General features: G+C 67.7%; 55 protein-coding genes (2 of these 55 running past the window's edge). 38 read left to right on the top strand and 17 right to left on the bottom strand.

Features of this window, described 5'->3' with window-relative positions; genetic code table 11:
• Both sucD and sucC read right to left on the bottom strand, forming a co-directional pair.
• On the bottom strand, positions 1–34 hold the 5' end (the start) of the coding sequence (gene sucD / locus SB751_RS12945; protein WP_144197078.1) for a succinate--CoA ligase subunit alpha. It extends 890 nt beyond the left edge of the window; the window shows 34 of its 924 coding nt (coding positions 1–34); the start codon lies at positions 32–34; its stop codon lies beyond the left edge, outside the window.
• Position 35: 1 nt separating this feature from the next.
• Positions 36–1250: an ADP-forming succinate--CoA ligase subunit beta gene (sucC, locus tag SB751_RS12950; protein ID WP_144197079.1), complete on the bottom strand. Its 1215-nt coding sequence runs from the start codon at positions 1248–1250 to the stop codon at positions 36–38.
• A gap of 349 nt (positions 1251–1599) precedes the next feature.
• On the opposite strand from sucC, the gene frc reads away from it, so the two are divergent.
• Together frc and SB751_RS12960 are read left to right on the top strand one after the other, a co-directional pair.
• The gene (gene frc, locus SB751_RS12955) at positions 1600–2832 is read left to right on the top strand and encodes a formyl-CoA transferase (protein ID WP_144197080.1); all 1233 of its coding nucleotides are present in this window, start codon (positions 1600–1602) and stop codon (positions 2830–2832) included.
• A 55-nt stretch (positions 2833–2887) separates the two neighbouring features.
• On the top strand, positions 2888–5017 hold the full coding sequence (locus SB751_RS12960; protein ID WP_144197081.1) for an acetate--CoA ligase family protein: 2130 nt from the start codon (positions 2888–2890) through the stop codon (positions 5015–5017).
• 202 nt (positions 5018–5219) lie between these two features.
• On the opposite strand, the gene SB751_RS12965 is transcribed toward SB751_RS12960, so the two are convergent.
• Both SB751_RS12965 and SB751_RS12970 read right to left on the bottom strand, forming a co-directional pair.
• Complete coding sequence (locus tag SB751_RS12965; RefSeq protein WP_144197082.1) at positions 5220–5534, bottom strand: LysR family transcriptional regulator; 315 nt, start codon at positions 5532–5534, stop codon at positions 5220–5222.
• A 123-nt stretch (positions 5535–5657) separates the two neighbouring features.
• Positions 5658–6611 carry a LysR family transcriptional regulator gene (locus SB751_RS12970; protein ID WP_144197083.1) on the bottom strand — a complete coding sequence of 318 codons (954 nt, stop codon included), beginning with the start codon at positions 6609–6611 and terminating at the stop codon, positions 5658–5660.
• 215 nt (positions 6612–6826) lie between these two features.
• On the opposite strand from SB751_RS12970, the gene oxlT (SB751_RS12975) reads away from it, so the two are divergent.
• The 7 genes from oxlT (SB751_RS12975) to SB751_RS13005 all read left to right on the top strand — a co-directional run bounded on the left by oxlT (SB751_RS12975) (position 6827) and on the right by SB751_RS13005 (position 17260).
• Positions 6827–8158, top strand: a complete 1332-nt coding sequence (oxlT, locus tag SB751_RS12975) for an oxalate/formate MFS antiporter (RefSeq protein WP_144197084.1) — start codon at positions 6827–6829, stop codon at positions 8156–8158.
• Positions 8155–9066, top strand: a complete 912-nt coding sequence (locus SB751_RS12980; RefSeq protein WP_144197085.1) for a LysR family transcriptional regulator — start codon at positions 8155–8157, stop codon at positions 9064–9066. The genes oxlT (SB751_RS12975) and SB751_RS12980 overlap by 4 nt, the downstream gene beginning before the upstream one ends.
• A gap of 237 nt (positions 9067–9303) precedes the next feature.
• Entirely contained in the window at positions 9304–9516 is a 213-nt protein-coding gene (locus SB751_RS12985; protein WP_144197086.1) for a hypothetical protein, read from the top strand.
• Positions 9517–10029: 513 nt separating this feature from the next.
• Positions 10030–11349, top strand: coding sequence for an oxalate/formate MFS antiporter (oxlT, locus tag SB751_RS12990; protein ID WP_144197087.1), 1320 nt, complete (start codon positions 10030–10032; stop codon positions 11347–11349).
• 167 nt (positions 11350–11516) lie between these two features.
• Positions 11517–13274: an NADH-ubiquinone oxidoreductase-F iron-sulfur binding region domain-containing protein gene (locus tag SB751_RS12995; RefSeq protein ID WP_144197088.1), complete on the top strand. Its 1758-nt coding sequence runs from the start codon at positions 11517–11519 to the stop codon at positions 13272–13274.
• Positions 13271–16135, top strand: coding sequence for a formate dehydrogenase subunit alpha (gene fdhF / locus SB751_RS13000; protein WP_144197089.1), 2865 nt, complete (start codon positions 13271–13273; stop codon positions 16133–16135). Before SB751_RS12995 ends, fdhF begins: the two co-directional genes overlap by 4 nt.
• 108 nt (positions 16136–16243) lie before the next feature.
• On the top strand, positions 16244–17260 hold the full coding sequence (locus SB751_RS13005) for a zinc-binding alcohol dehydrogenase family protein (RefSeq protein ID WP_144197090.1): 1017 nt from the start codon (positions 16244–16246) through the stop codon (positions 17258–17260).
• A gap of 95 nt (positions 17261–17355) precedes the next feature.
• Here the strand turns inward: SB751_RS13005 and SB751_RS13010 are convergent, their stop codons facing one another.
• Together SB751_RS13010 and SB751_RS13015 are read right to left on the bottom strand one after the other, a co-directional pair.
• Positions 17356–18258, bottom strand: coding sequence for an alpha/beta fold hydrolase (locus SB751_RS13010; RefSeq protein WP_244844531.1), 903 nt, complete (start codon positions 18256–18258; stop codon positions 17356–17358).
• Positions 18259–18546: 288 nt separating this feature from the next.
• A complete protein-coding gene (locus SB751_RS13015; RefSeq protein WP_144197092.1) occupies positions 18547–19164 on the bottom strand; it encodes a TetR/AcrR family transcriptional regulator in 618 nt (205 codons plus the stop codon).
• 283 nt (positions 19165–19447) lie between these two features.
• Here SB751_RS13015 and SB751_RS13020 point away from each other — a divergent pair, with 283 nt between their 5' ends.
• The 22 genes from SB751_RS13020 (at position 19448) to SB751_RS13125 (ending at position 39660) form a co-directional block, all read left to right on the top strand.
• Positions 19448–19831 carry a helix-turn-helix domain-containing protein gene (locus SB751_RS13020; protein WP_144197093.1) on the top strand — a complete coding sequence of 128 codons (384 nt, stop codon included), beginning with the start codon at positions 19448–19450 and terminating at the stop codon, positions 19829–19831.
• 383 nt (positions 19832–20214) lie between these two features.
• Entirely contained in the window at positions 20215–21549 is a 1335-nt protein-coding gene (gene hmgA, locus SB751_RS13025; RefSeq protein ID WP_211942830.1) for a homogentisate 1,2-dioxygenase, read from the top strand.
• A 19-nt stretch (positions 21550–21568) separates the two neighbouring features.
• Complete coding sequence (gene fahA / locus SB751_RS13030; RefSeq protein ID WP_144197095.1) at positions 21569–22849, top strand: fumarylacetoacetase; 1281 nt, start codon at positions 21569–21571, stop codon at positions 22847–22849.
• 459 nt (positions 22850–23308) lie between these two features.
• Positions 23309–24076: a beta-ketoacyl synthase chain length factor gene (locus SB751_RS13035; RefSeq protein WP_144197096.1), complete on the top strand. Its 768-nt coding sequence runs from the start codon at positions 23309–23311 to the stop codon at positions 24074–24076.
• Positions 24069–24845: a lysophospholipid acyltransferase family protein gene (locus tag SB751_RS13040; RefSeq protein ID WP_144197097.1), complete on the top strand. Its 777-nt coding sequence runs from the start codon at positions 24069–24071 to the stop codon at positions 24843–24845. Before SB751_RS13035 ends, SB751_RS13040 begins: the two co-directional genes overlap by 8 nt.
• Positions 24832–25101, top strand: a complete 270-nt coding sequence (locus tag SB751_RS13045) for a phosphopantetheine-binding protein (protein ID WP_144197098.1) — start codon at positions 24832–24834, stop codon at positions 25099–25101. The genes SB751_RS13040 and SB751_RS13045 overlap by 14 nt, the downstream gene beginning before the upstream one ends.
• Before the next feature lie 41 nt (positions 25102–25142).
• Positions 25143–25400, top strand: coding sequence for an acyl carrier protein (locus SB751_RS13050; RefSeq protein WP_092299795.1), 258 nt, complete (start codon positions 25143–25145; stop codon positions 25398–25400).
• A 6-nt stretch (positions 25401–25406) separates the two neighbouring features.
• Positions 25407–25964, top strand: coding sequence for a hypothetical protein (locus SB751_RS13055; protein WP_144197099.1), 558 nt, complete (start codon positions 25407–25409; stop codon positions 25962–25964).
• A complete protein-coding gene (locus SB751_RS13060) occupies positions 25957–27723 on the top strand; it encodes an AMP-binding protein (RefSeq protein WP_246118930.1) in 1767 nt (588 codons plus the stop codon). Before SB751_RS13055 ends, SB751_RS13060 begins: the two co-directional genes overlap by 8 nt.
• The gene (locus tag SB751_RS13065; RefSeq protein ID WP_144197100.1) at positions 27720–28469 is read left to right on the top strand and encodes a glycosyltransferase family 2 protein; all 750 of its coding nucleotides are present in this window, start codon (positions 27720–27722) and stop codon (positions 28467–28469) included. The genes SB751_RS13060 and SB751_RS13065 overlap by 4 nt, the downstream gene beginning before the upstream one ends.
• On the top strand, positions 28466–29482 hold the full coding sequence (locus SB751_RS13070) for an acyltransferase (RefSeq protein ID WP_250025912.1): 1017 nt from the start codon (positions 28466–28468) through the stop codon (positions 29480–29482). Before SB751_RS13065 ends, SB751_RS13070 begins: the two co-directional genes overlap by 4 nt.
• Positions 29483–29505: 23 nt before the next feature.
• Positions 29506–29922, top strand: coding sequence for an acyl-CoA thioesterase (locus tag SB751_RS13075; protein ID WP_144197102.1), 417 nt, complete (start codon positions 29506–29508; stop codon positions 29920–29922).
• A gap of 11 nt (positions 29923–29933) precedes the next feature.
• Entirely contained in the window at positions 29934–30539 is a 606-nt protein-coding gene (locus SB751_RS13080; protein WP_410748109.1) for an outer membrane lipoprotein carrier protein LolA, read from the top strand.
• A gap of 1 nt (position 30540) precedes the next feature.
• On the top strand, positions 30541–32907 hold the full coding sequence (locus SB751_RS13085; RefSeq protein ID WP_246118936.1) for an MMPL family transporter: 2367 nt from the start codon (positions 30541–30543) through the stop codon (positions 32905–32907).
• Between the two features lie 5 nt (positions 32908–32912).
• Entirely contained in the window at positions 32913–34142 is a 1230-nt protein-coding gene (locus SB751_RS13090; RefSeq protein WP_144197104.1) for an NAD(P)/FAD-dependent oxidoreductase, read from the top strand.
• The gene (locus SB751_RS13095; protein ID WP_244844913.1) at positions 34130–34741 is read left to right on the top strand and encodes a DUF3261 domain-containing protein; all 612 of its coding nucleotides are present in this window, start codon (positions 34130–34132) and stop codon (positions 34739–34741) included. Before SB751_RS13090 ends, SB751_RS13095 begins: the two co-directional genes overlap by 13 nt.
• A complete protein-coding gene (locus SB751_RS13100) occupies positions 34738–35928 on the top strand; it encodes a beta-ketoacyl-ACP synthase (protein WP_144197105.1) in 1191 nt (396 codons plus the stop codon). Before SB751_RS13095 ends, SB751_RS13100 begins: the two co-directional genes overlap by 4 nt.
• 1 nt (position 35929) lies before the next feature.
• A complete protein-coding gene (locus SB751_RS13105; protein WP_262389797.1) occupies positions 35930–36427 on the top strand; it encodes a hotdog family protein in 498 nt (165 codons plus the stop codon).
• Complete coding sequence (gene fabG, locus SB751_RS13110; RefSeq protein ID WP_144197106.1) at positions 36424–37155, top strand: 3-oxoacyl-ACP reductase FabG; 732 nt, start codon at positions 36424–36426, stop codon at positions 37153–37155. The genes SB751_RS13105 and fabG overlap by 4 nt, the downstream gene beginning before the upstream one ends.
• Positions 37152–38381 (top strand): beta-ketoacyl-ACP synthase, encoded by a 1230-nt coding sequence (locus SB751_RS13115; protein ID WP_144197107.1) that lies wholly within the window; start codon positions 37152–37154, stop codon positions 38379–38381. Before fabG ends, SB751_RS13115 begins: the two co-directional genes overlap by 4 nt.
• Before the next feature lie 82 nt (positions 38382–38463).
• Positions 38464–38919 carry an excinuclease ATPase subunit gene (locus SB751_RS13120; protein WP_144197108.1) on the top strand — a complete coding sequence of 152 codons (456 nt, stop codon included), beginning with the start codon at positions 38464–38466 and terminating at the stop codon, positions 38917–38919.
• A gap of 78 nt (positions 38920–38997) precedes the next feature.
• Positions 38998–39660, top strand: coding sequence for a 4'-phosphopantetheinyl transferase family protein (locus tag SB751_RS13125; RefSeq protein WP_244844912.1), 663 nt, complete (start codon positions 38998–39000; stop codon positions 39658–39660).
• Between the two features lie 23 nt (positions 39661–39683).
• On the opposite strand, the gene SB751_RS13130 is transcribed toward SB751_RS13125, so the two are convergent.
• Positions 39684–40418, bottom strand: a complete 735-nt coding sequence (locus SB751_RS13130) for an IclR family transcriptional regulator (RefSeq protein WP_144197110.1) — start codon at positions 40416–40418, stop codon at positions 39684–39686.
• Positions 40419–40644: 226 nt separating this feature from the next.
• On the opposite strand from SB751_RS13130, the gene SB751_RS13135 reads away from it, so the two are divergent.
• The 5 genes from SB751_RS13135 to SB751_RS13155 all read left to right on the top strand — a co-directional run bounded on the left by SB751_RS13135 (position 40645) and on the right by SB751_RS13155 (position 43388).
• Positions 40645–40920 carry a helix-turn-helix domain-containing protein gene (locus SB751_RS13135; protein ID WP_144197111.1) on the top strand — a complete coding sequence of 92 codons (276 nt, stop codon included), beginning with the start codon at positions 40645–40647 and terminating at the stop codon, positions 40918–40920.
• Complete coding sequence (locus SB751_RS13140; protein WP_186296808.1) at positions 40920–42245, top strand: type II toxin-antitoxin system HipA family toxin; 1326 nt, start codon at positions 40920–40922, stop codon at positions 42243–42245. Before SB751_RS13135 ends, SB751_RS13140 begins: the two co-directional genes overlap by 1 nt.
• Before the next feature lie 345 nt (positions 42246–42590).
• Positions 42591–42872, top strand: a complete 282-nt coding sequence (locus SB751_RS13145; RefSeq protein ID WP_377731516.1) for an isochorismatase — start codon at positions 42591–42593, stop codon at positions 42870–42872.
• Positions 42865–43086, top strand: coding sequence for a translation initiation factor IF-1 (infA, locus tag SB751_RS13150; protein WP_092299836.1), 222 nt, complete (start codon positions 42865–42867; stop codon positions 43084–43086). Before SB751_RS13145 ends, infA begins: the two co-directional genes overlap by 8 nt.
• An 8-nt stretch (positions 43087–43094) precedes the next feature.
• The gene (locus SB751_RS13155) at positions 43095–43388 is read left to right on the top strand and encodes a translation initiation factor 1 (protein ID WP_246118931.1); all 294 of its coding nucleotides are present in this window, start codon (positions 43095–43097) and stop codon (positions 43386–43388) included.
• A gap of 12 nt (positions 43389–43400) precedes the next feature.
• Here the strand turns inward: SB751_RS13155 and panE are convergent, their stop codons facing one another.
• The 6 genes from panE to atzF form a co-directional block, all read right to left on the bottom strand.
• Positions 43401–44321 (bottom strand): 2-dehydropantoate 2-reductase, encoded by a 921-nt coding sequence (panE, locus tag SB751_RS13160; protein ID WP_211943706.1) that lies wholly within the window; start codon positions 44319–44321, stop codon positions 43401–43403.
• A 90-nt stretch (positions 44322–44411) separates the two neighbouring features.
• The gene (locus SB751_RS13165; RefSeq protein WP_244844910.1) at positions 44412–45116 is read right to left on the bottom strand and encodes a GntR family transcriptional regulator; all 705 of its coding nucleotides are present in this window, start codon (positions 45114–45116) and stop codon (positions 44412–44414) included.
• Positions 45117–45227: 111 nt separating this feature from the next.
• Complete coding sequence (locus SB751_RS13170; protein ID WP_144197115.1) at positions 45228–46049, bottom strand: ABC transporter ATP-binding protein; 822 nt, start codon at positions 46047–46049, stop codon at positions 45228–45230.
• Positions 46050–46051: 2 nt separating this feature from the next.
• Positions 46052–46903 carry an ABC transporter permease gene (locus SB751_RS13175; protein ID WP_144197116.1) on the bottom strand — a complete coding sequence of 284 codons (852 nt, stop codon included), beginning with the start codon at positions 46901–46903 and terminating at the stop codon, positions 46052–46054.
• 5 nt (positions 46904–46908) lie between these two features.
• A complete protein-coding gene (locus SB751_RS13180) occupies positions 46909–47931 on the bottom strand; it encodes an ABC transporter substrate-binding protein (protein ID WP_144197117.1) in 1023 nt (340 codons plus the stop codon).
• Positions 47932–47972: 41 nt separating this feature from the next.
• Entirely contained in the window at positions 47973–49703 is a 1731-nt protein-coding gene (gene atzF / locus SB751_RS13185) for an allophanate hydrolase (protein ID WP_144197118.1), read from the bottom strand.
• 337 nt (positions 49704–50040) lie between these two features.
• Between atzF and SB751_RS13190 the strand changes: the two genes are divergently transcribed.
• Complete coding sequence (locus SB751_RS13190) at positions 50041–51342, top strand: cation:proton antiporter (protein ID WP_244844909.1); 1302 nt, start codon at positions 50041–50043, stop codon at positions 51340–51342.
• Between the two features lie 28 nt (positions 51343–51370).
• Here the strand turns inward: SB751_RS13190 and SB751_RS13195 are convergent, their stop codons facing one another.
• The 4 genes from SB751_RS13195 to SB751_RS13210 all read right to left on the bottom strand — a co-directional run bounded on the left by SB751_RS13195 (position 51371) and on the right by SB751_RS13210 (position 56200).
• Entirely contained in the window at positions 51371–52273 is a 903-nt protein-coding gene (locus tag SB751_RS13195; RefSeq protein ID WP_211943704.1) for a DMT family transporter, read from the bottom strand.
• Positions 52274–52340: 67 nt separating this feature from the next.
• Positions 52341–53084: a restriction endonuclease gene (locus SB751_RS13200; protein WP_211943703.1), complete on the bottom strand. Its 744-nt coding sequence runs from the start codon at positions 53082–53084 to the stop codon at positions 52341–52343.
• A 142-nt stretch (positions 53085–53226) separates the two neighbouring features.
• Entirely contained in the window at positions 53227–54651 is a 1425-nt protein-coding gene (locus SB751_RS13205; protein ID WP_410748110.1) for a PQQ-dependent sugar dehydrogenase, read from the bottom strand.
• Positions 54652–54712: 61 nt separating this feature from the next.
• Positions 54713–56200: a PLP-dependent aminotransferase family protein gene (locus SB751_RS13210; protein WP_250025915.1), complete on the bottom strand. Its 1488-nt coding sequence runs from the start codon at positions 56198–56200 to the stop codon at positions 54713–54715.
• 102 nt (positions 56201–56302) lie between these two features.
• Here SB751_RS13210 and SB751_RS13215 point away from each other — a divergent pair, with 102 nt between their 5' ends.
• Positions 56303–56739 carry the 5' portion of a 4-aminobutyrate--2-oxoglutarate transaminase gene (locus SB751_RS13215; RefSeq protein WP_144197123.1) on the top strand. 829 nt of this gene lie beyond the right edge of the window, so 437 of the gene's 1266 nt are visible here — the first part of the coding sequence; the start codon lies at positions 56303–56305; its stop codon lies beyond the right edge, outside the window.

Consider the following 56739-nt stretch of genomic DNA (forward strand, 5'->3'; position numbering starts at 1 on the left):
TCACGCGGGTGTCTTTGTCGATCAGCACGGCCATTTCACTTTCCTCCCTTCTTCGATTGGTGCGTGCGCACGGCGGCCACGACTTTCTCGGCCGCATCGGCAAGATCCTTGGCGGAGACGACCGGCAGGCCCGAATCTCGCAGGATCTTCTTGCCGAGGTCGACGTTGGTGCCTTCCAGCCGCACCACCAGCGGCACGGTCAGGTCCACTTCGCGCGCGGCGGCCACCACGCCTTCGGCAATCACGTCGCAGCGCATGATGCCGCCGAAGATATTGACGAGAATCCCTTCGACCTCGGGATCGGCCAGGATCAGCCGGAACGCCGCGGTGACGCGCTCCGTCGTGGCACCGCCGCCTACATCGAGGAAGTTGGCCGGCTCGCCGCCATGGAGCTTGATGATGTCCATCGTGGCCATCGCCAGGCCTGCGCCATTCACCATGCAGCCGATGTTGCCGTCCAGCCGCACGTAGTTCAGGGCGTGCCGGGCGGCTTCGGTCTCGGCCGGGTCTTCCTCGCTCTCGTCGCGCATGGCATCGATGTCGGGATGGCGGAAGAGGGCGTTATCGTCGAAACTGAACTTGGCGTCGAGCGCCATCACGTCGCCGCTGCCGGTGACCACAAGCGGATTGATCTCGACGATCGACGCGTCGAGTTCGGTGAACGCGCGGTAGGTCGAGAGGATAAAACGGGTAGCCGCGCCCACCTGCTTGCCCGACAGCCCCAGGCCGAATGCCAGCCGGCGTGCATGAAACGGCTGGATGCCGCTGGCCGGATCGATTGCCACCTTCAGGATTTTCTCGGGCGTGCGTGCGGCAACCTCCTCGATCTCCATGCCGCCTTCGGTGGACGCCATGATCGTGATGCGCGACGTGGCGCGGTCGATCAGGATGCCCAGGTAGAGCTCGCGCGCGATGTCGCAGCCTTCCTCGACGTAGAGGCGCCGCACTACCCGGCCGGCCGGGCCGGTCTGCCTGGTGACCAGGGTCTTGCCCAGCATCTGCGCGGCGCTCGAGCGGACGTCATCGATCGACTTCACCACGCGCACGCCGCCCTTGCCCGAGCTGTCATCCGCGAAGCGGCCGGCACCGCGGCCGCCAGCGTGGATCTGCGACTTCACCACCCAGACCGGGCCGCCCAGCTTGCGGGCGGCATGGGCGGCCTCGTCTGGCGTAAAGGCCACGCGGCCATGCGGTACAAGCACGTCATAGCGCCTGAGCAACTCCTTGGCCTGATATTCGTGAATGTTCACGTGTCTCCTCGGTTGAAAAGCGCCGCGGGCCGCAGGTCGGGACCCGCCTGTTCAGTTTTTCGCAGCGTAAAATATGATATGTAATATATCAGTAATAAAATCAAGCCGAAACGGGTGCGAGCTGAATTGCGCAAAAGGGATGTCCGCGCTGACAAGGCCATCGCATCAATAGAGCAAGATTGATCGCAAAGCCTTCTATGTTGCGGGTTAACGCTGGTGTATGCCGCAGGATCTATTGCGATGCGGAATGAAAAGTCTGAACCGCGCTGCATTTTCTTCTTGTTGTGGTGTGATATATCACATACGTTATCCAGCAAGCGCGCAAGAGAATCTTCAAGGAGACAACGCCATGAATAACAAAGCACTGGATGGTGTCCGCATCCTGGACATGACGCACGTGCAGGCCGGCCCCTCGGCCACCCAGCTGATGGCCTGGCTGGGCGCCGACGTGATCAAGGTGGAACTGCCCGGCCGGGGCGACATCACGCGCAGCCAGCTGCGCGACGTGCCGAACGCCGACAGCCTCTACTTCACGATGCTGAACTCCAACAAGCGCAGCCTGACGCTGAACATGAAGACGCCCGAGGGCAAGGCGCTGCTGGAAGACCTGGTGCAGCGCTGCGACGTGCTGGTGGAGAACTTCGGCCCCGGCGTGCTCGATCGCGCTGGTTTCGACTGGGACCGCCTGCAGGAGTTGAACCCGCGCCTGATCTACGCGTCGATCAAGGGCTTCGGCCCGGGGCCGTACGCGGACTGCAAGGCGTACGAAAACGTGGCCCAGTGCATGGGCGGCTCGGCCAGCACGACGGGTACCGAGGACGGTGCGCCCACGGTGACCGGCGCCCAGATCGGCGACTCGGGTACCGGCGTGCACTGCGTGGTCGGCATCCTGGCCGCACTGCTGCACCGCGAGCATTCGGGCCGTGGCCAGCGCGTGGAAGTGGCGATGCAGGACTCGGTGCTGAACCTCTGCCGCGTGAAACTGCGCGACCAGCAGCGCCTCGCGGCCGGTCCGCTTAAGGAATTTCCGAACGAAACCTTCGGCGACTACGTGCCGCGTGCCGGCAATGCGTCGGGCGGCGGCCAGCCGGGCGCCGCGCTGCGCTGCTCGCCGGGCGGGGCCAACGACTACGTCTACGTGATCATCCAGCCGCAAGGCTGGGAGCCGCTGATGCGCCTGTGCGGCCGGGAGGACCTGATCACCCATCCGCAATTCGCCACGCCGGAGGCGCGCCTGAAATGCCTGGGCGAGTGCTTCTCCATCATCGAGAAGTGGACCAAGACCAAGACGAAATTCGAGGTCATGGACGCCCTGAACGAGGTCGACGTGCCGTGCGGCCCGATTCTCTCGATGAAGGACCTGATCGAGGACAAGTCGATGTTCGACCGCGGCTATCTGGTCGAGCTGGACCACCCGGAGCGCGGCAAGTACGTGCAGCTGGGCTGCCCGATCACGCTCTCGGCCTCGCCGGTGGAAGTGGAGCGTTCGCCGCTGCTGGGCGAGCACACCGAGGAAATCCTCGACTGGCTCGGCCGCTCGCCGGCCCAGATCGCGGCGTTGAAGGCGGCCGGCGCGGTCTGAGCCGCGCCACCTCTCGAATGCATGTCTGCAATGCCTGAACAGATGGAGACCTGACATGGCACATGACAAGGATGCGGTACGCAAGATTCTGGCGACCGTGAAGCAAGAGGGGCGCGCTGCGCTGACGGCGCCCGAGGGCAAGCTGGTCTGCGACGCCTATGGCATCTCGGTGCCGGGCGAGGGCGTGGCCAAGTCGCCGTCGAACGCGGTGGAACTGGCGACGAAGATGGGCTTCCCGGTGGTGATGAAGATCGTCTCGCCGGACATCCTGCACAAGACGGAGGCTGGCGGCGTGCTGGTGGGCCTGAAGTCGGCGGCGGATGTGGAGCAGGGCTACCGCACCATCGTCGAGAACGCCAGGAAGTACAACGCCAATGCCGAAATCATCGGCGTGCAAGTGCAACAAATGATCACGGGCGGCCAGGAAGTCATCATCGGCGCCGTGACCGACCCGTCGTTCGGCAAGCTGGTGGCCTTCGGCCTGGGCGGCGTGCTGGTGGAAGTGCTCAAGGACATCACCTTCCGCATGGCGCCGGCCACCAATGAGGATGCGCTGTCGATGCTGGACGGCATTGCCGCCGCCGAGGTGCTCAAGGGCGTGCGCGGCGCCGACCCGGCCAACCGCGAGGCGCTGGCCGGCATGATCGAGCGCGTGTCGCAGCTGGTCACCGATTTTCCGGAGATTTCCGAGCTGGACCTGAACCCGGTGTTCGCCAGCAAGGACGGCGCCATCGCCGCCGACGTGCGGATTGTGGTGGACTTCTCGCCGCAGCCGGAGAAGTACCGTCCCACGCAGGAACAGATCGTCAAGCAGATGAACCGCATCATGCGCCCGGACACGGTGGCGGTGATCGGCGCATCGGCCGAGGACGGCAAGATCGGCAATTCGGTGATGAAGAACCTGATCAACGGCGGCTACCAGGGCAAGATCTACCCGATCCACCCGAAGGCCGAAGAGATCATGGGCATGACGGCCTACAAGAGCGTGCTCGATGTGCCGGGCAACATCGATGTGGCCGTGTTTGCCATCCCGGCCAAGTTCGTGGCCCAGGCGCTTGAAGAAGTCGGCAAGAAGGGCATTCCCGGCGCCGTGCTGATTCCGTCCGGGTTTGCCGAAACCGGCAACGTGGAAGGGCAGGACGAGATCGTCGCGATTGCCCGCAAGCACGACATCCGCCTGATGGGACCGAATATCTACGGTTTCTACTACACGCCGAAGAACCTGTGCGCCACGTTCTGCACGCCGTATGACGTGAAGGGCAAGGCGGCGCTGTCGTCGCAGTCGGGCGGCATCGGCATGGCCATCATTGGCTTCTCGCGCTCGGCCAAGATGGGCGTGTCGGCGATTGTCGGCCTGGGCAACAAGTCGGATATCGACGAAGACGATCTGCTCACCTTCTTCGAGCAGGACGACAACACCGAGATCATCGCCCAGCACTGCGAGGACCTGAAGGATGGCCGCGCCTTTGCCGAGGCGGCGCGCCGGGTGTCCAAGAAGAAGCCGGTGGTGGTGCTCAAGGCGGGCCGTACCAGCATGGGCGCGCGGGCAGCCAGCTCGCACACCGGGGCGCTGGCCGGCAACGACCGCATCTACGAGGACGTGTTCAAGCAGTCCGGCGTGATCCGGGCGCGCTCGCTGCGCGACCTGCTCGAGTTCGCGCGGGGCATTCCCAAGCTGCCGACGCCGAAGGGCGAGAACGTGGTCATCATCACGGGCGCGGGTGGCTCGGGCGTGCTGTTGTCCGATGCGTGCGTGGACAACAACCTGTCCCTGATGACCATGCCGGACGACCTCGACGCGGCGTTCCGCAAGTTCATCCCGCCGTTCGGCGCGGCCGGCAACCCGGTGGATATCACCGGCGGCGAGCCGCCCACGACGTACAAGAACACGCTGCGCCTTGGCATGGAAGACCCGCGCATCCACGCGATCATCCTTGGCTACTGGCACACGATCATCACCCCGCCGATGGTGTTCGCCAAGCTGGTCATCGAGGTGAAGGAAGAGATGGCGGCGAAGGGCATCGAAAAGCCGATCGTGGCATCGCTGGCCGGCGACGTGCAGGTAGAGGAAGCCGCTGAATACCTCTACGAGCACGGTGTGCCGTCCTATGCGTACTCCACCGAAATCCCGGTGGCAGTGCTCGGCGCGAAGTACAAGTGGGCGAGGGGAGCGGGCAAGATCTGATGCGGTCCGCCCCGCCGGCATAGCCAGATTTGCCGGCATCTCCAGCACAACCAGCCCCCAACGAGACAGCAACCGTTAGGGGCATTTTTTTAGAACCTGAGGAGAGCCCGATGTCGCAAACGCAAGATAGCGGGGCAGCCGCATCTCGCAGGACGTGACGCTGATATTGCGCGACGAATCGTCAAAGAAGGTCGTAAATCGCCTAGTTCATGCCCGTGCCGGACATCGCACGCAGGTATTCGTTCTTCTTGTTGAAGATCAGCTGGCTCAGGAACGGCGCGTCATAGGCGTTGAGCAGGTGCGCGTGGTGTTCCTCGATATAGCGGGTCACGCGGGTCTTCTCGCATTCGATGCCGCAGAGCCACTCGAACATCGGCATGTCCCAGCGGAAGCGCAGGCCCAGTTCGGCGAAGGCGGCGTTGAAGGCGGCGAGTTGCACCGCACGATCAGGGCCCGTGTCGCCGGCGGCGGGCGACGTAACGGACGCGGAAGACGCGGCGGGATACAGTGGGTTCATGATCGTCTCCTGTGTTTGCACGTACACGAGCTTGGTACAAGTGCAGAGTAGGCGTGACGAACGATTTACGATAATTAAAGTTTCATCGAGAAATCATAAGGCATCGTTTATATATTGGGGTGACTACACCTGACGGGCGATGCGCGGCCGGATCAGCCCCTCCACGCCGGTGATCTGCTGGATCAGCGTGGCACCTTCCTCCATCAGGAAATGCTTGAATGCCAGCGCCACCGGCGGCAGCCGCTTGTTCTTGCGGTGCACCACATACCAGTTCAGCATAACTGGGAAGCCTTCGATATCGAGCACGGCCAGCTTGCCCGCCTGTAGCTCCAGTCCCACCGTGTGCGCGGACAGGAAGGCGATGCCCATATTGGCGATGACCGCCTGCTTGATCGTCTCGGTGCTCTTGATCTCCATGGCGATACGCAGGTTCGAGAGCCGCCCGGCAAAGCCTTCCTGCATCGAATTCCAGGTATCGGAGCCTTTCTCGCGTGAAACGAACGCCTCTTCGGCCAGCCCGGCCAGGGGGATGTCGCGGCGCCCGACCAGCGGATGGTTCGGCGCGGCCACGATGACGTAGGGGTGGGGTGCGAACGACTCGGCGATGGTGTCCATGCCCTCGGGCGGGCGCACCATGACGGCGAGGTCGGTGAGGTTGCCGGCCAGCTGGTGCAACAGTTCCTCACGATTGTGCACCGCGAGATTCAGCGTCACCCCATCATGCCGATTCATGAATTCGGCCAGCAGGCGGGGAAAGAAATAATCGCCGGCGCTGATTACCGCCACGTTGAGACGGCCTCCGGAAATACCCTTGAGTTGCGCCATCGCGTCCCCGGCCTCGCGGAATTGCTGGATGATGCTGCGGCTGTAATGCAGCATCTCCGTGCCGGCCGGCGTGAGGTAGATCCGCTTGCCCAACTGCTCGAACAGCGGCAGGCCCACGTGATGCTCGAGCTGCCGAACCTGTGTGGAAACAGCGGGTTGCGTGAGATGCAGTTCCTCCGCCGCGCGCGAAAAGCTCAGATGGCGGGCCACCGTTTCGAACACTTTCAGCTGGCGCAGCGTGGCGTTCTTCATTGGTCGATATCCTGCAATATATAAAGGATCGTCAATGATCATAATAAAAAACTTTATGCTGTGCGTATCTAAGTTTGAAGTAGCATCAATCAGCGATGCAACGTGCCGCAATGTCAGGCGCGCTCATTCAGTAGTGAAGTAGGGCGTCCCCACGCAGGTCTGCCCACCAGTCGCGCCGCCAGAGCGCGAGACACACTAATGCAAGGAGACACGACATGGCGCACCCGCACGCGGCAGGCCCCGCCTTTGGCAATGGCAATCTGGACGGGCAGGGCGGCCTGCTCCGCAATCGCTGGTTCCAGCTCTTCATCGGCGTCCTTTGCATGGGGCTCGTGGCGAACCTCCAGTACGGCTGGACGCTGTTCGTGACGCCCATGAATGCGCGTCATCACTGGGGCGAGTCCCCCATCCAGGTCGCCTTCTCCATTTTCATCGTCACCGAAACCTGGCTCGTCCCGGTCGAGGGCTGGCTCGTGGACAAGTTCGGCCCGCGCCCCGTGGTGGCCGTGGGCGCGCTGTGCGCCGGGGCGGCCTGGGTCATGAACTCGTTCGCCACCTCGCTGCCGATGCTCTACGCGGCCGCCGTCGTGGCCGGCATTGGCGCGGGCGGCGTCTATGGCACGTGCGTGGGCAATGCGCTGAAGTGGTTCCCGGACAAGCGCGGCCTGGCCGCCGGGCTCACGGCCGCCGGCTTCGGTGCGGGCTCGGCGCTGACCGTGATCCCCATCGCCAACATGATCCAGAAATCGGGCTACGAGCACGCGTTCTTCACGTTCGGCATCCTGCAGGGCGTGCTGATCTTCATCCTGGCGATGTTGCTGGTCAAGCCGAAGCCGCCCAGGGGGCTCGTCGCCGGCAAGGCCAACCTGACCAACCCCGTGGCGCTGACGCCGGGCCAGATGGTGCGCACGCCGGTGTTCTGGGTGATCTACGCATCCTTCGTGGCGGTGGCGGCGGGCGGCATCATGGCCACCGCGCAGCTCGGCCCCATCGCCAAGGACTTTGGCTTCGCGGCAATGCCGATCACGCTGCTGGGCATGACGCTGCCGCTGCTGACCATGACGCTGTCCATCGACAACCTCTGCAACGGGCTGACGCGCCCGCTGTGCGGCCTGATCTCCGACCGCATCGGCCGCGAGAACACCATGTTCTTCATCTTCATCGGCGAGGGGCTGTCGCTGATCGGGCTGATGGAGTTCGGGCACAACCCGTACTGGTTCATGTTCTTCGCCGCGCTCACCTTCCTGTTCTGGGGCGAGATCTTCTCGATTTTTCCGGCGCTCTGTGCCGATACGTTCGGCAGCGAGTACGCCGCAGCCAATGCGGGCACGCTCTATACGGCCAAGGGCACGGCAGCGATGCTGGTGCCGCTGGCCTCGGTGTTGTCGCATCAAGGTGGCTGGAGCCTGGTCTTCACGGTGGCGGCCGTGCTGACCGTGGCAGCGGGGCTGTCCGCCAAGTTCCTGTTGCAGCCGATGCGCCGGCGCTTCATCACCGGCCACGCGGCGGCCCATCCCACCATGCAAGGACAAGGAGCGGCACCATGAATGTTTCGCTTCCCCAATTGAAGGCCTTTGCTGCGGTTGCGCGCCAGAAGAGCTTTACGCGCGCGGCGGCGGAACTTGGCCTGACCCAGTCGGCCATCAGTCGTAGCGTGCGTGAGCTGGAGGAGGAGATCGACCAGCGGCTGTTCGACCGCACCACGCGCCAGGTGGAGCTGACCGACGCCGGCGAGCATCTCTCGCAACGGATCTGCCATCTGATCGAGGAAGTCGAGCAGACGCTGCGCGAGAGCCATGGCACCGGCAAGCCCAGCCAGGGCACCGTGCATATCGCCACCGATCCGGTGTTGTCGTCGATGTCCGTGCCGATGTGGGTGGCCGGCTGCCGCACCGCGTGGCCCGGCATCGGCATCACGCTGCGCGACCGCTCGCACGAATGCGTGCTGCAAAGCGTGCGCAGCGGCGAGGTTGACTTCGGCATCGCCAGCAACCCGGTGGCCTGCGACGACCTCTATTGCGAACCGCTCTATATGGACCCGCTGCACGCGGTGCTGCCCGCCGGGCATCCGCTGGCCGCGCGCGAGTCCCTTGGCTGGGGCGAACTGGCCGATGCCTCGGTGCTCGTGCTCGACCACAACTCGGGCGTGCAGCCCGCCGTGGAGCGCGCGCTGGCCACCTATCACGTACGCCCCGGCGCCCTGCAGCTGCTCGGCCATTTCTCGGCGATCTTCGGCATGGTGGCGATGGGGCTCGGCATTGGCGTGGTGCCGTCGCGCACGCAGGCCGCCGGCCTGGCGCCCGCGGCCGTGCTGCGGCCCTTGCGGCCACAGGTCAACAACAACGTGATGCTGGTCCGAAGGAAGGCCCGCTCGCTCAAGCCCAATGCGGCGGCGGTGTGGGACAACCTGCGTGGCCAGGAGTACGAACAGGGCCAGATGAAGAAAGCGGGGTAGGGCCGTGAATCGGATTCATCTGATGCAGCGCCGCAACGGCTTTTGCGCAGAATAAGGCGCTATTTGACGGCGTTTCGGCAGCAATCTTCGGCAGAAGCGACCCACAACGCACCCCCAGGGGTGCGTTGTTGTTTTTAGTGCCAATCTTCCATTGATATATCACATACAGGATATTTACAGACCTCGCGGTGCAGCATATACTGAAGACTCATTGACCTACCTCATTCAGGAGTTTTCATGAACGCCGCACAGCTTTCCGTCATCGCCCTCGGTCTGATTGCCTCGGGTGTTTCCGTAACCTGGCTGATTGCCACGCGCCTGCCGATGGGTCTGCTGACCACCGCCGGCGACCATGGCCGCTTTGCTGGCCTCGGTTCGGATCAGGCCGTGGACGGGATTGGCCGTGCGACGCCTGACGCCGGCACGCGTCCCCAGTTCGCCCACGCGTAAGTCAGTTGGTATCGAAGGCAGGGAGCTTGTAGCGGCCGGCAACTCCCTCCCAGCAGTCGTCGTACTCATCGGCCGTATCTTTCGTTTTCCCCTCGCTCCATCCCCGCGTTTCCTGCGTTTCCTTGCGTTTTCCGGCTTTTTCCTCGCCTAGGACTTTCCCTAGGACATCTCTTTTCCCTTCGCATTGCAGCATCCCGGGCGTTTGCCGCCAGCCTCTGCCATTGATCTGGCACCACCCGCTAAGTCATTGATCGGCAACGAATCGTAAGCCGTTTTGCGGCATGGTTTGATGCGCCCGGCGCACCACTGCCGCTCTCTCTCCGGGCGTCGGTGGCCAGGTTGTATCCGGGCAGCAAAACCGCTCACCGAAAACGGCTTGACTTGGGTGATATACCACATACTGTATAGCACTAGAGCGGCGAGCCACTCTACGAAAAAGACCAGGCGGTACACAGAGGCATCGAATCAGATGCCCACCCACAACGGCGGCGATGACCGCCAGAAGGAGACACCATGGAACTACAGCAAGGCGCGTCCACGTCACGATTTGCGTCCCCATGGACGCAGCTCGTATTCGGCGTCATCTGCATGGCGATGATTGCCAACATGCAATACGGCTGGACCCTGTTCGTCAATCCGATCGATGACAAATACCACTGGGGCCGCACGGCCATCCAGGTGGCGTTCACCATTTTCGTGGTCACCGAGACCTGGCTGGTGCCGATCGAGGGCTATCTGGTCGACAAGTACGGCCCGCGCCCGGTGGTGGTGGGCGGCGGCCTGCTCTGCGCGATTGCGTGGGCGCTGAACTCGGTGGCGTCGTCGCTGCCGATGCTGTACTTCGCTGCGGCCATCGGCGGCGTAGGGGCTGGCGCGGTATATGGCACCTGCGTGGGCAATGCGCTCAAGTGGTTTCCCAACCGGCGCGGGCTGGCGGCGGGGATTACGGCGGCCGGCTTCGGCGCGGGCTCCGCGCTGACCGTGGTGCCCATCGCCAACATGATCAAGACCAGCGGCTACGAGAGCACCTTCCTCACCTTCGGGCTGGGGCAGGGCATCGTGGTGGTGATCCTGGGCCTGGCGCTCTATCCGCCGTCGGCCAAGATCCTCTCCGACGTGAAGAGCACCCTGAAGGCGGCTGCTACTTATAATGCGTCGCCGCGCCAGGTGCTGTCCTCGCCGATCTTCTGGGTGATGTACGCGATGTTCGTGATGATGGCCGCCGGCGGGCTGATGGCCACGGCGCAGCTGGGCCCCATCGCCAAGGATTTCGGGCTCCATGACTCGCCGGTGTCCATCCTCGGGCTGACGCTGCCGGCGCTGACCTTCGCGCTGACCATCGACCGCGTGCTGAACGGGCTGACCCGGCCGTTCTTCGGCTGGATCTCGGACAACATCGGCCGTGAGAACACCATGTTCCTGGCCTTCGCGGTGGAGGCAGTCGGCATCCTGCTGCTGTCCAAGTACGGGCACAACCCGGTGGCGTTCGTGATCCTGACCGGTGTGGTGTTCTTCGCCTGGGGCGAGATCTACAGCCTGTTCCCGGCCACCTGCGGCGATACCTTCGGCCCCAAGTTCGCGGCGACCAACGCCGGCCTGCTGTACACGGCCAAGGGCACGGCCGCGCTGCTGGTGCCGTTCTCGAGCGTGATTACCGCCGCCACCGGCGACTGGCACGCGGTGTTCATGCTGGCCTCGGGCATGGCCGCGCTCTCGGCGGTGCTGGCGATCTTCGTGCTCAAGCCGATGCGCGAGGCCCATGCCCGGAAGTACGTCAACGACAATGCGGCGCCGTCGATGGGCTACCGGCCCGTCCCGGACGACCTGACCTGACCCGGGCACGCCAGGACACACGGGAAGGGCCCGCCGGCGCGCGGGCCCTTGTGCGTGCGCCGTCCGCCGTCCGGCGACACCTGGCGCCGCCAGGCGACGCCGGGCGTATGATCAAGATCAGCCGGCAGCATAGCCGACGAGCAAGACAACAACCCACAGGATTCCCCATGAACCAGGTTGTGATTCCGATTGTGGTGGAGGGCGGAGGCCGCGAGCGCAAACGCCGCCAGCCCAAGGGCCGGCAGGTGGACCCGGCGGCACTGTCCGAGGTGCGCCAGCTGCTGGGCGATGCCCCGCGCCGCCGAGACCTGCTGATCGAGCATCTGCACGCCATCCAGGACCACTTCGGCCAGCTGGCCACGCCCCATCTGGCCGCACTGGCGCAGGAAATGCGCATGGCCCAGACCGAGGTCTTCGAGGTGGCCAGTTTCTATCACCATTTCGATATTGTCCGAGAGGACGCCGATGGCCACATCGCCGCCCCGCAGGCGCTGACCGTGCGCGTCTGCGAGGGCATTGCCTGCGAGATGGCGGGGGCGACCTCGCTGCTGGAGCGACTACCGGCGCTGCTTGGCACCGATGTCCGCGTGCTCGCCGCACCCTGCATCGGCCGTTGCGAGCGGGCGCCGGCCGTGCTGGTGGGCCAGCATCCGGTGGACGCCGCCACCCCCGCCGCCGTGCAGGCCTGCGTGGAGGCCGGCACCGTCCGGCATGACCCCGAGCCCTATCTCAGCTATGACGACTATCGCGCCCAGGGCGGCTATCGCCTGTTGCAGGCGCTGGAGCAGGGCGAGACCGACGCGGACGCGCTGATCGCCGTGATGGAGAACTCCGGCCTGCGCGGGCTCGGCGGGGCGGGCTTTCCCACTGGCCGCAAATGGCGCATCGTCCGGGCCGAGCCGGCGCCACGCCTGATGGCCGTCAATATCGACGAAGGCGAGCCGGGCACGTTCAAGGACCGCGTCTACCTGGAGCGCGATCCGCATCGCTTCCTGGAGGGCATGCTGGTGGCTGCGCGCGTGACCGGCGTGGCCGCCATCTATATCTACCTGCGCGATGAGTACGCGGGCTGCCGCGCCGTGCTGACCGAGGCGCTGGCGCAACTGCGCGCCGCGCCGCCGGTGCCCGGCCTGCCCGAGATCCATCTGCGCCGGGGTGCCGGCGCGTATATCTGCGGTGAAGAGTCGGCCATGATCGAATCGATCGAGGGCAAGCGTGGCATGCCCCGGCTGCGCCCGCCCTATGTAGCGCAGGTCGGGCTGTTTGGCCGGCCAACGCTCGAGCACAACTTCGAGACGCTGTATTGGGTGCGCGAGATCGTGGAGCGCGGCCCCGAATGGTTCGCAGGGCAGGGCCGGCATGGCCGCAAGGGCCTGCGCTCGTTTTCGGTGTCTGGCCGGGTGCGCCGCCCCGGCGTGCATCTGGCGCCGGCCGGTATCACCGTGCGTGAATTGATCGACGAATACTGCGGCGGCATGCTGGACGGCCACGCCTTCTACGGCTACCTGCCGGGTGGGGCCTCGGGCGGCATCCTGCCGGCGGCGATGGGCGATGTTCCGCTCGATTTCGACACGTTGCAGCCACATGGCTGCTTTATTGGCTCGGCGGCCATCGTGGTGCTGTCCGACCACGACCGGGCCGTCGATGCCGCGCGCAATTTGATGCATTTCTTCCGCGACGAGTCCTGCGGCCAATGCACGCCGTGCCGCGTGGGCACGGCCAAGGCGCTCGACCTGATCCGCCAGCCGGCAGCGGCCTGGGACCTGGCCGCGCTGGCTGACCTGTCCGCGGTGATGCGCGATGCGTCGATCTGCGGGCTGGGGCAGGCCGCGCCGAATCCCGTGGATTGCGTGATCCGCTACTTCCCGCATGAACTCGCGCCGGTGACTGCCGTCGCACCCGTCGCTCAGGAGGGCCAGCCATGAATGCACTGACCCGCGCTGAAGTCGCGCTCGTCCAGGCGTCGTCCGACACCGAGGTCACCTTCCGGCTCGATGGCCGGGAGGTGACCGCCCGCCCCGGGGAGTCGCTGCTGCAGGTGGCGCGCCGGGAAGGCATCGAGATTCCGCATCTTTGCTACAAGGATGGGCTGGATACCGCCGGCAACTGCCGCGCCTGCATGGTCGAGATCGACGGGGAACGCGTGCTGGCGCCGTCCTGCTGCCGCGCGCCGGCCAATGGCATGACGGTGCACACGGACTCCGAGCGCGCCCGGCGCGCGCAGCGCATGGTGCTGGAACTGCTGCAGTCCGACATGCCGGAGACCGCGTACACGCGCCATAGTGAACTTGATCAGTGGTCGGCCCGGCTCGAAGTCGGCAAGCCACGCTTTGCCCCGCGCGAGGCGGTGCCGGCCGATCTGTCGCACCCCGCCATCGCGGTCAACCTCGATGCCTGCATCCAGTGCACGCGCTGCGTGCGCGCCTGCCGCGACGAACAGGCCAATGACGTGATCGGGCTGGCATTTCGCGGCGATCATGCCCGCATCGTCTTCGATATGGCCGACCCGATGGGCGCCAGCACCTGCGTGGCCTGCGGCGAGTGCGTGCAGGCCTGCCCGACCGGCGCGCTGATGCCGGCGCGCAATGTGGCGCTGGCCGTGCCCGACCGCGAGGTGGATTCGGTCTGCCCGTATTGCGGCGTGGGCTGCCAGCTGACGTACCACGTCAAGGACAACCGCATCCTGTTCGTGGAAGGGCGCGACGGCCCGGCCAATCACAACCGGCTCTGCGTGAAGGGGCGTTACGGTTTCGACTACGCCCAGCATCCACACCGGCTGACAGTGCCGCTGGTGCGGCGCGAAGGGGTGGCCAAGTCCGGCGACATGGTGCTGGACCCCGATCGCGTGATGGAGGTGTTCCGGGAAGCAACCTGGGAAGAGGCCCTGGCCCTGGCCGCCGGCGGCCTTGCGCGCATCCGGGACACGCTGGGTGGCCGTGCGCTGGCCGGGTTTGGTTCGGCCAAGGGTAGCAACGAGGAAGCCTATCTGTTCCAGAAGCTCGTGCGGACCGGGTTTGGCAGCAACAACGTCGATCACTGCACGCGGCTGTGTCATGCGTCATCGGTGGCGGCGCTGCTCGAAGGAATCGGCTCGGGGGCGGTGTCCAATCCGGTGATGGACGTGGGCAAGGCCGAGGTGGTGCTGCTGATCGGCGCCAATCCCACGGTCAACCATCCGGTGGCAGCCACCTGGATCAAGAACGCGGTGCGCAACGGTACCAAGCTCATCGTCGCCGATCCGCGTCGATCTGACCTGTCGCGCTTTGCGCACCGGTTCCTGCAGTTCCAGGCCGATACCGACGTGGCACTGCTGAACGCGATGATGCATGTGATTGTGGAGGAAGGGCTTGTCGATCCCGAATTCATTGCCGCGCGCACGTCCGGCTACGAGGCGCTGGCGGCCAATGTGGCCCCGTACAGCCCTGAGCTCATGGCCCCGGTCTGCGGCATCGACGCGGAAACCATCCGCGAGGTGGCCCGGCTCTACGCCACCTCGAAGGGATCGATGATCCTGTGGGGCATGGGCGTGTCCCAGCACGTGCATGGCACGGACAACGCGCGCTGCCTGATCGCGCTGGCGCTGATGACGGGCCAGATCGGCCGGCCGGGCACGGGTTTGCATCCGCTGCGCGGCCAGAACAACGTGCAGGGCGCGTCCGACGCGGGGCTGATCCCGATGATGTATCCGGACTACCGGCGCGTGGATGACCCGGCCGCCAACGCCGCCTTCGAGGCGCTGTGGGGCATGCCGCTGGACAAGCAGCCGGGCCTGACCGTGGTGGAGGTCATGCAGGCCATCGAGGCAGGCACCGTGCGCGGCATGTACATCATGGGCGAGAACCCGGCGATGTCGGACCCGGATGCGCAGCACGCGCGCGAGGCGCTGGCCGCGCTCGACCATCTGGTGGTGCAGGACATTTTCCTGACCGAGACCGCCTGCCTGGCCGATGTGGTGCTGCCCGCCTCGGCCTTCCCCGAGAAGACTGGCACCTTCACCAATACGGACCGCACGGTGCAACTGGGCCGGCAGGCGATCGACCCGCCCGGGCAGGCACGCCAGGACCTGTGGATCCTGTGCGAGCTGGCCGCGCGGCTCGGGCTGCCCTGGGACTATGGGCATGCCACCCGCGATGCGGCGCCCGTGGCCTTGGTTTTCGACGAAATGCGACATGCGATGCCGAGCATCGCCGGCATGACGTGGGCGCGGCTCCAGCGCGAGCATGCAGTGACCTATCCCTGCGAGACGGAGGGAGATCCCGGCGAGCCGGTGATTTTTACGGAGACGTTCCCGACCGTTGGCGGACGCGGGCGCTTCGTGCCGGCGGACATCATCCCGGCGGCAGAGCGTCCGGATCAGGAATATCCGACGGTCCTGATCACGGGCCGACAGCTCGAGCACTGGCATACGGGCAGCATGACGCGCCGCGCCGGCGTGCTCGACGCCATCGAGCCGGATCCGGTGGCACTGGTCCATCCGCTCGATCTGGCGGCGCTCGGCGGCAAGCCCGGCGACGTGGTCACGCTGACGTCCCGGCGCGGGCAGGTGATGCTCTACGCGCGCGCCGACGATGGCACCCCGCGCGGCGCCGTGTTCGTGCCGTTCTGCTACTACGAGGCGGCCATCAACAAGCTGACCAACCCGGCGCTCGACCCGTTCGGCAAGATTCCGGAGTTCAAGTACTGCGCGATCCGGATGACGCTGGGCGGCGCGGTGCCCGAGCAGCTGAGCTTCGGCGGCGGGCAGATTCTGGATTCGCTGACCGGCGCCCTGGCCTTGCCCGGATGATTTTCCGAAAATTCGTGAAAGTGATTGCGGATTCATTCGGCTAATCAGGGCAATCCGAAACGGTTAGGATGCAGGCATCCCCTCGAACTGTTGGAAAGGATGCCTGCAATGAAAGCCATTGGACTGACCCGTTACCTGCCGATCAGCGACCCCCAGGCGCTGGTGGACGTGGAGATCGACAAGCCGGCCGCCTCGGGCCACGACCTGCTGGTCAAGGTGGAGGCGATTGCCGTGAACCCGGTGGACACCAAGGTCCGCGCGCCCAAGGACAAGGTGGAAGATGCGCCGCGCGTGCTGGGCTGGGATGCCGCTGGCACCGTGGCCGCCGTGGGCCCGGACGTGACGCTGTTCAAGGTCGGCGACCCGGTGTTCTACGCAGGCAGCATCACGCGGCCCGGCGCCAACAGCGAATTCCACCTCGTGGATGAACGCATCGTCGGCCATAAGCCGGCATCGCTGGACTTTCCCAATGCCGCCGCGTTGCCGCTGACGGCCATCACGGCCTGGGAAGCGCTGTTCGATCGCCTGGGCGTCTCGCCGAAGGGCGACGATGCCGGCCGTTCGGTGCTGATTATCGGCGGGGCAGGGGGCGTGGGCTCCATCGGCATCCAGCTGGCCAAGGTGCTGGCGGGGCTGACGGTCATCGCCACGGCCTCGCGGCCGGAGTCGGAAGCCTGGTGCCGCCGCCTGGGTGCCGATCATATCATCGACCATCGTGCCGACATCCCCGCGCAACTGCGCAAACTCGGGTTTGACGCGGTGGATTTCATCCTCTGCTTCAACGACACGGACCGCCACTTCAACGCGATGGCCGAAGCCATCGCGCCGCAGGGCAAGATCTGCTCGATCGTCGAGAACGCGGGCGAGCTGCCGGTGGGCGCGCTGAAGAGCAAGAGTGCGACGTTCGTCTGGGAATTCATGTTTACGCGCGCGATGTTCGGCACGCCGGACATGATCGCGCAGCATCGCCTGCTCAACGAGGTGGCGCGGCTGATCGATGCCGGACGCCTGCAAACCACGGTGGGCGAGAACCTCGGCACGATCAACGCAGCGAACCTGCGCCGCGCCCACGCGCAGCTGGAAGGTGGCCAGACCATCGGCAAGCTGGTGCTGTCCGGGTTCTAATCTGCAATTAACCGCCAAGTTGCGGGCGCACCATAAACGAGGGCCGGGGCTGCTGACGCAGCGCGCGGCCCTTAGTTTGTCTATATGGAAGGGGGTTAGCTGAGAGGGCGCGCAGCCACCGCGCGTGCCAGGCTCCGCACGGCATTCTCGCCAGCCAGCCCCGCCACGAAGCTGATGACTTCGCCCGCCACGGCCTTGTCCTGGAGGATGCGCCGATGGCCGAGGCCGGTGGTGGTCACCAGCCGCGCCGCCGGCCACGCCCCGGCGATGGCGGCGCCGTCTTCCCAGCGCACTTCCTTGTCGTCGCGGTCATGGATCACCAGCGCGGGCGGCACCGGCCGCGTGCGGCCCACATCGGGCACGTTGAACGTCGCCCAGGACGTGCCGAGCCACTGTTCGCTCTGTTGCCGCATGCGTGCGAGGATGCCCGGCGCGATGCCGAGCTGCCAGGCAAGGGCGGCGCAGGATTCGCCCATATCGGCCGGCGAGCCGATCATCACCGCGCCGCGCACCGGCAAGCCTTCGCGTATCGCCTGCGCGGCGGCGGCTCCCCCGAGGGAATGACCGACCACCGCGTGGACTGGTCCCACCTGCCACGCTACAGCCAGCAGCGAGCGTGCCATCTCCAGCAAGGAAGTCTGGTTTGGCCCGCGTGCGCCGGCATCGGAGGCGCCATGAGACAGCGCATCGAAGGCCACCACGCGCATCCCGGCGCCCAGCAGCGCATGGACCAGCGCATGCCATTGGCCGGCATGACCGCCCCAGCCATGGGCAAGCAGGACCACCGGCCCTTCGGTGCCCCAGCGATAGACGCGCACGCGCCGGCTGGCACCCTGGCCAGTGACGAGCGCCCATTCGCTGCGCGCCGCGTCGAGCAGGCGCAGCGCATCGGGGCTGGACCTGGCCCGGGGCGGCGTGAACCATAGGCGCTCCAGGGCGCGGGCGGTGCCCGCCGGATGGAGGAGGCTCGCGGCTTGCCACCGCAGCCTGAGCCACACGGGCGGCCCCGCGCGGACGATGGAAACGGGTTCCGCTTGCGTCACATGATGTGACCCGGCGGCGCGTGGTGTGGATGAGGAAAACAGCACTTGCGGCACGGCGAACACCTCCAACCGATGGCTTGCCGGCGAAATCGGCCAGGTTCACTGGCTTCCCGCCTGTTTTTTTATGATTCACGACCGACCAGTCGTGCTATTTTTTGGGCAATAAATGACGACGAAAATGCCGTCTGACACACTGCGTCCGTGCCCGGGAACGCAGGGGTGTGAAGCCGTTGGCGAGCCGTTTCAGGCGTCTGCCGGGGCGGTTTCCCGCGTGATCCGGGCGTCGTCGAGCAGCCGGGCGAACGCGCGCCGGGCCATCGCCTCGGCATCGCTGCGCGCCATCAACTTGAACGATGTCTGGAAGGACATGCCAATGCCGGCCATCTCGAACGCGAACTGGCGCGGGTCCACATCGGCGCGGAGATCGCCTTCCTCCACGGCGTCGGTGATCACGCGGCAGATGGTGCTGTGCCAGTCCTTGAAGGCCTGCACAACCCTGTCACGAATGACGCCGGGCTTGTCACGGTACTCCTGGGAGAGCGCCATGAAGAGGCAGCGCCCCTCGGTCACCGTGGCGCCGAGCCAGTCCATATAGCCATCGAACAGCCCCTGCAGGCGGCGCGCGCCGCGCGGCTGGCGCATCGCCGGACGTACGACAACATCGTTGAAGCGCTCCGCCGCGCGCTCGAGCACGGCCTCCTGCAGCGCTTCCTTCGAACGGAAGTGCGCGTAGAGCCCGCTCTTCGACATATGGGTGTCCGCCGCCAGCGTGGCAAGCGAAAGCTGCTCGAAGCCCACGCGCGCGGCGGAGGCGAGTGCCTGTTCGATGATGGCGGTACGGGTGAGCTGGCCTTTTTGCATGAGGTGGAGAATAGCACGACCGGTCGGTTTGTCAACTTGCCTTATTCCACACATCGTTGATACTGAAGTGACGTCAACGCAAAGCGTGCGTTGTCGTTATGAGGAGGCGGGAAGAGGAAGTTGTGCTGTATCCGCCTTTTGGAGGAGGTTCCGGCAGGCGAGATCAGGCCATCATAAGAAATCTGTAAAAGTGTTCCAAACATGACCTTACGGAACCCTTTACGTGCTCTATACTCGAATGCACGTCCGCGCACTTTTTTTTCACTGGTGACTGGAGACCGACATGAACAGTACAGCCGTGCCAAGAGGCGCTAGCGAACCGTTCCGGCAACTGCGGGCGTTGCGTCGAGCGCGCAAGCTCAAGCAGGAGGACGTCGCCCGTAAGGCGGGAATTTCCCGGGAAGCCTATCTTCGGGCGGAATCGGGACAAGCCGATCCACGCATGTCCACGTTCCTGGCGGCCTGTGAGGCGCTGGGGCTGGAAGTGGTATTGGCCCCGCAGCATCTGGCAGCCGACGTCAACGCATTCATCGCCAGCCGCAATGGCGGCGTTACAGCAGCCTCGATGGCCGGCCAGCCGGCCGGCTCGGCTCCCGCGGCTACGCCGCAGGGGCAGGGCGGGTTCGGTTCCGGACCCAGCACCGGGGAGGGCCACAAGCCCATGTAACACCGCCAGTCCGTAGACCTGGGGGCACCCGCCCGCATGGTCCTCGGATAGCAAGTCCACCGGGCATTTCTGGCGCGGCCGATCGGCCGCGCTGGCAATGCCCGGTCCTTCATGCCGATCGCGCCCGCGATCTCCCGCCGCAGCCTTCGTGCCGCGTGCGTTTCCGTGCACATCTTCGTGCACGGTCTTCTGATTTCCGCTTCTCGTTTCCATCGTCCGCGCTGCCACACGCCGCCGGGTCACCTATTGTCATCCTAGGAACGACCTAGGGTCGCCCCCGGTTTGACACGTCCGTCCACCATCATTACGATATGGGAAACTGATTTCACAATTCGTAATTCGTCGCTGCGGCGAATGCAATCCGGGGCCCGAGAGGAGACTTCATGACCCAGACTCAACTGAACGAAGCGATGGCGGACGCCTCGGCGGCGGGCTATCTGTCCGGCTTCGCCAACGAATTCGCCACGGAGGCACTGCCCGGCGCGTTGCCCGTGGGCCAGAACTCACCCCAGCGCGCGCCCTATGGCCTGTATGCCGAGCAGATCTCGGGCACCGCCTTCACGGCGCCGCGCCCCCACAACCGCCGCGCGTGGCTGTACCGCATCCGCCCGGCCGCCATGCACCAGCCGTTCAGCCGTCTGGAGCCGGGCCGCTGGCTGAGCCGATTTGACGAAGTGCCGCCGTCGCCGAACCAGATGCGCTGGAGCCCGCCGGCCATGCCGACCGTGCCGACCGACTTTATCGACGGCATCGTGACGATGGCCGGTAATGGCAGCCCGGAAGCGATGACCGGTTGCGGCATCCACCTGTACCTGGCCAACCAGTCGATGCAGGACCGCTACTTCTACAACGCCGATGGCGAGATGCTGATCGTGCCGCAGCAGGGCCGCCTGCTGTTGTCGACGGAAATGGGCCGGCTGGCGGTGGAACCGCAGGAGATCGTTGTGATTCCGCGTGGCGTGCGCTTCCGCGTCGACCTGCCGGACGGCACCGCGCGCGGCTATATCTGCGAGAACTACGGCGCGCTGTTCAAGCTGCCGGACCTCGGCGTAATCGGCTCGAACGGGCTGGCCAATCCGCGTGATTTCCTGACGCCGGTGGCGAGCTACGAGGATCGCGAGGGAAAGTTCGAGCTCGTCGCCAAGTTCCAGGGCAATCTCTGGCAGGCCGAGATCGACCATTCGCCGCTCGATGTGGTGGCGTGGCACGGCAATTACGCGCCGTACAAGTACGATCTGCGCCGTTTCAACACGATCGGATCGATCAGCTACGACCATCCGGACCCGTCGATCTTCCTCGTGCTGCAGTCCCCGTCGGATACGCCGGGCGTGGACACCATCGACTTCGTGATCTTCGGCCCCCGCTGGCTGCCCGCGCAGAACACGTTCCGCCCGCCCTGGTTCCACCGCAACGTGGCGAGCGAGTTCATGGGCCTGATTTCAGGCGTGTACGATGCCAAGGCCGATGGTTTCGCGCCGGGTGGCGCCAGCCTGCACAACTGCATGAGCGGCCATGGCCCCGATGCGGAGACCTTCGAGCGGGCCTCCAGGGCCGACACGAGCCAGCCGCACCACATCACCGACACCATGGCCTTCATGTTCGAGACGCCGGGCGTGATCCGCCCGACGCCGTACGCGGCCCAGTCGGCGCTGCTCCAGCATGACTACTACACCTGCTGGCAAGGCCTGAAGAAGCATTTCAACCCGAACGTGCGCTGATTTACGGAAGATTCCCAAGATGACTGCCCCCAATACCGGCGTGCAAACGCGTGCCACCAGCTGGGTCGAATCGGCCAACGACGGCCAGACCCATTTCCCGATCCAGAACCTGCCGTACGGCCTGTTCTCGGCAAACGGCCAGACCCCGCGTGTGGGCGTGGCGATTGGCGACCAGGTTCTGGACCTTGCCGCGCTCGACGATGCCGGCCTGCTGCCGGCGGCGGCCAAGGGCGCGTTTGCGTCGGCCAGCCTCAATCGCTTTATCGCGCTGGGCCAGCCCGTGTGGCAGGCCACCCGCGCCCGGCTGACGGCGCTGCTCTCCGGCGAAGATGCCGCGCTGCGCGATAACGCGGCGCTGCGCGCCCAGGCCCTGGTGCCGATGGCGGGGGTGACGCTGCACCTGCCGGTCGAGATTCCGGGCTACACCGATTTCTATTCGTCGCGCGAGCACGCGACCAACGTCGGCCGCATGTTCCGTGACCCGGAAAACGCGCTGCTGCCGAACTGGCTCGAGATCCCTATCGGCTACAACGGTCGCGCCAGCTCGGTGGTGGTCAGCGGTACGGCGCTGCGCCGCCCCAACGGCCAGACCAAGCTGCCGAACGAGCCGCGCCCGACCTTCGGCCCGTGCCGCAAGCTCGACTACGAGCTTGAGCTGGGGTTCATCGTCGGTAAGGCGTCGGCGCTGGGCGAGCCGGTCAGTACGGCGGACGCCCCCGCGCACATGTTCGGCATGGTCATCCTCAACGACTGGAGCGCGCGCGACATCCAGCAGTGGGAATACGTGCCGCTCGGGCCGTTCAACAGCAAGTCGTTCGGGACGTCGATCTCGCCATGGGTGGTGACGATGGAGGCGCTCGAGCCGTTTCGCCGTGACAATCCGGCGCAGTCTCCGGAACCGCTGCCGTATCTGCGGCAGCAGGGCCGCAACGCCTACGACATCGCGCTCGAAGTGGCGCTGCAACCGGCCGGCGCGGCGCCCAGCACGGTCTGCCGCACCAACTTCAAGGCAATGTACTGGACCATGGCGCAGCAACTGGCGCACCACACGGTGTCTGGCTGCAATGTGCGCGTGGGCGACCTGATGGGCTCGGGTACGATCAGCGGCACCACGCCGGATTCTTGCGGCAGCCTGCTGGAGACCACGCGCAATGGCGCCGAGCCGGTGGCGCTGGCCGGCGGCGCGCAGCGCGGCTTCCTGGAAGATGGCGACACGGTGACCATGACCGGCTGGTGCCAGGGCGATGGCTACCGGGTTGGCTTTGGCGAGGTATCGGGGAAGATCCTGCCGGCGGCTTGATCGAAAGCCCCTCGGGGGCGTCCTCTGCACAAGGGCGGGGCGGCTGAAAAGCCGCGCCCGCCCTCGTTACATTTGCGAAGGATCGTTACGGTTGCGCCATTCCTACGGGTGCCGCTTTATGCGAGAATTCGCCCCTGACAAAAAACGTGTGGCGAAGTTCGCCGGGTTGAAACATTTCGGTTTTTGCTAGGAATGACCACCCGGAGCGCGCACCACTGACACCCCTCGACTGGGCGGCTCAGCTTAGGCCGAATCCCGCCGTTAGCTCGGCATACGCGAGATCCGGGTGTCGATAACTAATTTCGGCGAAATCCACGGATTTTGCTTCTAATTTCAGGGAAAAACGGAATCTGTCCCCCGGTGCGTTGGTCGCGCGCGGGCCGGCGCGCGCGCGCGGCCAACGTTGCCCCAGGCACGACGGGGGGACGCGGGGCTCACATTCCACCCAACGCGCACGGCATGGCAATTGAATTCGGAATTCGCGCATGGGCGGCCTGTGCGCCGGCATTGCAATCCCCGGAAGCCTGGCAGGCGTGGAGTCTTGCGCCATGGCTGCCCGAGGGATCGGATCTGCCGGCGCTCGCGGCCATGGCCCCGATGTTGCGCCGACGCGTCAATGCCATCGGCCGCGCGGCGCTACATCCCGCCTACGACACCCTCCCGCCCGACGAGTCACCCGCCAAGCCCGCCGCGCCCGCCGCGCCCGCCGTGTTCGCGTCGCGCCACGGCGACACCCGCCGCGCCTTCGACATGCTCAGCGAACTGGCCGCCGGCGAGCCGCTGTCTCCCACCGCGTTCGGCCTCTCCGTCCACAACGCCATTGGCGCGCTGTTCACGATCGACCGGGGTGACGCTTCCAACCTCCAGGCCGTGGCCGCTGGCCGCGACACCGTGGAAACGGCCGCCTTCGAAGCCTGCGCGCTGCTGGCCGATGGCGCGGACGAGGTGCTGCTGGTCTGCTACGACGCGCCGTTGCCCGAAGCCTATGCCGAGTTCGCCGACGAGCCCGGCTGCCTGTTCGGCTGGGCCTGGCGCATCGGCAAGCCGCGTCCGGGCGAGCCGGTGTTCCGGCTCGACATCGACCATGTGCGCGAGGCGGCGGACCCCGACACCGCCCATCCGGTGCTCCCGCACGCGCTGGACGTGCTGCGATTCATGCTGATCGGCGACGCCGAGCTGCGCCACCGCGGCGAACGCGCAGTCTGGAGGTGGCAGCGCCATGGTTGAACGCCTCGACCGCGCCTGGCGCGTGTGTGCCACCGGCTTCTGCTTCTCGAGCTTCGGCGTGGGTGGCCTGCTGCTGCGCGTGCTGGTGTTCCCGGCGCTTTCGCTGCTGCCGTGGTCCACCGAGACCCGCCAGCGCGCGTGCCGCGATGTCATCCATCATGCCTTCCGGCTGTTCCTCTGGCTGATGCGCAGCGTTGGCGTCATCGGCTACGAAATCCGCCATGCCGAACGGCTGCAACGCGAGGGGATGCTGGTGGTGGCGAACCATCCGTCGCTGATCGACGTGGTGTTCCTGATGGCGCTGACGCGCCGTGCCGACTGCGTGGTGAAGTCCGGCCTGGCGCGCAACCCGTTCACGCGCGGGCCGGTGCTGGCCACCGGCTGGGTGCAGAACGATAGCGGCGCGGCGATGGTGGACGACTGCATCGCCTCGCTGCGCGCCGGCAACAACCTGATCATTTTTCCGGAAGGCACGCGCACGCGCCCGGGCCAGCCGCTGCAACTCCAGCGCGGCGCGGCCAATGTGGCCGTGCGCGGTGGCTTTGCGCTCACCCCGGTGGTCATCCGCTGCGAACCGCCCACGTTGACCAAGGGCGAGAAGTGGTACCACGTGCCGGTGCGCCGCCCGCGCTTTGTCATCGACGTGCACCCGGACGTGCCGCCCGCACAGTGGGTGGCGCCGGGCACCGACGACGCCATGGCCGTGCGCCACCTGACCCAATCACTATCCGAGTTTTTCTCCAGGGAGATCCGCCGTGCAGGCGCTTGAGCAAGAAATCAAGGAACTGATCATCTCGTCGCTGTCCCTCGAGGACATGGCGGCTGACGATATCGACGCCACCGCGCCGCTGTTCATCGAAGGCCTGGGCCTCGATTCCATCGACGCGCTGGAACTGGGCCTGGCGCTGCAGAAGCGCTACGGCATCACCATGAATGGCGACAAGGAGGAAATCCGCGCGCGCTTTGCCAGTGTTTCGGCGCTGGCGGCGTTCGTGGCGTCGCAGCGCGGCCAGGCCCCGGCCTGAACCCGCGAGGAAATCGCAATACTGCTATACGGAGCCAGATCATGACTCACGACGAAATCTTCGCGCGCGTGGCGGCGGTTCTCGAGGAAACCTTCGAGATTGCCCCGGAGCGCATCACGCCCGAGGCGCGGCTGTACGACGACCTCGACATCGACAGCATCGACGCCGTTGACCTGCTGGTGAAGCTGAAGCCGATGCTGAACAAGCCGCTCAAGCCCGAGCAGTTCAAGTCCGTGCGCACCGTGCAGGACGTGGTGCAGGCGCTTGCGCTGCTGATCGACTCGCCGGCCACCGCCTGACGCCCGATGACCTGGCGCAAGTGGGGGCTGGGGCTGCTGACGCTGTCGTACCCGGTGGTGATCTACCTGGGGCTGCAGCACTTCTCGCCGCGCGTGATGGCGCTGGCGCTGGTGGCGCTCGCCCTGCTGCGTGCCGGCACCAGCCGCCAGGCCGGCTGGCGGGCGATGGCGGTGCTCGCGGCGGGGCTGGCCCTGATCGTGCTGGCCTCCGACCACGCGCTGCCCCTGAAGCTCTACCCGGTGCTGGTGAACGTGGCGATGCTGGGCGTGTTCGGCTGGAGCCTGCGCCATCCGCCCTCCCTGGTGGAGCGCATGGCCCGGCTGCGCGAGCCGAACCTGCCGCCCAGCGGCGTGGCCTATACGCGCCGGGTGACGCAGGCCTGGTGCGTGTTCTTTATCTGCAATGGCGCGGTTGCCGCCGTGACCGCGCTGGCCGCCAGCGACCGGGTCTGGGCGCTGTACAACGGCGCGATTGCCTATGGCCTGATCGGCGCGATGTTCGCCGGCGAATGGCTGGTGCGGCAGCGCGTCATGGCGCGGCATGCGGAGAATCGTCATGACTGAGCCAGCGCTGAGTAGTTTCACGGGCTTCACGGGCTTCACCGGCGTGGGTGCCGTGATGACCACTCAGGCGGCACGGGCCGCGCAGGGCAATGCCCAGGCGGCGGCGTTCGTTGCCAGCGTGGCGGCGTGGCGCCGAGCCTTCACGGCGGCGCCGGGCGCGCGCTGGGCGCTGTACTTCGAGGGCACGGCCGATTTCGCCGCCGCGCTGTTCGGCGCGTGGCATGCCGGCAAGCATGTTGTGCTGCCCGGCGATACCCGCGCGGAGACGCTCGCGGCGCTGCGCGGCCATGCCGATGGCTGGGCCGGCGAGTTGCCGGGCGGCTTGACGCCAGCCCCCGTACCCGTGTCAGTGCCCGGGGAAGGGGAGGCCGGCTGGCCCCCGCTCGGCACGCACGACACGTGGGTGACGCTGTTCACCTCCGGCTCCACGGGCGAGCCCGGGGCCATCGACAAGCGCCTGGCCCAGCTCGATGCCGAGGTCCACACGCTCCAGCAGGCCTTCGGCGCGCGCCTGCCCGCCGATGTGCGCGTGCTGAGCACGGTCTCGCACCAGCACATCTACGGCCTGCTGTTCACGGTGCTCTGGCCGCTGGCGGCAGGACGGCCGATGCCCGGCGCGCGGCTGGCCTTCCATGAGGAACTGGTGCGCGCCTGCGCGCGCGACACCCGCCCGGCGGTGCTGGTCAGCAGCCCGGCGCACCTGAAGCGGATGCCCGACGGGCTTGACTGGCCCGCCACGCGCCCCGTGCTGCAAGCGGTGTTCTCGTCCGGCGGGCCGCTCCCGCCCGAGGCCGCCGCCGACGCGCTGCGCCACACCGGCCGCTCGCCCATCGAGGTATTCGGCAGCTCCGAGACCGGCGGCATCGCCTGGCGCCAGCGCGCCGTGCAGGCAGACCGCTGGACCGCGCTGCCCGGCATCGCCTGGCGCCTGCAGGACGGCTTCCTGGCCGTGCGCTCGCCGCATCTGGCCGATGACGGCTGGTATGTCTGCGCGGACCGCGCGCTGCCTGCCGGGGATGACAGCTTCGTGCTGGCCGGCCGCGCCGACCGCATCGTCAAGATCGAGGAAAAGCGTGTCTCGCTGACGCAGATCGAGCAGCGGCTGGCTGCCTCGCCGCTGGTGCGCGAGGCGCGGGTCGTCATGGTCGAACTCGATGTCGGCACCCGCGTGGCTGCCGCCGTGGTGCCGGGTGACGCCGGACAGGCCATCCTCGACACCCATGGCCGCGCCGCGCTGACCGCCGCGCTGCGCGCGCATCTGGCCGATGCCGTGGACCCGGTGGCGCTGCCGCGCCGCTGGGCCTTCGTGCCGACGCTGCCGTGCAACGCGCAGGGCAAGACCACCGAAGCCATGCTGCGCGACCTGTTCCGCCGCACGGTGCCGGCCGCGCACTGGCTGGAGGCCGATGCCACCTCGGCCAGTTCGGCCACCTCGGCCACGGCCGCGCTGGACGTGACCGATGACCTGGCGATCTTCGACGGCCACTTTCCCGATACCCCGATCGTGCCGGGCGTGGCCCAGGTGGACTGGGTGATGGCGCTGGCGCCCCAGCGCCTGCCGATTCCCCCGCGCGAGCGCTTCGCGCGGCTGGACACGCTCAAGTTCCAGGCCGTGATCCAGCCCGGCACCACGGTGCGGATGGCGCTGACGTGGCAGCCGGATGCGCTCTCGCTCGGCTTCCGGCTGACGTCGGATACCGGCCCGCACGCCAGCGGCAAGATCGTCTTTCATCCCCATCCCCATCCCGATACGCCATGACGCCGTTCCGTCCGGTTGTGCTCGTGCCGGTCTATGACCACGAAGGCGCCATCGGCGCCATGGTCGATGCCATCCTCGCGCACCCGCTGCCGTGCCTGCTCGTGGACGACGGCAGCAGCCCGGCCTGCGAGCAGGTGCTGCGCGGGATTGCCGCCGCGCATCCCGAGCGCGCCCGCCTGATCCGCCTGTCCGTGAATCAGGGCAAGGGCGGGGCGATCATGGCCGGGTTCACGGAAGCGGCGCGGCTCGGCTACACGCACGCGCTGCAGATCGATGCCGATGGCCAGCACGATGCCGGCTGCATTCCCCAGTTCGTCGCACTCGCCCAGGCCCAGCCCGCCGCGATGATCTGCGGCCACCCGGTGTACGACGATTCGGTGCCGCGCCTGCGCCTCTATGCGCGCTACCTGACGCACATCTGGGTCTGGATCAACACGCTGTCGTTCCAGATCAAGGATTCGATGTGCGGCCTGCGGGTCTACCCGCTGGCGGCGGTGACCGCGCTGATGCGTGAGGTGGACCTGGGCCGGCGCATGGAGTTCGACACCGAGGTGCTGGTGCATCTGGTCTGGCGCGGCGTGCGCATCGTCAACGTGCCCACGCGCGTGACGTATCCGTCCGATGGCGTCTCGCATTTCCAGGCGTGGCGAGACAACCTGCTGATCTCGCGCATGCATACGCGGCTGTTCTTCGGCATGGTGTGGCGGCTGCCGCGCCTGCTCTGGCGCAAGGTGAGGCCCGCATGAGCACGGCGAAGCCACAGGCCGGGGGTACGGCTGACGCCGCCACGCGCCGCACGCCATCGCGCCACTGGAGCACCATCGGCGAGGCCACGTGCGTCTGGGGCGTCTGGTGCCTGTACGGGCTCTATCGCGTCTTCGGCCGCACGCTGTTCCGGGCGGTGCTGTACCCGGTGGTCACCTACTACTGGATCACGCATCCGCTGGCGCGCCGCGCGTCGATGGACTACCTCACGCGCATGGAGGCCACCGCCGGCGCGGTCGGCGGGCGGCCCACGTGGCGCCATACGCTGCGCCACCTGTTCTCGTTCGCCGACACGCTGCTGGACAAGCTGCTGTCCATCGGCGGCCAGTACCGCTTCGGCAACGTCACGCGGGAAGGCCATCAGGTGCTGCTGGACCAGATCGCCAGCGGGCAGGGCGGCATCATCATGACGGCGCACATGGGCTGCCTGGAGCTGTGCCGGGTGCTGGCCAACCAGCGGCAGGGGCTGCGGCTGACCGTGCTGGTGCATACCGCCCACGCCGAGCGCTTCAACCGGATCCTGTCGCGGCTCGATCCCAAATCGGGCCTCCAGCTCTATCAGGTGGACGATATTTCGCCCGCCACGGCGCTGGAGCTGGCGGCCAAGGTGCAGGCGGGCGAGTTTGTGGCGATTGCCGGCGACCGCGCGCCCGCGCACGGCGGCCGTGCCGTGCGCGTGCCGTTCCTGGGCACGCCGGCGCGCTTCCCGGTGGGCCCATACGTGCTGGCGGGGCTGATGCACTGCCCGCTGTACGCGATGGGCTGCGTGCGCCATGGCGACGGCCATCTGCTGCGCTTCACGGAACTCACGCGCGCGGTGACGCTCCCACGGGCGAGCCGTGACGCCGCGCTGACCGCGCTGGCCACGACTTACGCCGCATGGCTGGAGGCGCTGCTGGTGCGCTCGCCATTCGACTGGTTCAACTTCTACGACTTCTGGGCGGACGATCCGGTCCGTACCGGTCGCCAGGACGCGCACCAGGACGCGCACTAGGCCGCGCCGCCCACCGGAGACCTATGTCCAAACCTATCAGCCACGAGATCACGCTGACGCCGGCGTTCCATGACCTCGACCCGATGAACGTGGTCTGGCATGGCAACTACGTGCGCTACTTCGAGGTGGCACGCTGCGCGCTGCTCCAGCAGATCGGCTACGACTACCCGCAGATGCGCGATTCCGGCTACGCGTGGCCGGTGGTGGACCTGCGCGTCAAGTACGTGCGCCCGCTGGTCTACGGCCAGGAGATGATCGTGCGCGCCACCATCGTCGAATGGGAAAACCGGCTCAAGATCGACTACGAGATTCGTGACGCGGCGTCTGGCCAGCGCCTGACCAAGGGCTACTCGATCCAGGTGGCCGTGGACATGACGACGCAGGAGATGCTCTACGTCTGCCCGCCGGTGCTGCTGGAGAAGCTGGGGGTGCCGTCATGAGGCGCCGCCAGATGCTGCACGCGGGCGCCGCGCTGGCGCTGCTGGCTATGCTGCCGGCCCATGCCGAAGACCTGCTCGCCTCGGTGGCCAGACGGCTGGCCGACGCGCCGGTCATCCGCGGCAAGTTCGAGCAGACGCGCAGGCTGTCCGGCTTCAGCAATCCGCTGGTCTCGCGCGGCGATTTCGTGCTCACGCGCGGCCGTGGCGTGGTCTGGCAGACGCGCGAGCCGTTCCCGTCGAGCCTGCTGGTCACGCCCGAGAAACTGGTGATGCGCGGCGCCGACGGCAGCGTGCAGCAGCAGATGCAGGCCGAATCCCAACCCGCGATGCGCGTGGTGGGCGAGTCGATGATTGCCGTGCTGCGTGGCGACCTGCGCGGGCTCTCCGCGCGCTTCGACGTAACTGGCAAGCTGGTTGGCAGCGCCGGATGGGCGCTGACGCTGATCCCAAAGGATGCCGGCATGCGGCGCGTGTTCACGCGGATCGAGCTGGCCGGCGACAAGTTCGTGCGCGACGTGCGGCTCGAGGAAGCCGGCGGCGACAGCACCGTGGTCCGCATGATCGACCCGGCGGCCGCCGCCAAGCTGACCCCGGCCGAGGAGCAGCGCTTTGAGTAACGTGGCGGGCGGCGTGGCGATGCAGGGCGGCATCACGCGGCTGGCGCGTGGGCTGGCCATCGCCTGGCTGCTGATCGTGCTGGCCATGATTGCCCATCAGGTGCAGTTCTGGCGCGGCTCGCGGCTCGATACGGACGTGATGGCGCTGCTGCCGACCAGCGAACGTACGGCGGCGGCGGACCGCGTGCTGCGCCGGCTGGCCGACAGTGTGGCGCAGGAGGTAGTAGTGCTTGTCGGCAGCCCGGACTGGGCGCGCACGCGCGCCGCCGCGCAGCGCTTCAGCCAGGCCACGGCGCAGGGCGGCACGCTGCTGCAACCGGTGGACAAGATCGCCGCGTTCGACTTCGACAAGGCGCTCGACTTCTATCGCCCGTGGCGCGACCACCTGCTGACCGATGCGCAGCGCCAGCAGTTGCAGCAAGGAAATCCGGATCAGCTCGCCCAGCAGGCGCTGACGCGCCTCTACCAGCTCTCCACCGGGCCGCGCCTGACCGACTGGGCGGCCGATCCGCTGGGGCTGTGGCAGGACTGGTGGCTCTCCCGCGCCGCCGTGACGCGCGTGCAGGAGCGCGACGGGCTGGCCGCCTTGTCCGGCGATGGCAAGGAATGGGTGCTGCTGACGTACCACATCACCAAGCCGGCGTTCTCGGTCAGCGGCAGTACCGATTACAGCGACCTCCTGCGCACCGCCGGGGCCGCCGCGCGGCAGGGCGATGCCGATGTGCGCGTGGTGGCCGCCGGCATTCCGCTGCACGCGGAGGCCGCCGCCGCGCAGGCGAATTTCGAAATGAACGTGATCGGCTGGGGCTCGCTGGCGGCGGTGCTGCTGCTGGTCTGGCTGGCGTTCCGCTCGCTGCGGCCGATCGTGCTGGTGGGGCTGTCGCTGGCCATCGGCACGGCGGCGGCGATCTCGGCCACGGCCATCGTCTTCGACCGCGTGCACCTGATTACGCTGGTGTTCGGCGCCAGTCTGGTGGGCGTGGCGGAGGACTTCGGCATCCATTACTTCGTCTCGCGGCAGGCGCTGCCGCGCGCCACGCCGCCATCGGTCATGCGCCACCTGCTGCCCGGCATGGCGCTGGCGCTGGCAACGAGCGTGGTGGCGTATCTGGCGCTCGGCATCGCGCCGTTCCCGGGGCTGCGCCAGATGGCGCTGTTTTCGGCGGTGGGGCTGGTCGCCGCCTTCCTGACCGTGGTGCTCTGGTTCCCGCTGCTGGACCGGGGCGCGCTGCGGCCCACGCGGGTGTCGAACTGGCTGGCCGAGAGCCTCGCCCGCTGGCCGCGCGTGCGCGCGGACCGGCGCACGGCGCTGGCGCTTGGGGCGCTGGCCCTGTTTATCGTGCCGGGGATCTGGCAGCTGCGGATTGTCGATGACGTGCGCCAGCTGCAAAGCTCACCGCCGGCGCTGATCGAGGCGCAGCGCCTCACCGGCCGCCTGCTCGGCACGCCGAGCCCCGCGCAATTCGTGCTGGTGCGCGGCGCCACGCCGGACGAGGTGCTGGCGCGCGAGGAGGCCGTCAAGGCCGCGCTGGCGCCGGCCATCCGGCGCGGCGAACTGGCGGGCTTCCTGGCGATTTCCGACTGGGTGCCGTCCGCCGCCCGCCAACGCGCGGACGCCGCGCTGGCTGGCCGTCAGGAGGCCGCCGTGCGCGAGCGGGTGGCCCGCACGCTGGGCGGGTCGATTGCCGCGCCGGCGGCGTCCCCGGCCGATGCCGTGCTGACGCTGCCCGCCTGGCTGGCCAATCCGGTCTCCGGCACGCTGCGCCACCTGTGGCTGGACCGCGAGGGCAGCGGCTACGCCAGCGTGATGCTGCTGCGCGGGCTGGAAAATCCGGCAGTCATGTCTGGCATCGCCACCGCCGTTAACACGGTACAGGGCGCCGAATGGGCGGACCGCATCGCCGATCTGTCCTTCCTGCTGCACCACTACCGCGTGCTGATGAGCTGGCTGCTGCTGGCCGGCGCCGCCGGCGTGGCGCTGCTGCTGGCATGGCGCTATGGCCGTGCGGGCTGGCGCGCGCTGGCACCCACGCTGCTGGCCGCCGCCTTCAGCGTGGCCGTGCTGGGGTGGCTCGGCGTGCCGTTGCAGCTGTTCTCGGTGCTGGCGCTGGCGCTGCTGCTGGGCGTAGGTGTCGATTACGGCATATTTTTGCTTGAGCATCCCGGCGATGGCGTGTCCTGGACCGCCATCGTGCTCGGCGCGGCCAGCACGCTGCTGGCGTTCGGGCTGCTCGCACTGTCTTCCACGCCGGCGCTGCATGCGTTCGGCATGACGATGCTTTCGGGCGTGGGCGCGGTCTGGGTGCTGTCGCCATGGTTCCGGCCATTGGGCCGGCACGCCTCACAACAACAAGCTGAACAGGGTTGATTGATATGAAAACGGAACAGGTGGAGGTATTGATCGTCGGCGCCGGGCCCGCTGGCTCGGTGGCGGCTGGCCTGCTGCGCAAGCGCGGCATCCAGGTGCTCGTCATCGAGAAGGAGACGTTCCCGCGCTTCTCCATCGGCGAGAGCCTGTTGCCGCAGAGCATGGAATACATAGAGGAAGCCGGTATGCTGCAGGCCGTGGTGGAGGCCGGGTTCCAGTACAAGAACGGCGCCGCCTTCGCCCGGGGCGACCGCTACACGGAATTCGACTTCCGCGACAAGTTCTCCAAGGGCTGGGGCACCACCTATCAGGTGCAGCGTGCGCACTTTGACGATGTGCTGATCCGGGAAGCCGAGAAGCAGGGCGCCGAGGTGCGCTTCCGCCACGTGGTGGAGGCGGTGGATGTCACCGGCGCGCAGCCGGTGGTGACCGTGCGCGACCCGGACGGGCAGGCGTACACGGTGCAGGCGAAGTTCCTGCTCGATGCCTCCGGCTTCGGCCGCATCCTGCCGCGCCTGCTGAAGCTGGAGTCCCCGTCGAACTTCCCGGTGCGCGCGGCTATCTTCACGCACGTGGAAGACCGCGTGGCGCCCGGCACCTTCGACCGCAACAAGATCCGCATCGGCGTGCATCCCGAGCATGTCGATGTCTGGTACTGGACCATTCCGTTCTCGAATGGCCGCTGCTCGCAGGGCGTGGTGGCGGAGAAGTCGTTCCTGGACCGCTATCCGGGCGACGAGATGGCCAAGCTGAAGCAGTTGGTCAGCGAGGAACCGGGTCTGGCGCACCTGCTGCGCGACGCCAACTGGGATACGCCGGCGCGCCAGATCGTCGGCTACTCGGCCAATGTCAGCTCGCTGTGGGGCAAGGGCTACGCGCTGCTCGGCAATGCCGGCGAGTTCCTGGACCCGGTGTTCTCGTCGGGCGTGACGATTGCGTTCAAGTCGGCCAGCCTGGCCACGGCCTGCCTCGCCCGCCAGCTGGCCGGCGAAACCGTGGACTGGGAGGCCGACTACGCCAGACCGCTGAAGGCTGGCGTGGACTGCTTCCGCACCTTCGTCGAAGCCTGGTACGAGGGCCGCTTCCAGACCCTGATCTTCCATCCGAACGCCACGCCCGAGATTCGCCGGATGATCTCGTCGATCCTGGCCGGCTACGCCTGGGACCGAGACAACCCCTTCGTGGCCGAGTCCCGGCGGCGCCTCAACGTGCTGGAGCAGCTTTGCGCGGCCTGAGGCTCTTCTGCTCGATAACGGCGGGCGCGGCGCTTGCCGTACTGGCCATATTGGCTGGCTGCGCCGCGGCGCCGCCCGCCGGCCCCACGCCAGCCGTGGCCGAAGCGGACCGCCCGGCGGTGCCGCTGCTGCGCCTGCCGCCGGCGTCGCTGGGCCGCACGCTGCAATTGCAGCAGCAGATCACGGTGCGTTATCCGTCGCCGCAGGGCGAGCAGACGCGCGACATCCTCGCGCTGCTGGAGGCCGATGCCGGCCACACCCGGCTGGCCGCGCTGGCTGGTGGGCAAGTGCTGGCCCGGCTGGACTGGGACGGCAGTGACCTGCGCGTGACACGTGCGCCGTGGGCGCCCGCGGAACTCGTGCCGGAGCGTATCCTCAGTGATCTGCAGCTGTCGCTCTGGCCGGTGGCAGCCATTCGCGCGGCGCTGCCGCCGGGCTGGCGCCTGGACGCCACGCCGGCCATGCGCCGCCTGCTGGCCGGTGACGAACTCGTGGCCGAGATCCGCTATCCCGACGCAGCCACCACGGAGTTTGTGCAGCGCCGCGACGGCTACCGGCTGACCATCCGCACGCTGCAGGGTGAAGGAGCACGGCCATGACGATTTTCCTGAACGCGATGAATGTCATCTGCGCACTGGGCAGCGGCAACGACGCCGTGCGCGCTGCGCTGTGGCGCACGGATGGCCCGGCGGGCGGCGAAGTTACAGACCGCTACACACCCGGCACGCCGCTGCACCTCGGTACCGTGCGCGAGCCGGTGGCGGCCACCGACCTGCCGGCCGGCCTCGCGCCCGCATTGTGCAGCCGCAACAACGCGCTGCTGGACCGCACGCTGGTTGCGCTGCGCCCCGCTGTGGAAGCCGCCATCGCCCGCGTGGGCCCGACCCGCGTGGCCATCGTGCTCGGCACCAGCACCTCGGGCATCAGTGACGGCGAACTGGCCGTGCGCGCGCGGCACGCCGCCGGCACCTGGCCGGATGCCTTCCATTACGGCCAGCAGGAGCTGGGCTCGCCCGCGCAGTACCTCGCACTGGCGCTGGGCACGGCCGGACCGGCCTATACGATCTCCACGGCATGTTCGTCGAGCGCGAAGGCGCTGGCCGCCGCCGCGCGGCTGCTGGAGCAGGGCATGGCCGACGTGGCCATCGCCGGTGGGGTGGACACGCTGTGCGCGTTCACGATCGCCGGCTTCCGCTCGCTCGACTCGGTCAGCGCGGAGCGGTGCAATCCGCTGTCCGCCCATCGCCACGGCATCAACCTGGGCGAGGGTGCGGCGCTGTTCCTGATGTCGCGCGAGGCCGGCCCGGTACGGCTGGCCGGCTGGGGCGAGACGTCCGATGCGCACCATATGTCCGCGCCGGACCCGGCTGGCGCCGGCGCCCGCGCCGCCATGCAGGAGGCCATGACGCGCGCCGGCGTGCAGCCGGCCGACATCGACTATCTGAACCTGCACGGCACGGCCACCGAGCAGAACGACGCAATGGAGTCGCGCGCCGTGGCAGACCTGCTCGGGCTCGACGTGCCGGTCAGCTCGACCAAGCCGCAGACCGGGCACACGCTGGGCGCCGCCGGCGCCGTGGAAGCCGCGCTGATGGTGCTGACCCTGACCGACAACCCGCGTGGGCGCCTGCCGGCCCATTGGTGGGACGGCGCGGCCGATCCGACGCTGCCGCCGCTGCACGTGGTGGGCGCGGACGAGTCGCTGGGCCGGGCACCGCGCTACGTGATGAGCAATTCGTTCGCGTTCGGCGGCAGCAACAGCGTGCTGGTGCTGGGAGAGGGCTGACATGACAACGCCTGATGTGACACCTGACTCGACACCTGTCGCCATGCCGCCCCTGCCGCCGGTGTCCGAAGTGGTGCCCCACGCGGGCGCCATGCGGCTGATCGACGAACTTGTCCAGGCCGATGGCGAGCACTGCGTGGCCCGCGCCACGGTGCGCGCCACCCAGCTGTTCGTGGACGATGCCGGCATGCCCGGCTGGGTCGGTATCGAATACATGGCCCAGACGATTGCCGCCTGGGCTGGCGTGCGCGAGCGCGCGGCGGGCCGCCCGCCGGGGTTGGGCTTCCTGCTCGGCTCGCGCCGCTATGCCTGCGACGTGCCCGCGTTTCCGGTGGGCAGCGTGCTGACTATCCGCACCCAGGTGGAGCTGATCGGGGACAACGGCCTCGGCCTGTTCGCCTGCACGGTCGAGATGGATGGCCGCGACGTGGCGCGCGCCAATGTTTCCGTTTTCCAGCCTGCGGATGCGCAGGCGTTTCTCCAGGGGCAGCAAGCATGACGAACAAGACCGTGCTGGTCACGGGCTCCTCGCGCGGCATTGGCCGCGCCATTGCGCTGCGGCTCGCCCGCGACGGCTACGACGTGGTGGTGCACTGCCGAGCCCGCCGGGACGACGCCGACTCCGTGGCGGACGCCGTGCGCGCCTTCGGCCGCAACGCGCGCGTGCTGGCCTTCGATATCAGCGACCGCCAGGCCACCGCCAGCGTGCTGCATGCCGACATCGAGGAACACGGCACCTATTACGGCGTGGTCTGCAACGCGGGCATCGCGCGGGACGCGGCGTTTCCGGCCATGAGCGGCGAGGAATGGGACGAGGTGGTCCATACCAACCTCGACGCCTTCTACAACGTGCTCAACCCGCTGGTGATGCCGATGGTGCAGCGCCGCCAGCCGGGCCGCATCGTTACGCTGTCGTCGGTGTCCGGGCTGGTGGGCAACCGGGGCCAGACCAACTACAGCGCGGCCAAGGCCGGCATCATCGGCGCCACCAAGGCGCTCGCCATCGAACTGGCCAAGCGCCACATCACGGTCAACTGCGTGGCGCCGGGGCTGATCGACACGGAAATGGTGGACGAGCATGTGCGCGAGGAAGCGCTGAAGATGATTCCCGCGCGGCGCATGGGCACGCCGGACGAGGTGGCGGCCACGGTGGCCTTCCTGCTCTCGCCGGATGCCGGTTACATTACACGGCAGGTGATTTCGGTGAACGGGGGGATGTTCGGATGAAGCGGGTTGTCGTAACCGGCGCGGGCGCGATCAGCGCATTGGGCAACGACTGGACCACGGTGCGCGAGCGCCTGGCCAGCGGCCGCAATGCCGTGGTGCGGATGCCGGAGTGGGCCGACATCAAGGGCCTGAACACGCAGCTCGGGGCGCCGGTGCCGCCATTCGCGCTGCCGGCTCACTACACGCGCAAGGCCACGCGGTCCATGGGCCGCGTCTCGCTGATGGCGGTGCTGGCCAGCGAGGCCGCGCTGGCGGATGCCGGCCTGACCGGCCATCCGATCATCACGGGCGGGCAGATGGGCATCGCCTACGGCTCGTCCACGGGCACGCCATCCGCGATCCAGGACTTCGGCCGGATGATGACCGAGCGCACCACCGAGGACATCAGCGCCACCACCTACATCCGCATGATGCCGCACACCACGGCGGTCAATATCGGGGTGTTCTTTGGCATCACGGGGCGCATTCTGACCACCTCCAGCGCGTGCACGTCCGGCAGCCAGGGCATCGGCTACGCCTACGAGACGATCCGCGCGGGCCGCCAGGTGGCGATGCTGGCCGGCGGCGGCGAGGAGTTGGATGCGACCGAGGCGGCCGTTTTCGACACGCTGTTCGCCACCAGCACGCGCAACGACGCCCCCGAGGCCACGCCGCGTCCGTTCGACGCGGACCGCGACGGCCTGGTGCTGGGTGAGGGCGCCGGCACGCTGGTGCTCGAGGAACTGGAGCACGCCCAGGCACGTGGCGCGCGCATCCTGGCCGAGATCGTCGGCTACGGCACCAACAGCGACGGCGCCCACGTGACCCAGCCGCAGGCCGCAACCATGGCCGTGGCCATGCGGCAGGCGCTGGAGGACGCCGGGCTGGCGCCGGAGCGCATCGGCTACGTCAATGCGCACGGCACGGCCACCGACCATGGCGACATCGCCGAATCCCATGCCACGCACGCGGTGCTGGGCGGCGCCGTGCCGGTCAGCTCGCTGAAGAGCTACCTCGGCCACACGCTGGGCGCATGCGGGGCGCTGGAGGCGTGGATGAGCATCGAGATGATGCGTGATGGCTGGTTCGCGCCGACGGTGAACCTCGTCAACCCGGACCCGCGCTGCGCGCCGCTGGACTACATCATGGGCGAAGGCCGCCGATTCGACACCGAGTACGTGATGAGCAACAATTTCGCGTTCGGCGGCATCAACACCTCGCTGGTGTTCCGCCGCTGGGACGCCTGAGCAGATAGCCGTACCCGAGCCGTACCCGAGCCGTACCACCGTCTGGTTTCATCGCTCAACAATCAAGAACAAAGGAAGGTCAATGAAATTCGCTCTCCCGCTGGTCGCCCTCGCCATCGCCAGTACCGGCACGCTGCTGTCCGCGCCTGCGGCCGCGCGCGACACCAAGTACATGCTGCCGTTCCAGGAAGTCCTGGACATGCCGGAAGCCAAGGAAAAGCTCGACGGCTCGGTCATGTTCTATCTGGCCGGGCAGAAGACGCCGAAGGTGCTTGAGAAGAAGGACAGCGACGTCTCGAACAAGAAGACCAACGGCGTGGGCAAGGCTGACGAGGAAGCGTGCCGCTGGGCTGCGCTCTCGGCGCTGATCTCGTTCCAGGACAAGGCCAAGTCGCTGGGCGCGAATGCAGTGGTGGACATGGTGAGCTATTACAAGAAGGACACCAACGCCAGCACCACCGAGTACGAGTGCCACGCCGGCGCCGTGGTGGTGGGCGTGACGCTGAAGGGCACCTACGCCAAGGTCGCCGCCAAGTAAGGCGGCATCGATCGACGGGACCTGTTTGACGTTTTCAGGACGATTGCCATGCCGCTCGCGCTGCGCACAGGATCGGTCATGGCATTCGCGGCCATGGCGCCACCCGTCAGCCGCTGGATGTCGCCAGAGGAGCTGGCGCGGCTGGCCGCCATGCGCGCCCGGGCCCGCGCCGAGCAGTTCGCGGCGGGCCGCTGGCTTGCCCGCCGGCTGCTGGCGGTGACGTTCGGCGGGGATGCAGCGGAATGGTCGCTGTCGGCGGCCGAGGACGCGCCGCCGCTGGCGACCCATACCGGCGGGGCCGTCGGCACGCCGGTATTCCTGTCGATTGCCCATTCGGGTGATCACCTGGCTTGCGCCGTGTCCGACCTGCCGGTTGGCATCGACATCGAGGAAATGCAGCCGCGCAAACACCTGGACACGCTGATCGAGGCCACCACCACGGAGGCCGAGCGCGGCGCGGTGCCGGCCCTGCTGGACGTGGGCGACGAGTTGGCGAAGCTGGAGGCCTTCTATGACCTCTGGACGCTCAAGGAAGCCTGGATCAAGTGCCACGGCGGCAATCTGTTCCGGACCATGATGGGCCACGTGGTGGAAGCCGTGCCGGTGGCGATGGCGCACGCCAATGGCGTCACGTGGCGGCGCGATGACGCGGTGCTGGCGCTGACGGCGTCGGCGCCGCTGGCGTCGGTGTCGGTGCCCAATCCGGCTGGATGGCGCCTCCGCGCGCAACAGATCGACTAGATCCGCCCGGCAGAGCCGTAGCGTCAGATCTTCTCCAGCGCCGCGCATGCCGCGCGCAGGATGGCCGCGTAGCGCTCCAGATGCGGCTCGATCCGGTAGACCGGGCCGGCAATCGAGATCGCGTAACTCTCGCCCGACAACCGTACCGGCCAGGCCAGTGCGCCGACATCGGGCATCGACTCACTGAGGTTCACGTACGCGCCGCGCTCGCGCGCTTGCCGGAGGTCGGCCTCCAGCGCCGCCGGCGTGGCCAGCGTGCGCGCGGTGAATGGCTGGAAGGGCAGTTGTGCGAGCAGGGCGGCGCGCTCGGCGTCGTCCATGGCGGCCAGCAGCGCCTTGCCGATCGAGTTCGCATGGAGTTCGCGCCGCTCGCCGGCCGTGGCGATATAGCGGATTGCGTGTGGCGATTCAAGCACATCGAGATAGACCACCGCATGGCCTTCGTGCAGCTTGCCGATGACGATGGTCTCCCCGGTGGCTTCGCGCAATTCGCTCATGGTGCCGTGCACGCGATCGAGCACGGGGTCGTGGCGGGCAATCTGCTGGGCCATGGCCAGCAGCCGGCCGGTGGGGTAGTAGCCCTGGCGGCGGGCCGTCTCATAAAGATAGCCGAGCGAAGTCAGCGTGCGGATCAGCGCCAGGCAGCTCGAGGCCGGCACGGACAGCAGCCGGGACAGTTCCGAGAGGGACAGCGCGCGCCGTTCGCGCGCAAAGGTCTCGATGATCTCGATCACGCGCAGGGCGGTCTTGACATTCATCGAGGGCGGCTTGGCAGCGGACGGATCGGGACGCGCGGGCATCGGGGCGTGGGCATGCAATCAGGAGGGATATGGGGCCGGAATGTACCACGGCGTGCCCGATGGGCCCCGTCGCTACAGCTTATCGGATGTATTCTAATTTTACGCCCGATAAGCTGTATCTTGAAAATACAGCCGAAATAGCGTAAAACGGCTTTACAACTTTCTAGCTGTATTCTCGCCCACCATGTATCCCATCCGCATCATCAGCCAGCTACGGCCGATCCTCCAGGGCTTCCGCAAGTCCCGCGGGCTGACCCAGGCGCAACTCGCGGCGCGCCTGGGGGTGAGCCAGCAGACCTATGCCCGGCTGGAAGCCAACCCGGCGCGCGTCAGCGTGGAGCGGCTACATGCGGTGTTGCAGGCGCTGGACGTGGAAATGCTGCTGTCGACCAATGGGGACGAGGACTATCGTGGCGGCGGCGCCATGCTCCGCCAGCCCCCACCGCACGAGCCCTGGTAATGGGACGCCGCCCTTTGCGACGCCAGCTCGGCGTCTGGATGAACGGCCATTTCACGGGCGTGTGGGCTCAGGGCAGCGAGGGCGAGACCTTCCACTACGCGGCACGTTGGATCCACAGCCCGCAAGGCCGGCCGCTGTCGCTCTCGATGCCGTTCCGGTCAGACAATGCACCGTACCGTGGCCGCGTGGTCACGGATTACTTCGACAACCTGCTGCCGGATAGCGACGCCATCCGCCGGCGGCTTGCGCAGCGCCATCGCACGCGTGGCATCGCTCCTTTCGATCTACTCACGGCGCTGGGCCGCGACTGCGTGGGCGCGCTGCAGCTGCTGCCCGAAGGCGAGGTGCCCGAAGAGCTTCGCGTCATCGAGGGCAGTCCGGCCGATGACGCGCACATTGCCCGCTTGCTGCGCGACACCACGAGTGCATCGCCCCTCGGCCAGCATGGCGACGATGCCGACCTGCGCCTGTCGATTGCCGGTGCGCAGGAAAAGACCGCGCTGCTGCGCCGGGGCGGCCAGTGGTTCATTCCGCACGGCAGTACGCCCACGACCCATATTCTCAAGCTGCCGCTCGGGCTGGTGGGCAATATGCGCGCGGACATGCGCACGTCCGTCGAGAACGAATGGCTTTGCGCGCAGCTGGTCGAGGCCTTCGGCCTGCCCATCGCGGCGTGCGAGATGGCGATGTTCGAGGACCAGAAGGCGCTGGTGGTCGAGCGCTTCGACCGGCGCGTGGCGCCCGATGGCGCATGGATCCTGCGCCTGCCCCAGGAGGACTTCTGCCAGGCGATGGGCATGTCCCCGCTGGTCAAGTACCAGGCCGATGGCGGGCCGGGCATCGCGGACATCATGGCGATCCTGTCCGGCTCCGACGCGCGCGAGGCGGATCGTCGCAATTTCTTCAAGACGCAGATCCTGTTCTGGATGCTCGCGGCTACGGACGGGCACGCCAAGAACTTCAGCCTGAGCATTGGCCCGGGTGGCCGCTACTGGGCTACGCCGCTATATGACGTGCTCTCGGCACATCCCATCGTCGGGGGCGGGGCCAATCAGCTGGCCATGCAGAAGGCGCGCATGGCCATGGCGGTGCGGGGCTCGCAGAATTACTACCGGCTGGCCCAGATCCAGCGTCGGCACTGGATAGCCCAGGGGCGGCAGGTGGGGCTGCCCGAGGCGGATGTGGAATCGATAATCGCCGAACTCGTGGCCGCCGTGGACCCGGCGCTTGCCGCCGTCGCGGCCCGCCTGCCCCGGGATTTTCCGCAGGACCTGGCCGGGGCCGTGTTCGATGGCATCAGGGCGCAAGGCAAGAAGCTGCTATAATGCCGGACTTGGTCCTCTCTCCAGACGACAGGACCGGGTGCCGACATCACTACAATGACTCAGTTTTGGCACCCTTCGGGCGTACACCCGAATCGATCCGGGCCACGTGGCCCGTCACCATATTGACCGGCGGCAAGTCCGCTCCGTACCCGGCACGCCCCGTACCAGCGCGCCAGCTTACGCAAGCACGGTCACTCCGCGTCAATCGCGACGACATGCACCTCAGTGCGTGTTGCGCACATTGACCCTCCTTCCCATCGCGTTGGAACCAACTGGCAAGCAGTGGCGCACATCGGTGCCCGGCCTGCGCATGCGCGTTCACGCGAAACGAGACATCACATCACATTGCAGCAAACGCAAATCATTGAATCGCCGTACACGGTTGCCGTGTACCCCATCGAGCAAGAGCCAGGCGTCTGGTTCGCGGCCTATCTGATCCGCGAATACAAGGACGGCATGGAGCGCGTGGTGGCCAACGTGGCCATGCGCCACGACACCCACCGCACCGCCGCCCGGGCCAAGCATGCCGCCCGCTGTGCCGGCGAGGGCGCCATCACGCGCCTGGCTGCGCGACACCTTCAACCGGGCGCCATTGCCCACGCTAATCAAGGAGCCCGTCATGGCTAAGGAAGATCTCGTCGAGTTCGGCGGCCACGTTTCCGAAGTGCTGCCCGATAACCGTTTCCGCGTCGTACTCGAAAACGGCTTCCAGGTGTGGGCGTATTCGTCGGGCCGCATGAAGAAGAACCGCATCCGGATCCTGGCCGGCGACCGCGTAACACTGGAAATGTCGCCCTATGACCTGACCAAGGGCCGCATCAACTACCGGCACAAGAATTGAGCGCAGTCATGAACCATCCCGCCCCCGACGAGGCCATCATGTCCGCCACGTCTGCCAATGACGAATGGGAAATCATGCACCTGACGCCCGCGGGCTGGATGGACGGCAGCTACCGGCACGAGCCGGGCGAGGCCGTGGACATCGCCGCGCCGGCCGATGACGTGCTGACCGTGCGCCGGCACGTCAGCGCCACCTACGGCGGGCCGTGCCGCGTGGTGGAGGACCGCACGCCGCGCACCGAAGACATGGCACTGATCGAACAGTTGCTGACGAAGTTCGGCGCGCCGGGCTTCGGCGTCTGAGAATCCGGGGCGTCAGCCGCGTGCGCGGCGCGCCTCGTAGGCCTTGAGACTCGTCAAGGCCAACTCCAGGGTCGGCGCCGGCGTCTGGCCGCGCCGCGCCAGCAAGTCTCCCACGATCTGGTCCGATTCGATGGCGGCGCCGCGCTCCAGGTCGCGCAGCATCGACGCCATCAGCGGAGAGCCTTCCGCGAACAGCGTCGCCCGGGCCTGCTCGAGCGCCGGCGCCCGCGCCGGATAGCCGTTCGCGGCCGCAATGGCCGCGCACTCATCGAGCAGCGCCGCAATGGTCTCCCGCCCGTGCGGTGCGGCCAGGATGTCGCCAATCGTCGCCCGCATCAGGCAGGTGGACGAGGCCAGCGTCGCCAGAAACAGCCACTTTTCCCACATGTCCTGCATGATCGCTTCACTGCGCTGCACGTCGAAACCGGCGTTCTCGAGCAGGGCGGCCACGGCACGCGCGCGCGCGGTGGTGCCGGCTGGCCGTTCCCCGAACGAGAGAATGTGGAAGGCCGACAGATGCAGGATGGTGCCTTGCTCGTCCAGCGTGCTGGAGATCATGCAGCGGCCACCCATCACGCGCTTGGCGCCGAAGCGGGCATCGAGCTTGTCCAGGTGTTGCATGCCGTTGAGCATGGGGATGACCACCGTGTCGGGGCCCACGGCCGGCGCGAAGCTGTCCATGGCGCCGTCCAGGTCGTAGGCCTTGCAGCTCAGCAGCACTACGTCGTACGGCGCGGTGATCTGGGTGGATAGCACCGTGGGCGGGTCCTCGATGCGCACGTCGCCATGCGGGCTCATGATCCGCAGGCCGCGCTCGGCCAGCAGGGCGGCGCGCCGGGGCCGCACCAGGAACGTGACGTCACGCCCGGCCTGCAGCAGCCGCGCCCCGAAATAGCCACCAATCGCACCCGCTCCGACTACCAGAATCCGCATGTTCGACTCCCCAGGTCAGCCCGGCTCCCAGGCCGGGTGTGCGCCATTGTAGTGGGGCGCCGCAAAAGCTGCTGGCGGGCGCCGTGGCCGTCATTTGCCCTCGCCCCGCGCCTGGCTGCGGGCGAGGTAGACCTCGTGCAGGGTGATCTTGCGCACCTCCGCCTGGCTCGCGCCGATGTGCGAGCGCAGCAGCCGGCAGGCTTCATCTGACCGATGGGCGAGCACGGCGCGCAGGATGCGCCCGTGCTCTTCATACGTGGCGTCCACGCGCGCTGGCTTGGTGAAGTCCAGTCGGCGGATCAGGCGGATGCGTTCGGTCACGTCGCGATGCACGCGCGCCATCTCGGGGTTGCCGGCGGCCTCCACCAGCGTGCAGTGGAAGGCCTCGTCGAGTTCGCCCACGCGCGCCATGTCCGGCAGCCGCGCCTCGGGCGCCACCAGCCAGATCGCGGCCAGGGCGGCCAGGGCCGCCTGGTTGCTGTCCGGCGCCATCGCGCACAGCCGCCGCACCGCTTCGGTCTCCAGCACCATGCGCAGGTCGTACAACTGCTCGAATTTGTCGAAGTCGAACGGCAGCACACGCCAGCCGGCGCGGAAACTGACCTCGACGAACCCTTCCTGCTTCATCCGGAACAGTGCCTGGCGGACCGGCGTGCGTGACACGCCCAGCCGCTCGCAGACTTCGTTCTCGGTGAAGCGGTCGCCGGGCACGAGGCGAAAGTCGGCGATATCGCGCTTCAGCAGTGCGTAGACATCGTCGGCGCGCGAGGTGCGCCCGGCATCGGTAGGGGGCATGGCATTCATCGGGATAGGCGCGGTGCGGGTCTCGGCGGGACGGTTGGGCCGGCGCTGGCGCCCATTATGCGCCGGCGCCGGCCGGGTCGCCACCGGCCCCGGGGGCAGGTTTCAGCGCCGGACTTCACGCTGGAAGATCTCCAGGCTCTGCCGCTTGGCCGCGACGAAGCTCGCCTGTGACAGGGTCTCCACGGTGCGTGGCCGGGCATCGCCGTAGTCCAGGATCTCGGCCACGCGCGTCGGGCGCTTGGTCAGCAGCAGGATCTGGTCCGCCAGGTACACCGCTTCCTCCAGGTCGTGCGAGACCAGCAGCATGGTCGTGCCGGTCTGCATGAACACCTCCTGCAGCTTCTCCCGGATGAACAGCGTCATCTCGAAGTCGAGCGCGGAGAACGGTTCGTCGAGGAACAGCACCTCGGGCCGGGGCGCCAGCGCCCGCATGATCGACGCGGTCTGCTGCTGCCCGCCGGACAGCTCGTACGGGTAGCGGTTCAGGTCGAACTTCACGTCGAAGGACGCCACCAGCTCCGCCATGCGCCGGTCCACCTCGGCCTTGCTGCGGCCCTCCAGCAGGAGCGGATAGGCGATGTTGTCGATGGTCCGCATCCACGGGAACATCGCCTCGCGGTAGTTCTGGAACACGTAGCCAATGCGCGTGTCCTTGAGCGACTTGCCGTCGAACAGGATCTCGCCCCGGTCGATCGGAATCAGCCCCGCGATCATGTTGATCAGCGTGCTCTTGCCGCAGCCGTTGGGGCCGAACACCGAGACGATCTTGCCTTTCGGGATGTCGAGGTCGAAGTTCTCGTACAGCGGCCAGCCGGCGAAATACTTGGTCAGCCCGCGGATGGTGATGTGGGTGCCCGGCGGCCCCGGGCGGAACGGCGGCACCGGCACGTCGGCGTGGCGGGCGGGGGTCAGAACGGTGGTCATGGTTACCTTCCACTCCAATGGACGATGCGGCGCTCCAGCACCAGGAACGCGATGTTGAGCACATAGCCGAGCGCGCCGGCCGCGAGGATGGCCGCGTACATGGTCTTGACGTTGAGCACCTGCTGGGCGTCGATGATGGCGTGGCCGAGGCCGTTCTCGGAGCCGATGAACATCTCGGCCACGATCACGATCACCAGCGCCATCGACACGGCGGAGCGCAGGCCGACAAAGCTCGGCTGCAGGCTCTCCCAGACCAGCACGTCCCGGAAGATGCGCCAGCGGGAGGCGCCCATCACGCGCGCCGCCATCACGCGCTGCTTGCGCGCGTTGATCACGCCGTAGGCGCTGTTGAAGACCACGATCAGCAGGGCGCCGAAGGCGGCGATGGCTATCTTGTTGATGTCGGACACGCCGAAAATCAGCAGGAACAGCGGAATCAGCGCGGAAGACGGCGTGGAGCGGAAGAAGTCGATCAGGAACTCCACACTGCGGTAGGCCCGCTCATTGCTGCCCAGCAGCACGCCCAGCGGCATGCCGACCACCGCCGCGATGGCGAAGGCCTGCAACGTCCGCGCCACGGTGACGGCGAAGTCCGCCAGCAGCTCGCCGCCGGCCAGCCCGGTGGCCAGCGCCACCAGCGTATCGGCCGGGCTCGGCAGCAGGATCGGCTTGATCAGGCCGAAGCGGACCACGAGATCCCAGATGGCGAACAGCACCAGCGGGCCGACCATCGGCAGCAGCCGGTCACCCAGGGGCCGGCGCGGGGCGGCGTCGTTTGACGCCGGGGGCGCCCAGGACTTGCCGGCGGGCGGAGCCGTGGCCGGCACGGCGGCGGTATCAGACAGTTCGGACATGGTCGTCAGGCCTTGTAGAGCAGCGTGTTGACGTCCACCTTGCGCGAGAAAATGCCCTTCTCGGTGAACAGGTCGTAGAACTTCTGGAAGTGGGCCGCGTCGCTGGCCTTGAATTCATCGAAGAACAGGTAGTCGGCCATCGGCACTTCCGCCGTCAGCGCGCCTTCGATGGCGGTATAGCCCTTGAGGAAGGGGCGCGCCTCGGCCGGGTTCTGGCGCACCAGCACCACGCCGCGCCGGTAGGCGGCCAGGTAGGCCTTGGCTACGTCCTTGTTCTTGCCGAGGAACTCCGTGGTCAGGCTGGCCGAGCCGCCGTGCCACGGCGCCATCGGGTCGCCGAGGATGTAGCGCGCCACCACGCCGGCCTCCAGCGTGCGCGTGGTGCCGTTGAGCCGGCCGATGGTGCCGGTCGGCTCGAGCGAGTAGACCCCATCGATCTGGCCGGCGGCGAGCGCCGCCACGTGCTGGCCGATCGGCAGTTCCGTCACGCTGATCTTGCCGGCCCCGGCACGCTCCAGCATGGTCTTGGCAAGCACCACGTTCTGCAGGCCAGGGCCGCACGCCACGCGCTTGCCCTTGAGTTCCGCCACGGTCTTGATCGGGCTGTCCTTGGCCACCAGGAATTCGTCGAGCACGAACTTGGCGTTGGTCGGGTTGGTGCAGAAGATCTTCAGCAGGCCGGGCTGGGCAATGTCACCGATGGCCAGTGCTGCCGAAGCGGTGCCATTGGCGCTGCCGTCGCACCGGCCGGCCAGGATGGCCTCGATCACCTGCTGGGGGCTGGCGAACTTGATCGGCTCGACGTTCAGCCCGGCTTCCTTGAAATAGCCCTTTTCGACGGCGGCAAAGAAGGGCAGGCCCGAGGCGACCGGCCAGTAGCCGATGCGCAGCTTGGGCGTGCCCTGCGCGCGGACGATGGCCGGTGCGGCCAGCATGGACAGCGCGGCGGCGCCGGCCTTCAGCGCGCGGCGGCGCGAGGGAGATACCGTGGCGGGAGCAGCGGCCGGGCGAGTGGTAGAGCGGGTCATGGCGGGTTCCTGTGCGTGAAAGTTGGAGATTCGGAAGACGGTCAAGCGGCGGAGAGCGACGTGATATAGGCGCGCCAGCCGCCATGGGCGCTGACATCGGGCGCGCCTTGCAGCGCATGGCCTTCGCAGACGAAGCCATGGACCCAGCGGCCATCGGCCAGCTCGATGCTGCCCAGCGCCAGCGGGGCCGGCACCAGCGCCAGGAAGCTGCCGACGGCGGCGAGCGGCACCTGCCAGACCTCTACGGCGATGGCGGCGCCGGCTTCCTCTGCGGCGTCCACGCGGCGCAGGCCGGGCTTGGGCGGCGTGGTGCCGGGCAGCGCGTGCAGGCGGTAGCGCGGCGCGGTGGTGGTGGCCTCGGCCAGCGTCGCGCCGCGTTCGGTCAGCTGACCGTTCAGCGGCATGCCCGAGAGATGGGCGCCCACCACGGCCAGCGGCAGATGGGTTGCCGGCGACGGGGCGAGCGCGGCGATACCTACCGGCGCGGGCAGCGGGGCGCCCGTCGCACCCAGCGTCAGCCCGCTGGCGTGGTGGAAGCGTTGCCCCAGGTCGGCGAGTTGCCAGTCGCTGCCGGCCTGGCCGATCAGCGTGATGCCGAACGGCAGCCCGTCCGGGCGCAGGCTGGCGGGCACGGACAGCGCGGCGTAGTCAAGCAGGTTGACGAAGTTGGTGTAGTGGCCGAGTTCACGGTTGCGCACCACCGGATCGGCCAGCATGGCGGCGATGGTGCAATGCGTCGGCGCCGTGGGCACGCACAGCACGTCGATGTCCTGCCACATGGCAGTCGCGCGCTGGGCCAGCGCCTGGAGCGTGTGCTGGGCATCGAATACATCGGCGGCGCTGTAGCGGCTGCCTGCGGCCAGGATCGAGCGAACCGGCTCGATGACCGCCCCCGGCGCGCGGTCGAAGAAGGGGCGCACGGCGGCGTAGCGCTCGGCGACCAGCGCGCTGTCATAGAGCAGCGCGGCGGCTTCGGCGAGCGGGGCATAGTCGATGGGCACCGCGCGGCCGCCCAGCGCCTCCAGCGCGGCTACGGCGTCGTCGAAGGCCCGGCGGGCGAGGTCATCGCCAAAAAACTCAGGCTCGGCCGGCACGCCAAAACGGAACGCGGCGGGCAGCGGCGTGCGCGCCAGTGGCAACGCACGCGAATACGGGTCCTGCGGGTCATGGCCGGCGGCGGCTTCGAGCACGCGGACTGCCATGGCCACCGTGCGCGCCAGGATCGACACGCAATCCACGCTCTGCGCGGCGGGGAACACGCCGTGGGCGGAGATCAGGCCCTTGCTCGGCTTCAACCCGACGATGTTGTTGAGCCCGGCGGGCACACGGCCCGAGCCGGCGGTGTCCGTGCCCAGCGCGAAGTCCACCGCCCCGGTGGCCACCGCGTATGCCGAACCGGAACTCGACCCGCCGCTGACATAGGCCGGGTCGAACGCGTTAGGCACGGCGCCGTAGGGCGAGCGCGTGCCATTCAGGCCGCAGGCGAATTGGTCCAGGTTGGTCTTGCCGGCCAGCGCCGCGCCGGCGCCCAGCAGGCGTGCAATCACCGTGGCGTGGGCGTCCGGCACGTAGGCGAACTCGGGGCAGGCGGCGGTCGTCGGCACGCCGGCCACGTCGATATTGTCCTTGGCGGCAAAGCGCAACCCGGCCAGCGGGGCGTGATCCGGGTGCGGGGCGGAGACCGGGGTGTCGAACCGCTCGATCCACGCCGCATCGGCCTTGCCGGAGGCGGCTGGGTTGGCCGCAGGGGTAGCGGCGATAGAGGTGCGCATGAGTGTCCTATCTGAAATCCAATCTTGGATACAAGATAGCAATCGCCATGCCAAAGGCACTTCTGGGCGGATAATTGCCGCCCCGTGGGATGGAAATCTCAATGAAATCAGTGGATTAGTGGCGAGGTCGATTCCGCGTCGTCGGAGCGCCGGGGGCGTCTGGCCGCCCGCCAGCCCCCCCGTCCGGCCATCCACAAGCCCCTGCACGGTGCGCCCGCGCACCAGTGTCGGGAGGTCTTCACTGACACGGCGCTACGGGGTCCGCCCGACAGCGCCCGCCCGCCGCGCCGACTACTGTGAAAGTCTCGACCGGGATGTATCGAATAGGGGAGCCAGCTTGTTCGCGACCTGGGCATTGGTCATTGGCGCGCTGCTGATCACCATGGGGCTGATCGACTCCATGGTGAAGCGCCTGCCCATGTCCCCGTCCGGCCTGTATCTATTAGTGGGGATGGCGCTGGGGCCGGGCGGGGCCGGGCTGATCGTGCTTGACCTGACCGACCCGGGCCACGTGAAGGTGCTGGAATGGATCACCGAGCTGGCCGTGCTCGTCGCCCTGTTCGGCGTGGGCTTGCGGATGCGGGTGCAGATGACGTACCGCGTCTGGCGCCTGCCGGTGCGGCTGGCCAGCGTGGCCATGCTGCTGACCATCGGCGGCGTGTGCGCCGTGGCGGCCGGGTGGCTGCAGGTGCCGCTGGGCGTGGCGGTGCTGCTCGGGGCGATCCTGGCGCCCACGGACCCCGTGCTGGCCTCGGACGTGCAGATGGCCGATACCGAGGATCGCGACGTGGTGCGCTACAGCCTGACCGGCGAGGGCGGCCTGAACGATGGCACAGCATTCCCGTTCGTCATGCTCGGCCTTGGCCTGCTGGGCTATCACGAGCTTGGTCCGTGGGGCGGGCGCTGGATGGCGGTCGATCTGGTCTGGAGCACGCTTGGCGGGCTGGCCGTCGGCGGGCTGCTGGGCTGGCTGGCCAGCAAGACCATCCTGGTCCTGCGCCTGCGCTTCCACGAGGCGGTGGGGCTGGAGAGCTTCCTCACGCTCGGCCTGATCGGCGTCTCCTACGGCGCCGCGCTGTTGCTTCACACCTACGGCTTCCTGGCCGTGTTCGCGGCGGGGCTGGCAATGCGGCAGGTGGAGCGCCGCGAGAATCCCGCCACCTCGCCGGCGGAGGTCATGGGGCCGCTGCATACGGCCGATGTCGAGACCACCTCCACGCACGCGCGCAAGGCTGCGGCCTACCTGACCCATACCGCCTCGGAGTTCTCGTTCAATATCGAGCGGCTGGCCGAACTGTGCGTCACCCTGCTGATCGGTGCGATGCTGACCCGGGAGGTCTTCCACGCCCAGTACGTGGCGCTGGCCCTGCTGCTGATCTGCCTGATCCGGCCGCTAGCGGTCTATGCGTCCACCTTCGACCTGCCCCTGGCGCGCGGCCAGCGGCGCCTGACCGCCTGGTTCGGCATTCGCGGCATCGGCTCGCTCTACTACCTGGCCTATGCCCTGACGCACGCCGCCGGGGAGGAATGGCGTTCCTTCCTGATCCACGCCACGCTGTGCACCGTGGTGTTTTCCATCGTCCTGCACGGCCTGACGGCCACGCCGCTGATGGCTTTTTATCAACGGCTGCGGCGCTAGGTGACCACTCAGCGCCACGCAACGCCTCTCAGCGCCGCTGCGCCAGCCCGATCCCCGCGGCGATGGTGACCAGCCCCACGCCGTGATACCAGTGGGGGGACTCGCCGAGCAGCAGCGTGGAGAGCAGGGCGGCGAACACCGGCGTCAGCGTGATGAAAAACACCGGCAACTGCGCGCCGGCCCGGGCGATGGCGCGGTCCCAGGCGAAGTAGGCCAGCAGCGAGGGAATCGTCGCCACATAGAGCAGGATGCCCAGCACCTTGCCGTTCCAGGGGATGGGGGCCGGCAGGGTCATCAGCTCCCACGCCGTGACAGGCGCGCTGGCCACCACCCCGGTCACGATCTGCGCGAACAGCAGCACCGGCAGGGGCAGGTCCGGGCGATGCTTGCGCAGCAGCCAGGTGTAAGCGCTCCAGGCGATGGTCGCCGCGAGCATGAACAGGTCGCCGGGCACGAAGTCCAGCTGCGCCAGCCGCCCCAGATCCCCGCGCACCAGCACGAAGGACACCCCTACCAGGCACAGCAGCGCGCCGGCCACATGCCACGGCCGCATGCGCTCCCTGAAGAAGAGCGCGCCGATAATCAGCAGGAACAGCGGCGTGGAGGCGCCAATCAGCGTCACGTTGATCGGCGTCGAGGTGGTCAGCGCGAGATACTGGAACGCGTTGTAGCTGGCAATCGACAGCACGCCCATCGCCGTGAGCAGCCCGGCATGCCGGCGCAGCGTGGCGCGATGCTCCACCACCCCGCGCCAGGCGTAGAGCCCCAGCAGGGTCCCGGCCAGCACCCAGCGCACGAAGTTCAGGGTGATCGGCGGAAACGTACCGGCGGCCAGCCGCCCGACGATGGCGTTGCCCGCCCAGGCCAGTGGCGGGAAGGTGAGCAGGAACAGGGTGGCCCCGTCGAGGCGTCGGGTGGCGCTGGCATGCATGGGGGTGGGGAGGGCGTCGTGGGGATGCGGGATTATCCGCCAGGAACGCCTTGAGCGCTGCGGAACGCTATCCTTGGCCGCTCGACAGAGCAATCGTTGACCGGCATTTCTTGCGGGCGAAGTTTGCACATCCCCAGAATGGCCGTTCGGCATTTTTCACCGGGTTCATGGCCACGCCGCAGCGCGCGCAAATCGGCCGCCAGAACTCTCCCTCCGTGGCCTTTCGTAGCAAGGGGGCTTTTCTCTCTGCATCCAGCATGCTGAGGCGTTCGACAAATGTCTCGCCGTCAAGCAGCAGTACCTTGCCGGCGGCCGCTTCAACCTGGGCAGGGCGAGTGAAGGTCGACATCGTGACGAATACCCCTTCCTTGACATTCTCGCGCGCCATGACGCCCATCAATGCGCGAATTTGATCGACATCAACACGCTTCCGTCGCCAGCCTTTGCATTGAATCAGCTTTACGGGCTCGGGCATGTCCCTGAAGTAGAGGCGGATATCAATGCCGCCGTCGGCGCCGTGGCTCTTTTTGTCGGTCCGGAAGCCATGTGCAGCAAAGTATGCGCTGCACAGTTCCTCGAACCGGTTCCACGACAAGCTCCGAAGCAGGTCGAGCGTGAATTCGTCAGTGGGGATTCGGGGTCGATCAAACTGCAGAAGCAGCTTCTCCCGATCCTTTTGGTCATCTTCCTGCTTGCCTTGCAGGGCTTTGCCAGCCTCCACAAATTGGGCGGCCGCATCCATGGCCTTCTGCAGCCAGCCTGCATCGCTGCCCATTTTGTCCCCAGTCCGTGATTCCGTTTTTTTTTGCATGCTAGTCAGAGCCGTTTGCGCCTGCACACCGGCCTTCTGGTTTTTACCCGGGGGACAGTAGCATCTGTTCCGCCACGGCCGCTGCTCGCCACAAGGGGGGTGTTGCGACAGGCCAACGGCATAGTCGGCCCCGTTATTCCCCCTAAGGCGCCCGCTGCACCCGATACACCTTGCCGCTCGTGGATGAAGTCCCCGGGTCGGCCAACACATAGAGTTCCTGCGCGGCGTCGGTGCCGAAGGAGTAGACGCTGCCGCTGGCGGTGACCGGCCAGTCCACCCGCTCGGAGACGGCGCCGTCGCGGTACAGGAAGCTGGCCAGCTTGCCGGTGCACAGGTCGGTATAGAAATAGCGGCCCTGGAGTTCGGGCAGGGCTGCGCCGCGATAGACGTAGCCGCCGACGATGGCGCAGCCGCCGGCGTCGTGGCTGTATTCGAAGACGGGCGGGGTCAGGCCGGCGGGGTCGCAGGGGGTGGCCCCGACGCAGGCGGTGCCTTCCAGGCGGTCCCAGCCGTAGTTAAGGCCGGCGCTGGCCGTTGGCACGGCGTTGACCTCCTCGCGCTGGCCCTGGCCGACATCGGCGATATAGAGCAGGCCATTCGCATCGAACGAGAACCGCCATGGGTTGCGCAGCCCCATGGCCCAGATCTCGGCCCGGCCACCCCCGCCGCCCGTGAAGGGATTGCCGGCCGGCACGGCGTAGCTGGCGCCGCTCACGTCGATGCGCAGGATCTTGCCCAGCAGCGTGTTGCTGTTCTGGGCGTTGTTGGACGGGTCGTTGCTGCCGCCGCCGTCGCCGGTGCCGATGTAGAGCATGCCGTCCGTGCCGAACGCGAGCTGGCCGCCATTGTGATTACTGGCGCCCGGGTGCGGAATCGACAGCAGCACCGTGCCGGTGGGGTTCGCCGCGTCCGGGTTGCTGGCCGAGACGGTGTAGCGCGCCACGGTGATCGCCCCGTTCTGGTCGGTGTAGTAGACGTAGAAGCGCCCGCTGGTGGCGTAGGCGGGGTCGAACGCCATCGAGAACAGGCCGCGCTCGCCGTCGGTGGTGGTGAGGCTGGAAATGTCGAGGAAGGCCGTGCCAGGCACGCTGCCGTCCCGCACGATGCGCACCCGGCCGGCGCGCTCCACCACGAACAGCCGGGGGTCGTTGGCGGGTGCGGTGAGGAAGATTGGCGCCGCGAAACCGTCCGCCACCTGCGCCAGCGACAGCCGCATGTCCGAGGGCGCGCCGTAGCTCACGCCGATGGTTGGCGCGGTGTTGGCGGCCACCATCGCAGTCTGCACGGCCTGCGAGGGCTGGTAGGACGTGGAGCCGGTCAGCACCGGGGCCGCCGTCACGGTGTAGGTGCCGGCCACGAGGTTGCCCAGCGTGATGGTCTGGGCGGCGGTCTGCCGATACCCACCCGGCCCGTTCACTGTGATGTTGGCGGGCGTGCCGGCGGGCAGGCCGGAGACCACAACCGTGAGCGTGGCGGGCGTGCCGCCGCTGGTGATCTGGATGTCGCCGCTGCCACCACCGCAGCCGGCCAGCCACAGCGTGACGAGGCCGAGCAGACGACACAGCATCCATCGATGTGAACGAATCATCACTGACACCCCCTCACCGCGTTGCCAAAGCCTTTGTATCCTAGGTCGGTCTGAGCCGGGGCAGCAGGCAATCGAGCAGCACGTCGAAGGCGGGGCCGATGTCTTCCTCGGGCACGCAGGCATAGCCCAGCAGCAGCCCGCGCCGGAGCGCCGGCCCCATGAAATAGCGCGACAGCGGCCGCACCAGGATGCCGCGCGCGCGGATGTCAGCCGTCAGCGCCACATCGTCCACGTGATCGGGCAGGCGCAGCACGAGGTGCAGCCCGGCGTTGCTCGCGTGTTCGTGCAAGGCCTCCGCCCCAAGGTAGCGCTCGATCAGGCCGGCCAGCACCGCACGCCGGCGGGCGTAGAGCGGCCGCATGCGGCGGATGTGCGCGGCATAGTCGCCGGCCTGCATGAACTCGGCCACGGTGGCCTGCGTCATCAGGTGGCCGGCGCGGTACAGGTCGGAATGGGCGGTCTGGAAGGCCTCCGTCAGCCCCTTCGGCAGCACCAGATAGCCCATGCGCAGGCCGGGGTAGAGCGTCTTGCTGAAGGTGCCGATGTACAGCACCGGCGCGTCCGGCTCCATACCCTGCAGCGACGGAATCGGCTGGCCGGAGAAGCGGAATTCGCTGTCGTAGTCATCCTCCACGATCCAGCTGCCGTGCCGCCGCGCGAACTCCAGCAGCGCGCGCCGCCGCCGCAGGCTCATCACGGCGCCCAGCGGATATTGGTGCGAGGGCGTGACGAAGATAAAACGCGGCGCGGGGGCGTCGGCCTCCGCCTCGGGCAGGCACAGCCCTTCGGCGTCCACGGGCAGCGGCACCATGCCGATGTCGCTGACCTGCAGCACGCCGCGTATGCCCCAGTAGCCCGGCTCCTCCACCCACGCCTGATCGCCCGGCGAGCCCAGCATGCGCGCCACGAGGTCGATCGCCTGATGGATGCCTTCGGTAATCAGCACCTGATCCGCGTCGCAGCGCACGGAGCGCGCCACGCGCAGGTGGGCCGCCACTGCCTCGCGCAGGGCCGGCAGGCCGCCGCCGTGGCTGTAGCTGAGCCATTCGGGCTGCGGCCGGCGCCACAGCCGCGCGGCGATCTGGGCATAGCGCCGATGCGGAAAGCGCGTCAGGTCCGGCACGCCGGGCATGAAGGCGCCCCATTGCGTGGGCGATGCGGCGGCACTGGAGACCAGCCGCTGCCCGCGCGGCGAGAGGCCCGGCATGGCCGGTGCCGTGGCCGGCGCGCTGTCCGCGGCGGTGGCGTTCAGGTAGCGCTCGGGCGCTGTGTCGGCCACGAAGGTGCCGCTACCCGTGCGGGCGCGCAGGTAGCCCTCGGCCAGCAGTTGCTCGTAGGCAAACATCACCGTGTTGCGGGACAGGCCGAGTTCCGCCGCCAAGTCGCGCTGGGGCGGCAGGCGCGTGGCGGGCGCCAGGCTGCCGTCCAGGATCGCCCCCCGGATGCAGGCGTAGAGCGCCCGATTGAGCGGTTGGTCGGTCGGCTGGCCGAGTCGCTGGAGCAGCAGGTCGCCGCAGATCGATTTCACATTGGCACCATCGAATTTGTCAAAGTGGCGCTGGATTGTAGGGCCAAAGGAGATTGGAATGCACGTCACACCTGTCACTCCCTGCCCCAAGACCTCGGACCCATGAAAAACAGCGAACTGAACCAATCCCGTGCCCAGGCCACGCCGCGAGGCGTTGGCGTGATGTGCGATTTCTATGCCGACCGGGCCGAGAACGCCACCCTGTGGGACGTGGAGGGCCGCCAGTACACCGACTTCGCCGCCGGCATCGCCGTGCTGAACACCGGGCATCGGCATCCGCGTGTGATGCAGGCCATCGTCGCCCAGCTCGACCGCTTCACCCACACCGCCTACCAGGTGGTGCCGTACCCGAGCTACGTCACGCTGGCCCAGCGCATCAACGAGCTGGCGCCGGTGCCCGGGCCGAACAAGACCGCGCTGTTCACCACGGGCGCGGAAGCCGTGGAGAACGCGGTCAAGATCGCGCGCGCCCACACCGGCCGCCCGGGCGTGATCGCCTTTTCGGGCGCCTTCCACGGCCGCACGCTGCTGGGCATGGC

This window comes from Cupriavidus sp. SIMBA_020 (assembly GCF_046535395.1).
GTDB lineage: Bacteria > Pseudomonadota > Gammaproteobacteria > Burkholderiales > Burkholderiaceae > Cupriavidus > Cupriavidus campinensis.

What these genes read in the sequence shown, in the direction of transcription:
- frc (WP_144197080.1), top strand. Translation starts at nt 1,600, where the DNA reads ATGAATAACAAAGCACTGGATGGTGTCCGCATCCTGGACATGACGCAC.
- SB751_RS12960 (WP_144197081.1), top strand. Translation starts at nt 2,888, where the DNA reads ATGGCACATGACAAGGATGCGGTACGCAAGATTCTGGCGACCGTGAAG.
- SB751_RS12965 (WP_144197082.1), bottom strand. Translation starts at nt 5,534, where the DNA reads ATGAACCCACTGTATCCCGCCGCGTCTTCCGCGTCCGTTACGTCGCCC.
- SB751_RS12970 (WP_144197083.1), bottom strand. Translation starts at nt 6,611, where the DNA reads ATGAAGAACGCCACGCTGCGCCAGCTGAAAGTGTTCGAAACGGTGGCC.
- oxlT (WP_144197084.1), top strand. Translation starts at nt 6,827, where the DNA reads ATGGCGCACCCGCACGCGGCAGGCCCCGCCTTTGGCAATGGCAATCTG.
- SB751_RS12980 (WP_144197085.1), top strand. Translation starts at nt 8,155, where the DNA reads ATGAATGTTTCGCTTCCCCAATTGAAGGCCTTTGCTGCGGTTGCGCGC.
- SB751_RS12985 (WP_144197086.1), top strand. Translation starts at nt 9,304, where the DNA reads ATGAACGCCGCACAGCTTTCCGTCATCGCCCTCGGTCTGATTGCCTCG.
- oxlT (WP_144197087.1), top strand. Translation starts at nt 10,030, where the DNA reads ATGGAACTACAGCAAGGCGCGTCCACGTCACGATTTGCGTCCCCATGG.
- SB751_RS12995 (WP_144197088.1), top strand. Translation starts at nt 11,517, where the DNA reads ATGAACCAGGTTGTGATTCCGATTGTGGTGGAGGGCGGAGGCCGCGAG.
- fdhF (WP_144197089.1), top strand. Translation starts at nt 13,271, where the DNA reads ATGAATGCACTGACCCGCGCTGAAGTCGCGCTCGTCCAGGCGTCGTCC.
- SB751_RS13005 (WP_144197090.1), top strand. Translation starts at nt 16,244, where the DNA reads ATGAAAGCCATTGGACTGACCCGTTACCTGCCGATCAGCGACCCCCAG.
- SB751_RS13015 (WP_144197092.1), bottom strand. Translation starts at nt 19,164, where the DNA reads ATGCAAAAAGGCCAGCTCACCCGTACCGCCATCATCGAACAGGCACTC.
- SB751_RS13020 (WP_144197093.1), top strand. Translation starts at nt 19,448, where the DNA reads ATGAACAGTACAGCCGTGCCAAGAGGCGCTAGCGAACCGTTCCGGCAA.
- hmgA (WP_211942830.1), top strand. Translation starts at nt 20,215, where the DNA reads ATGACCCAGACTCAACTGAACGAAGCGATGGCGGACGCCTCGGCGGCG.
- fahA (WP_144197095.1), top strand. Translation starts at nt 21,569, where the DNA reads ATGACTGCCCCCAATACCGGCGTGCAAACGCGTGCCACCAGCTGGGTC.
- SB751_RS13035 (WP_144197096.1), top strand. Translation starts at nt 23,309, where the DNA reads ATGGCAATTGAATTCGGAATTCGCGCATGGGCGGCCTGTGCGCCGGCA.
- SB751_RS13040 (WP_144197097.1), top strand. Translation starts at nt 24,069, where the DNA reads ATGGTTGAACGCCTCGACCGCGCCTGGCGCGTGTGTGCCACCGGCTTC.
- SB751_RS13050 (WP_092299795.1), top strand. Translation starts at nt 25,143, where the DNA reads ATGACTCACGACGAAATCTTCGCGCGCGTGGCGGCGGTTCTCGAGGAA.
- SB751_RS13055 (WP_144197099.1), top strand. Translation starts at nt 25,407, where the DNA reads ATGACCTGGCGCAAGTGGGGGCTGGGGCTGCTGACGCTGTCGTACCCG.
- SB751_RS13060 (WP_246118930.1), top strand. Translation starts at nt 25,957, where the DNA reads ATGACTGAGCCAGCGCTGAGTAGTTTCACGGGCTTCACGGGCTTCACC.
- SB751_RS13065 (WP_144197100.1), top strand. Translation starts at nt 27,720, where the DNA reads ATGACGCCGTTCCGTCCGGTTGTGCTCGTGCCGGTCTATGACCACGAA.
- SB751_RS13070 (WP_250025912.1), top strand. Translation starts at nt 28,466, where the DNA reads ATGAGCACGGCGAAGCCACAGGCCGGGGGTACGGCTGACGCCGCCACG.
- SB751_RS13075 (WP_144197102.1), top strand. Translation starts at nt 29,506, where the DNA reads ATGTCCAAACCTATCAGCCACGAGATCACGCTGACGCCGGCGTTCCAT.
- SB751_RS13080 (WP_410748109.1), top strand. Translation starts at nt 29,934, where the DNA reads ATGCTGCACGCGGGCGCCGCGCTGGCGCTGCTGGCTATGCTGCCGGCC.
- SB751_RS13090 (WP_144197104.1), top strand. Translation starts at nt 32,913, where the DNA reads ATGAAAACGGAACAGGTGGAGGTATTGATCGTCGGCGCCGGGCCCGCT.
- SB751_RS13100 (WP_144197105.1), top strand. Translation starts at nt 34,738, where the DNA reads ATGACGATTTTCCTGAACGCGATGAATGTCATCTGCGCACTGGGCAGC.
- SB751_RS13105 (WP_262389797.1), top strand. Translation starts at nt 35,930, where the DNA reads ATGACAACGCCTGATGTGACACCTGACTCGACACCTGTCGCCATGCCG.
- fabG (WP_144197106.1), top strand. Translation starts at nt 36,424, where the DNA reads ATGACGAACAAGACCGTGCTGGTCACGGGCTCCTCGCGCGGCATTGGC.
- SB751_RS13115 (WP_144197107.1), top strand. Translation starts at nt 37,152, where the DNA reads ATGAAGCGGGTTGTCGTAACCGGCGCGGGCGCGATCAGCGCATTGGGC.
- SB751_RS13120 (WP_144197108.1), top strand. Translation starts at nt 38,464, where the DNA reads ATGAAATTCGCTCTCCCGCTGGTCGCCCTCGCCATCGCCAGTACCGGC.
- SB751_RS13125 (WP_244844912.1), top strand. Translation starts at nt 38,998, where the DNA reads ATGGCATTCGCGGCCATGGCGCCACCCGTCAGCCGCTGGATGTCGCCA.
- SB751_RS13130 (WP_144197110.1), bottom strand. Translation starts at nt 40,418, where the DNA reads ATGAATGTCAAGACCGCCCTGCGCGTGATCGAGATCATCGAGACCTTT.
- SB751_RS13135 (WP_144197111.1), top strand. Translation starts at nt 40,645, where the DNA reads ATGTATCCCATCCGCATCATCAGCCAGCTACGGCCGATCCTCCAGGGC.
- SB751_RS13140 (WP_186296808.1), top strand. Translation starts at nt 40,920, where the DNA reads ATGGGACGCCGCCCTTTGCGACGCCAGCTCGGCGTCTGGATGAACGGC.
- infA (WP_092299836.1), top strand. Translation starts at nt 42,865, where the DNA reads ATGGCTAAGGAAGATCTCGTCGAGTTCGGCGGCCACGTTTCCGAAGTG.
- SB751_RS13155 (WP_246118931.1), top strand. Translation starts at nt 43,095, where the DNA reads ATGAACCATCCCGCCCCCGACGAGGCCATCATGTCCGCCACGTCTGCC.
- panE (WP_211943706.1), bottom strand. Translation starts at nt 44,321, where the DNA reads ATGCGGATTCTGGTAGTCGGAGCGGGTGCGATTGGTGGCTATTTCGGG.
- SB751_RS13165 (WP_244844910.1), bottom strand. Translation starts at nt 45,116, where the DNA reads ATGCCCCCTACCGATGCCGGGCGCACCTCGCGCGCCGACGATGTCTAC.
- SB751_RS13170 (WP_144197115.1), bottom strand. Translation starts at nt 46,049, where the DNA reads ATGACCACCGTTCTGACCCCCGCCCGCCACGCCGACGTGCCGGTGCCG.
- SB751_RS13175 (WP_144197116.1), bottom strand. Translation starts at nt 46,903, where the DNA reads ATGTCCGAACTGTCTGATACCGCCGCCGTGCCGGCCACGGCTCCGCCC.
- SB751_RS13180 (WP_144197117.1), bottom strand. Translation starts at nt 47,931, where the DNA reads ATGACCCGCTCTACCACTCGCCCGGCCGCTGCTCCCGCCACGGTATCT.
- atzF (WP_144197118.1), bottom strand. Translation starts at nt 49,703, where the DNA reads ATGCGCACCTCTATCGCCGCTACCCCTGCGGCCAACCCAGCCGCCTCC.
- SB751_RS13195 (WP_211943704.1), bottom strand. Translation starts at nt 52,273, where the DNA reads ATGCATGCCAGCGCCACCCGACGCCTCGACGGGGCCACCCTGTTCCTG.
- SB751_RS13200 (WP_211943703.1), bottom strand. Translation starts at nt 53,084, where the DNA reads ATGCAAAAAAAAACGGAATCACGGACTGGGGACAAAATGGGCAGCGAT.
- SB751_RS13205 (WP_410748110.1), bottom strand. Translation starts at nt 54,651, where the DNA reads ATGCTGTGTCGTCTGCTCGGCCTCGTCACGCTGTGGCTGGCCGGCTGC.